Below are 57,671 nucleotides of genomic sequence, written 5' to 3' on the forward strand. Positions count from 1 at the left end.
ACGCTGATTGACGGTGTGAAGGGCAAGGGACAGTACGTGGGTACCTACCTGGCGTGGCGTGTAAACGACAACTGCTGGTGGGGTGAGGGGGAAATCAAGTTCTACATGGACGGTGACAGGGAATACCCGACTATCTGCGGGACCGGGACTGAGGACTACTTCTGCGGTTCGTACAATTTCGAGAACCAGAAGACGCGCCAGTACCAGGAGTTCACCACCCCTTATGCCGGCATGCACCAGGTAATCCGTCCCGACGGGCTGTACCGTGCGGTGACCGCTTTCGGGCTGTACCGCTGGCATATCCTTGACCCGGTACGCTTCGACAAGGACCTGAAGGTCACGATACAGGATTTGGGATGGCGTCATGACGGACGCTACAACAACCAGAAGTCGGATATCTCGTCGACCACTTTCTGGTACCAGGCTGAGCCGCATGCCAAATTCCCGGCCTTGCCGAGCAAGGACGGTTTGGAAATTCCAAGATGGTAAAATAAAAGTTTAATTAAAAAATATCTAATATGAAAAAGATCTTAGCTTTAGGGGCTATTACTTTATTCTCACTTAGCTCTTGCCAGAATCAAAAGGCAAATGCAATACAACAACAAAGTGAGTATATAAAAGAGTACAAAGGAGACTATTTGAATCGCATAGCATTTCCTATTGGTGGAATGGGTGCTGGTATGTTTTGTCTGGAAGGAACCGGAGCCATTTCAAATATGTCAGTCAGGCATCAACCCAACATTTTCAATGAACCTTGTATGTTTGCCGCCGTACATGTGAAAGGTTATGAAAACGGCTCAAAAGTTCTGGAAGGCCCTGTCCCTGATCGCAAGAAGTTTGGTGGTCCAGAATCAGCTTTGGGAGGCCCTCTCACTTCCTGGGGACTACCCCGATTTGAAAACGTAAGTTTCAGTTCACGCTTTCCTTTTGCAACCGTTCGTTTATCGGACAAGGATGTCCCTCTAGATGTAGAACTAAAAGGATGGAGTCCATTTATTCCGACTGACCAGGATAATTCCAGCTTACCCGTCGGAGCCCTTGAGTATACCTTTACCAATACATCAGATCGGGATATAGAAGCTATTTTCTCTTATAATACACGTAACTTTATGGCCATGAACGGTGCTCCACAGTCCATTCGGTCAATTAAGAACGGCTTTATTCTATCCCAAGCAGCTTCTGATAAAGATAAACACTTGAAAGGAGATTTTGCAATCTATACAGATATAGACAATACAAAAGTAAATCATTGTTGGTTTCGTGGTGGATGGTGGGACCCCCTGACCATGGCCTGGAATGCTATAGCAGATGGAAACATAGTAGAAAATGCGCCTATGCAAGGAGAGGCTCCCGGAGCATCTTTATATGTACCCTTTAAAGTAAAGGCAGGTGATACATATTCCATCCGCTTACATATGGCCTGGTATGTTCCCGATTCTGACATTCGCATTGGCGCTGATGCCGTTACCGAAAATGATAAATCATCAGAATGCCCTACTGTGACAAAAACAGAAACTCCTCAGAATTATCGTCCTTGGTATAGTACACGTTTTAGTAGTATTGATGAGATAGCAACATACTGGTCATCACAATATGACAATCTTAAGAATAAAACAGAATTATTCACCAACACATTCTATGATACAACTTTACCAGCAGAAATTATTGATGCCGTAAGCTCCAATCTCTCCATCCTGAAATCACCGACTGTCATGCGCCAACACGATGGCCGCCTATGGAATTATGAAGGATGTGGAGATACCTGGGGCTCCTGCCATGGTTCTTGTACACATGTATGGAACTATGCACAAGCCATTCCTCATCTTTTCCCTGCAATGGAAAGGACATTGCGTGAAAGTGAATTTTTCATAAGCCAAAATAAGGAAGGCCACCAAATGTTCAGGACAAATATTCCTATCCGTGCTGTAAAACATGACTTTCATGCAGCAGCAGACGGACAATTGGGTGGTATTATCAAAATCTATCGTGATTGGAGAATCAGCGGGAATACCGACTGGTTGAGAATGATGTATCCACATGTAAAACAAAGTCTCGATTATTGTATAAATACGTGGGACCCCCGTCGGGTAGGTGCTTTGGAAGAACCTCACCACAATACTTATGACATAGAGTTTTGGGGAGCAGACGGCATGTGCACCAGCTTTTATACCGGAGCTTTACATAGCTTTATTAAAATAGGAAAAGCTTTGAATGAAGACGTTTCCCAATATGAAGCTCTGCTGGCAAAAAGCAAAGACTATATGGAAAATAAACTATATGACGGTGAATACTTTATCCAAAATATCCAATGGCAAGGTCTGAAATCTCCCGACCCGATTGCCATAGCCGAAAAGAACTGGAACAGCGACTATTCAGAAGAGGCGCGTGCCATTCTCCTGAAAGAAGGTCCTAAATACCAATACGGAAAAGGATGTCTGTCCGACGGTATTATAGGCTGTTGGATGGCATTGGTTGCCGGTATGGACGAACCCATTGATAAGGCTAAGGTAAAAAGCCATTTGAACTCCATCTATAAATACAACCTACGCCGGGATTTAAGCGATCATGCCAATCCCCAGCGTCCCACTTACGGATTGGGCAAGGATGGCGGTGTATTATTGTGTACTTGGCCAAAAGGGGGTAAACTGAGCCTTCCGTTCGTTTACAGTGATGAAGTGTGGACCGGAATTGAATACCAAGTGGCCTCTCACCTGATATTTGAGGGTGAAGTCGAGAAAGGTCTTGACATCGTCCGCACAGTACGCAAACGCTACAATGGCAAAGCGCGGAATCCGTACAACGAATACGAATGTGGAGGCTGGTACGCACGCGCATTGTCAAGCTACAGCTTACTTCAGGCATTGACCGGCGTCCGTTATGACGCAGTTGACAAAACATTATATATAGATTCTAAGATCGGTGACAGTTTTAGAACATTCCTGTCCACAAATACAGGATTTGGTACAATTGAACTACAAAAAGGGAAGCCTGTCATCAGTGTTGTTTTTGGTAAGGTAGATGTTAGGTCTTGTGTCGTTTCTGGTAATCAGACAAGCTTTGAATATCAAAACTGATTAGAAATACTTAACATTAGGTAATTAAGGTAATGAAGATTGTTTTTCAGGTTATTTCTAAACAACTAAAAAAGATTTTATGAAACGAATTAAACTCTTGACACTATCGTGTCTAATGTCGCTTTCTCTACCCTCTTTTGCCCAATTTTCACCTGACCACAAGGTTTCGCTGGACAAAGGTGATATAAAATCATTCATAGGGGATAAGGAAAGTAAAGGTGAAAGAAAGGTATACAAAGGTGATGAACTCACCACCATCGGTATGCCGGTTGGTGGTATTTGTGCCGGGCAATTGTATGTCCGTGGAGATGGTACACTGGCCAATTGGTGGATTGCAAACAATGCCTATAATACTGGCTACGGCATTGACTGGTTGTTAAACTTCGACACTCCACTGGGTCCTTGGAAGGTTTGCTACCAGACCTTCGAGCCTATGAGCTATATTGACCAAGGATTCAAAATTACAGTAAACGATGGTAATAAAGCCATAACAAAAGAACTGAATAAAAAGGATTTTGATGATATCTCCTTTATAGGTGAATATCCTATCGCTTTTGTTGAATATGCCCAAAAGAAGCAGGAACTGCCTGTCAGAGTTTCTGCAGAATTCTATTCGCCATTCATTCCACTGGATGCCAAAAGTTCTGCCACTCCAGCCACAATAATGAAATATACCGTCAAGAATACGTCGGATAAAAAGGTTACCGCCGATCTGGAAGGATGGATGCAGAATCTGGTATGTATTGATTTGAAAGGGCGTGCAGATGGAATGTTGCAGAATAAGGTTATTGACAATAATGGCTGGAAATCTGTCTACATGGACATGAGAGTGGATAATCTTCCGGCCAAGATTGCCGGTAAAAACCGAAAATATGAAGTATTCGATAACTTTGAGTCCGGAAATTACAATCGCTGGAAGGTAGAAGGTACTGCTTTCGGCAGAAAGCCTGCCTCTGGCGAACAATGTAACCAAAATAATTTTGGCGGCAACTATGGAAGTTTCCTGGCAAACTCTTATACAGATTACGACAAACCTACCGGTAAACTGACTTCCAGAACATTTACAATCAAGAATAAGTATATTTCGTTCAATATTGCAGGCGGTGCCCATCCGGGAAAGACTTGTATAAACCTGGTCGTTGATGGAAAAGTAGTAATGTCTGCAACCGGTAATAATAACGAAGATTTCCTCCCACGCAACTGGGACGTATCCGAATACAAAGGAAAGAAAGCATACTTGGAAATTGTTGATGCTGTTGATGGGGACTGGGGACATATTAGCGTAGATAATATAGAATTCTCCAATTCTCCTGTAGATGCCCCTACCATCACGATAGACAAATCACACGCCTACTTCGGTAACTTAGCTCTATCTGTGTTTGATGGCAATGCAACCGGAACAGCAGATGACTCGGAAAATAATCTGGAATATGCAGAAGCAGAACTCGGTAAAAAATTGAATGGAGCATTGACTTCATCCATGACTCTACAACCGGGAGAATCCAAAGAAGTTATCTTCGTACTTTCTTGGTATTTCCCCAACCGTCCTCTGAGTTACAAAGGATCTGAGTGGAACAAGCCATTACCTCCCAATAGCCCAGCTATCGGTAATATGTACGCCAACTGGTATAACTCCTCTTTAGATGTAGCGAACCAACTACGTGAAAATTATGCAGAGTTGTCCAAAAAGACACATGATTTCCATGATACATATTACAATCAGACCACTTTACCATACTGGCTTGTGCAACGTATCATGATGCCTATTTCCACATTGGCAACGGAAACTTGCCAATGGTGGGCTACGGATAAGTTTTGGGCTTGGGAAGGCGTCGGTTCTTGTGAGGGAACTTGTACACATGTCTGGGGTTATGCACAAGCAATGGCAGCTTTATTCCCAGAGTTGGAACGCAATTTGCGCGAAAGAACTGATTATAGTGTATCTCTCCAAGAGGATGGAGGTATTTTATCACGAAACGGAGAACACGGTATTCTAATTGACGGGCATGCAAGTGTTATCTTACGCATGTATCGTGAACATTTGATGTCCAAAGACAATTTCTTCCTGGCAAGAAACTGGGATAAGATAAAACGTTCCATCCAGTATATAATCCGGGAAGACGGAAATGAAGACGGTCTGATTGTCAAGACACAGCCAAATACTTATGACATTTCGTTCAACGGTGCCAACACATACGTAGGTGGACTTTACCTGGCAGCATTGAGGGCCGGTGAAAAGATGGCTTATATTATGAAAGACACTACCACAGCTAATTATTACAAGAAAATATATACAGCAGGTAACGAAAACACAATGGATCGTTTATGGAACGGTGAATATTTCTTCCAAGACGTAGATGAGAAAGAATACCCTAAATACCAATACGGAAAGGGTTGCTTAAGTGACCAACTTTTTGGACAAACATGGGCTTCTCTCTATCGCTTAGGTGATATTTATCCGACAGAAGCTATCAACAAGGCATTACAGTCCATCTGGAAGTTCAACTGGACCAATGACGTAAAAGCCCAAAGTGAGGCTCATCTTCCTGAAAGATATTACGCACACGCTGGAGAACCCGGATTATTTATTTGTACCTGGCCATACAGCAAGCACCCGGGTGAAGATGGTGTTAGATATCGTGATGAGGTGTGGACTGGTATTGAATATCAAGTTGCTACTGAAATGATTAAACGTAACATGATTGATGAAGGTTTGGCTATCGTAAAAGGTATCCATTCACGCTATGATGGCAAGAAACATAACCCATGGAACGAAATAGAATGTGGCGACCACTATGCACGTGCCATGGCATCTTACGGAGTGTTACAAGCTGTACAAGGGTATTGGTATGATGGTCCAAAGGGAATTATCGGATTTGATCCTAAGATTGAAAAGAATGACATAATTGGATTTTTCAATGCTGCCGAAGGTTGGGGAAATATCTCACAAATCCGGAAAAATGGAAAACAGACCAATAGTATAGAAGTGAAGTATGGGCGTTTATATCTTGACAAACTACAGGTAACTTTACCTGAAGGGATGAATGCCAACATAGTAAAAGCATCTGTGAACGGTAAAGTAATTCCTGCCAGTCTCACCAATACAAACGGCTATACAGAAGTTTCATTGAATGGACTGCAAATATGCGCTAATGACAAACTACAAATAGATTTTGAATAAAAAAATGGCATGCGTTCTCAAAATAACATCTTAGTAAAGATGTTATTTTGAGACACATAGCCCTAATAAATACAATATCTTTTTTTGTTACATTAAATCAATTAATTATGAAATCAGCATGTAAAAACAGATTTCTAGCGACATTCCTGCTCGCAATCTGCTTTATAATGGGCACCCCATTATGGGCACAGCAAAAAGTAGTACATGGTGTAGTTGAGGACTTAGAAGGTAATCCTATGCCAGGTGTTTCAGTAATGGTAGAAGGAACAACTACCGGAACTATTTCAGACATGGACGGTAAATATGAAATTGCAGTCCCAAGTGGAAAAAATCTAATTTTCTCCTTTATCGGAATGAAATCTGAAAAAGTAGAAGTAGGAGGAAAAACAGTTCTAAACATAAAATTGAAAGAAGATGCCGTAATGCTCCAAGAAGTTGTAGCAATCGGGTATGGAACAAAAACCAGGGCTACAACAACCGGTGCAGTAGACTTAGTGAATGCCGACAAACTGACTAATAAGCCATTAACCAACACTGCAGAACTTTTACAAGGTGTTGTTCCTGGTATGGAAATCAGAAGAACAAACCAGGGTAAAGTCGGTGAAGAAGGTTATGATATCCGGTTACGAGGAGTAACTTCCCGTTCTGATCCAGGTATTTTAGTCGTTGTAGATGGTATTCCATACAGTGACAACAATGCAAATGCGCTGAACAAGATTAATCCGCAGGACATTGAAAATATCACAATCTTAAAAGATGCACAAGCTGCCATTTACGGTGCACGTGCTGCCGGCGGTGTTCTATTGGTGACTACCAAAAAAGGCAAAACAGAGAAACCAACCATAAGCTATACGGGCAACTTTAACTTTAATACACCTGCCAGTGTTCCTCAAAAGGTAAATGTATTGCAACACATCGAAATGATGGGTGAACTATATGCCAACGATGGCATTTCCAATCACTTCTTCACTCATTTACTTCCTTATGTAAACACTGCAGACATTTATTCCAAGAATCCGGAAGTCGTTAAAGGACCGTTTGGTGACACTCCTGATTTAGTATTGGGTTGGCACGACTGGTGGAAGGAAATGTACGGAACAGCTTTTGATCATTCCCACAATTTGTCAATTTCCGGTGGTTCAGAAAAATCCAACTACTATGCTTCTATCGGTTATCTGGATCAAGGATCTATGTTCAACTATGGAGAACACAACAACAAGAAGTATTGGGGACGGTTTAAATATGAATACAATTTGAACAAGTACATTAAATTACGTTCTAATGTATATGTAGGCCGTAAAAAAGTAACAGAACCTTATGACATTAACCAATTGGCTTGGTTGACATACTGGACCTGGAACTGCCAACCTACCTTTAACCCTCAGGGTCAATACTATGGTTCCGGTGGCTTTGGTAATCCTATTGCATTTGCAGAACATACTGGTAACCGATGGAAAACCTATTATTCTTACTATACCCAATTGGGTTTTGACATCACCCCTCTTAAAAACTTAACTATTACGGGGGATATGTCATTGAACTATGACATCAGTGATGAGAAATATTATCGCAAAAGACACCAGACCTACCACTGGGACGGTTCTTTGAACTATGATGTTATAGATTATTGGTATAGCGGAAAAACAAAAACAGAATCTCTCTATAACAGAAATGAACATATCGTTACTTCCTTGCATGCAAACTATGATTTCAGGATTACAGACCAACATATGTTCAATGCTATGTTCGGTGCTTCTCATGAGGAACTTGATGCCAGAGGATTCAATGCCTACCGTTATGACTTAATTACTGATGAACTACCAGTATTAGGCTTGGGAGATTCAGAACAGCAATATAATGGAGAGTATAACAATGCCTGGGCCATTACCTCCATCTTCGGACGTCTAAGCTATAATTGGGACAACCGCATTTTTGTAGAAGCCACATATCGTAATGACGGTTCTTCCAAATTTGCCAAAGGTCACAAATGGGAAGATTTCTGGGGAGTATCAGGCTCATGGATCATTTCCAATGAGAATTTCTTTACTCCAGCTAGAAATTATCTAAATCACTTGAAACTCAGACTTTCTTGGGGCCAATTGGGTAATCAGGCCGGTATCGGATTATACGACCATTATCAATATATCAATATTGGAGGAACATACCCATTCGGTAATTCAAATAATCCGCTAAAAGTACCAAATGCATCTTTGGGAGCTATGCCGGCAGTCGACAGAACATGGGAAACTATCGAAACTTATAATGCCGGAATTGATTTTGCAACACTGAATAACCGACTGAGTGGTACTTTCGACTACTTCATCAAAGACAATAAGAATATGTTCTATGCCGAAGAATTTCCTACAATATTAGGTACAAGTGCCCCTTCTATCAATGGAGCTCACGTTAGAACCAACGGTTGGGAACTTACACTGAACTGGAAAGATAAAATCGGTAAGGTAGGTTATAGAATAGGACTTAACCTAAGTGACAACAAGACAAAAGTCATTTCTTTAAGTGATTCCCGAAATCCGGGTCATGGACTGATGGGCTTTGTGGAAGGGTATCCGACCAATTCATTCTTTATTTACGAATTTGACGGTTTCATTAAAGACGAAGCAGATCTTGCAGATTATAAAACTAAGATGAAAGGTGGAGTTCCTACAAATCTGAGAGTAGGTGATGCAAAATATGTAGACAAAGACGGAGATGGTGTTTTGGAACCGACATTATATAAGGAAGGTGATCCTAACTCTGGCGATATTGTATACAAAGGTACAAATAATCAAAGATACTTGTATGGTATAAATTTAGGATTAGACTGGAAAGGAATCGATGTAAGTGCATTTTTGCAAGGTGTAGGTAAATGGGATTGTATCAACGGAACTTATGCCGGTGGTGGTGAAGTTTGGAAACAGTCATCCCAATATTTCTATCACAACACATGGAGTCCCGATCGTCCGAATGCAGAATATCCTCGTTTGACACAAGATGGTGGTATCCACGGATATAACTATCAATGGTCGGATGCACCCTATAAATTTTTCAATAACAGATATTTACGTTTGAAGGAAGTACAGATTGGTTATACATTCCCGACAACACTTACAAAGAAAATTGGTGTTGAAAAATTGAGAGTTTACGCAACGGGGATGAATCTACTTGAATGGGACAACCTACCAAATGGATTTGATCCGGAAGCCCCCTATACAGAGAATCTGATACCTTTCTCCAGAACTTATTCTATAGGTGTGAATGTACAATTTTAAAAAAGACAGATGATATGAAAACACATAAATACATACTGGCAGGATGCTGTTTACTTCTATTAGGCGCTACAGCTTCATGTGAAAAAGATTTAGACTTATACTCGCAAGATGTTATTTCTGAACCAGTATATTTTGCGAGTGCAGAAGACTTTAAACGTTATGCAAACCAATTCTATTACGGTTTGCCCACCTTCAATGCAGATGATGATATGTCTGACATAACCAAACCAACAGGTTTCAATAATGTAAGTAATAGTTCATATATAGCGGGAACTACCGATGGAACCTGGGACGGGGCTTATTCTGCCATACGTTATATTAACTATGGACTTGAAAGATGTGCAACCGCACCAGATGAATTGAAGAATGACATCAAAGTTTATGAAGCCGAAATGAAATTCTTCCGAGCTTATCAATACTTCAATCTGCTAAAGCGGTTTGGTGGAGTGCCTTTGATTGAAAAAACACTTACATTGGAAGACAAAGACCTGCTATACGGACCGCGTGACAGCAGAGAAACAATTGCAGCCTTCATTAAAAAGAATCTTGATGAAGCAATTCCTGAACTGCCACTTGAATCAGCTATATCAGCAGACGACAAAGGTCGCATATCCAAAGGAGCTGCCGAAGCAATGAAAGCTCGGTTCTCACTCTTTGAAGGAACATGGAGAAAATATCATGGACTACAAGGAGCAGATGCCTTTTTGGATGATGCTATTTCAGCTGCTAAAAATGTAATCAACAGTAATGAATATGAGCTGTGGGACCATAGAGCTGAATTGGGAGATTGGTCTTACAAGTACTTCTTTACACTCTCTAAAATAAAATCGAATCCTGCCGGTCTGACAAAAGCTGATAATAAAGAAACCATTTTAGCACAGCGTTATGATGAAGATCTCAGAGAGTCTCCACGTTATGAACACTCCGGTACACTATGCCCGACAAAAAAGTTGGCAGATATGTATTTGGACAAAAACGGATTACCTATCACCCATCCGAATTCTGTATTCAAAGGTTATCAGAAAATAACATCGGAATATGAAGACCGTGACCCTCGTATGGACATCTTCTTCGTAAAACCAGGTGAACGTTTTTGGTTATTCTCACAACCAATGTATAATCCTGATTGGAGTAACCCCGACGATCCAAATAGAGGTATTGTATATAATGTAGATTTTGGTTTTTGGACTCAAACCGGTTATAGAAATGTAAAATTGGAAGCAGAGGTTAGTTTCCCATTGGGATGCGACTGGCCAATTATCCGTTATACAGAAGTACTATTGATTTATGCTGAAGCTTTGTTCGAAAAGAATGGCAATATTTCTGATTCAGACTTAGACATCAGTATTAATAAACTGAGAGATCGGGTTGGCATGCCTCATCTTACCAACACTTTTGTTACTGCCAACGGATTGAACATGAAAGAGGAAATTCGCCGTGAAAGAACCATTGAACTGAGTCTGGAAGGTTACCGACTTGACGACTTGAGACGTTGGAAAACTGCAGAAGTTGAACTCAATCAACCATTAAGAGGTATCAAATACAAAGGAACCGAATACGAAACCGACGGACGTTGGGATAACATCGGATATGAAGTAGACGAAGAAGGGGTTATCGTTCTGGAAAAAGCATCAGATAGAAAGTTTGACCCGAACAAACATTACCTATTCCCATTGCCGACCAGACAGATACTATTGAATCCACAACTGGAACAAAATCCCGGTTGGAAATAAATCAATCACTCATTGATATCCAAGGGAGATGTGTCAAAAGTGGCACATCTCCTTACAGAAATTACCTATCTGTAAACACACAGTAAAAAGTAGAAATATGAAACATAGTCTATTACTATTGCTATTATGTATCCCCTTCTTATCTGCATTTCCCCAACAAATCGACGGAGAACTGTATAATCTGACAAAAATGAAAAACGGCTACCGTTCCAAACGGATTAGCAGTTACGATAAGAACGGCTATAATGGTGACCGTATTGTAGGAATCAAACCCAACGAAAAAGTCGTAATCTGTGATATTCAAGGAGCTGGAATCATCAATCATATATGGTTCACCATAGCCCCTCCTCCTCATTTGGTAAACCGTAATGATATTATTCTGAGAATATATTGGGATGGAAATAGTTATCCTTCGGTGGAATCACCAATAGGTCCGTTTTTCGGACAAGGATGGGACGAAAACTACAATTTTAGCTCTTATGCACTATCTACCGGACCAGCTAATGGAACAGGTATGTCTACTTATTTCATGATGCCTTTTGAAAAAGGTGCCCGCATTGAAATAGAAAATCAAGCCGATAACGTAGTTGATAATATTTTTTTCTATGTAGACTATTATGAAGTAGATAAGTTGCCTAAAGATGTAGGACGTTTTCACGCATGGTATAATCGTGAAATTACCAATCCAGTAAAAGACCCTAAAACTGGAGGTGAAATAGCAAACATTGACGGAAAAGAAAACTATGTCTTTGCAGACATTAAAGGAAAAGGGCACTTTATAGGATTGAACTATTATGTACAAAATCCCTCTACGGCTTGGTATGGCGAGGGTGATGATATGTGGTTCATTGACGGAGAGAAAATTCCTTCAATGGTAGGAACTGGAACTGAAGATTTTTTCAATACTTCCTGGTGTCCCAAAGAACCTTTCCAAAGTCCTTTCTTCGGCTATCCACGCGTAAACGGTGAAACCGGATGGTTAGGACGCACTCATGTATACCGCTTTTTTATCACCGATCCGGTATTCTTTGAAAAATCTCTGAAAGCAACCATTGAACATGGAACATCCAACGATATGGATTTAGACATTGCAACCGTTGCTTATTGGTATCAGGACAAATCCTATCCTATACCTGCTATCCCCAATAAAGCTGAACGTAAGTTGAAACCTTTAATTAACTTCTGGCATATTCACCAAATGCGTCAAGCTTGGAAAAAGACCAAGAATAATAATGCCTGGGGTGACTAATAACCAGATTAATAAAAGAAAAATGAAAAATACATATCTGATTGCAGCCCTCCTAATAAGCTGCACAACCTCTACTTTTGCTCAATACAAGGGCTTGGATGTAGTAAAGGTAGCAAATTCACAGCAACCTTACATAAATGAAAACATTCATATCCCTGACATAGAAGGATACAAAACGCTGAAGTGTGATTTTCATACACACACTATTTTCTCAGATGGTACAATCATGCCTGAAGAACGTGTATGGGAAGGGAACAGACGTGGACTGGATGCAATAGCCATTACTGAGCACATAGAATACCGTCCACACAATTCATTCATCAAAGCCGATCACAACGAATCATACAAAATAGCCAAAGGAGTAGAGAAAAATGCCAATATAATAGTGATACCGGGAGCGGAAATAACCAGAAACAAACCTCTTGGACACCTCAATGCACTATTTCTGAAGGATGCCAATGCTTTGGATATAGAAGATCCGCTGATTGCCATAGACAATGCTTTAGAACAAGGAGCCTTCATCATGTGGAATCACCCCGGATGGCCCAATGATACTAGTACAATCTACAAAGTGCATCAAGAGCTGATAAAGCAAAAAAAGATACATGGAATAGAATTAGTGAACGGATTTGAGTTTTATCCTATAGCTTTCAATTTTTGCAAGGATTATAACTTGACCTATATGGGAAATACCGATATCCATGGCGTTTACAATCAAACCTATCGAACAGACAGGCAATATGGTCCTATGACAATTGTATTTGCCCGTGAACGTTCTATAGAAGGAATAAAGGAAGCTCTGTTTGCCCATCGTTCTGTCGTTAAATTCGGTGATATGCTAATTGGGTCGGAAAATAATTTAAAAGCACTCATGAAAGCTTGTCTCTCCTACAAAATAAAGCCAGTGAAAGGAAATGAAGCTATTATGGAAATAAGTAATAAATCTACATTAAGTTTTTATCTACAATTGGATAACAAGACTATATCCATTTTAGGATCCGATTATACCGAATTTAAGGTACGTTTAGATGACAAAATCAAATTCACAAATATGTTTATAACAGATAATTGTCAACTGGAAATCGATATTCCCGAACTTAAGTAAAAGAATACAAGTAATTTCAAACACTTTTATATTCACTTATTATGAAACCAACATGCCAAAGCAAATATTCAGCAATAATATTATTTGCTATTTGTCTCATAATGGAAATCCCATTATGGGCACAACAAAAAGCCATACAAGGCTCTGTCAAAGATATGGAAGGTAATCCAATGCCTGGAGTCACTATTATGGCGGACGGAACCAATGCTGGTACAATAACCAACACAGATGGAAAATACTCCATCAATGTACCGGAAAAAGGAAAATCACTCACTTTTTCTTTTTTAGGATATATCTCACAAACATTGGATATAACTGGAAAACAGACTATCAATGTATTTTTAAAAGAAGATTTGATGAAAATTGAAGAAGTAGTAGTTATTGGCTATGGACAGCAAAAGAAATCCGACTTATCAGGAGCCATTGTCAATGTAGGAGTAGACAAACTGGAAGATGTAGCCTCACCCAATCTTGTATCCGCACTTGGAGGTCGTTTAGCAGGTGTATATGTCCAACAAAATGGAGGAGGTCCAAACCCTACAACTTCTATCCGAATCAGAGGTACAGGAACCTTGAATGACAATAACCCTTTGATTGTCATTGATGATATTATTGGTGCAGACTTGGAATCAGTCAATCCTTCTGATATCGAAACAATGACAGTTCTTAAAGATGCTTCGGCAGCAGCTATCTACGGTTCAAGAGCTGCAAGTGGAGTCGTACTTATCAAAACCAAAAGAGGTAGAAGCGGAATGAGACCTACTGTAAAGTTTGATGCATATTATGGTTTCTCGACACGTTCAAAAAAACTGGATATGTTGTCAGCTTCACAATTAGCTACAATATACAACGAAGCTAGCGATAATGACAATACTCCAAAATTGGAAGAATTCGCAAACCCTTCTGCCATGAAAGATGTAACTGATTGGCAAGACGAAGTATTCAGGACAGCCTCCATGCAAAGTTATAATGTATCATTGACTGGAGGTGGAGAAAACAATAACTACAATTTAGGTTTTACTGCTCAAGACAATGATGGTATTTTAAGGAATACCTATAACAAAAGATACACACTAAGAATCAATTCGGATTATAAATTAGGCAAGAAATTCAAATTTGGTGAAAGTATCAATTTGAGTTTCAAGCAAAGAAGAGGAGTCGATACTCGTGGAGATAATGTAGGGGCAATGATTCAAACGCTGGCTTATCATCCTGATGTTCCGATATATAACGAAGATGGAACTTATCATGGTGTATTCTCTTCAAATTATGGCGACTTAAGAAATCCAGTAGGAATATTCGAAAGAAATACCCAAAGAAACAGATTTTTTCAATTGGAAGGAAATGCTTACCTACAATATGAGATATTACCGGGATTTTCTGCCAAAATCAGCGGCTCTTTGAAAGTTATTGATAATGACACAAAAACCTTCAGTGTAAAAGAGCCAGAACCAGGGAAACCTAATCTCGTGAATGGATTAACTATGTTCAGAGCCATGAATATAGGTTGGATTGGGGAAGGATTCCTATATTATGACAAGAGCTTTCAACAGCATAAAATTAATGCTATGATGGGTTTTTCAGCCATGAAAAATACGGGTGAAGACCTTTCTGCTTCTAAGAGTGGTTTTGATTTTGAATACCCCACTTTCCAATATCTGAATGCAGGAACCCTTAACCCGGTATGCTATGGCGGATATGGTGAAGACGGATTGGTCTCCGGATTACTGAGATTGAACTATTCGTATGCCGACAAATATATTGTTTCATTGAATATGAGAGCAGACGGTTCCTCTAAATTTGCCAAAGGAAACCGATGGGGATATTTCCCCTCTTTCTCTGCTGCATGGAGAATGACTCAAGAAAAATTCATGAATCATATTTCATGGCTTAATGATTTAAAATTGAGGGTCAGCTATGGTAGTTTAGGTAATCAATCCGTAGCATCTTATGCCTACATGGCTACCTATACCACCTCACTTCCAGATGGAAGATATACTTTCGGTCCAGGTACTCAAACCCTATACCAAGGTTATTATGCGGGTGTAATGGCCAATCCCGATCTGAAATGGGAAACAACCACCCAAGCAAACGTAGGAATTGATGCAGCTCTATTCAAAAACAAGTTACTGCTGACGTTGGATTATTATGATAAGCGTACAAAAGACATTCTGATTAATCCACCTGCTTTGGGAGCATATGGAAGTATAGGTAACCAGTTGATAAATGGTGCAACCGTACACAACAAAGGTTTCGAAGCGACAATTACATACAGAGACCAAATAAGAGATTTCTCATACGACGTTTCTTTCAATATTTCATCTTATAAAAACAAAGTCACTTCATTGGGAAACGATGCCCAGCCTATTTATGGTCCTAAATTCAGAGATGCCTACTCAATTACCCGAACAGACGTAGGTCATCCTATCGGATATTTCTATGGATATAAAACCAATGGCATCTTTAAATCCGAAGAAGAAGTAAAAGCATATACTAATTCAAAGGGAGAACTGTATCAACCATTGGCTAAACCCGGTGATTTCAGATATGCAGATACCAATAACGACGGAGTATTAGACTCTGATGACAGAATCAATTTAGGAGATGCTGTTCCTAATTTCTGTTATGGTCTGAATCTTGATTTAGAATATAAAAACTTTGATCTGAATGTATTCATGCAGGGTGTTCAGGGAACACAGATATGGAATGCTATCCGCTACACTTTTGGCTTTACAGGACTAAAATACAATTACTTCTCCGAAATTATGGACAGATGGACTCCGGACAATGTAAATGCAACAGTACCACGTGCTACCTGGATGGATCCTAATAATAATAAAAGGCCTTCGGATTACTATCTGGAAAACGGTTCATACCTAAGAATGAAAAATATTTCATTAGGATATACTATTCCCAAAGTGTTGACTCGCAAGATTGGTTTGGAAAAGATACGTTTCTATGTTTCAGCACAGAATCTATTTACCATTACTTCTTATTCGGGCTATGATCCTGAACTGGGTATAGATACAATAGGTGCCGATTTGGAAAGTAATGTAGACAGAGGACAATATCCCCAATCCAAATCCTATTCATTTGGCGTAAATCTCGTATTCTAAATTTATGTAATTATGAAAAGAAAAATTTATATAATATACGCATTCCTTGGAATGACATTTACAGGATGTGACAATATATTAGACTCTACTCCAGCAGTTACTATCAGTGAAGATTTATTCTGGCAAACTGAAGATGATGCAGAAAAAGCAATCATTGGAGTATACGGCCCTTTGATGGACGAATATTATTTTGCAGGACATACCGAACCGGTATGGGATGTACAAAGTGATGATTTATATCGTGCCGGAGACTGGGGAGACGATGCCCAGCTCGAAACATTCAATGCTAATCCTGAACAAGGAGAACTCTTCGGACGTGGATGGAAATTAAAGTTTGAAGGAATAAAAAGAGCTAATGATGTTTTGAGAAATGTTCCTTCTATGTCTATCAGTGAACAAAAGAAAAACGAAATATTAGGACAAGCTTATTTTATGCGAGCTTTCCATTATTCAAGATTAATGCTGATACATGGAGGACTACCTCTTTATGACGAAAACCTACCAATCAGTGAATATAACAAACCAAGAGCCACACATGCTGAAACTTATGAATTTATAGAAAGAGATCTGGAAAAAGCAGCAGAGCTTCTACCACTTTCATGGCCCGAAGCTGATTTAGGCAAACCTACTAAAGCTTCTGCATGGGGACTTCTATGCCGCTTCTATCTATATGAAGAAAAATATCAGGAAGTTGTCAATACTGCTAATAAGATTTTTGAACACAAAGATTTGTATAGTTTGATGGATAACTATGGCGATAATTTTTTAGTAGAAAAAAGAAATGAAAAAGAAGTTCTATTTGCTGTAAAAATGATGATGATGGCAGACAGTCCCGCCTGGCCATTCAATCTTTATTTTTATCCTCATGCCTTTGGTGGCTGGAACTTCTTTCATCCGGAACAATCTCTCGTTGATGAATTTGAATATCTCGACGGCAGTCCAAGACGTAAAATCAAATTCCAAAAAGAAGATGCGGAAAACTGTAAGTATGTATTTACCGACAATGGAGAAATAGTAAACTGGCAAAAAGAATTTATTCAAAGAGATCCCCGTTTAAGAGCAACTGTAGTTACTTGCGGAGAATCTTTCAATATGGATGGAGCTGTATATACATTTCCTGCCGGTGATACTATGACCGGATATTGTTGCAACAAATACATTGACCCCAACCATCATGCCGGATTGTGTAATCTTCATTATTGTATCGTAAGAATGTCCGATATTTATTTGATGAAAGCAGAAGCTCTACTGAAACAACAAGGGAGCAGCAATGCGGAAATTGACGGTCTGATCAATGAAGTAAGACGCCGCGTTGGTTTGGCTGATATATCCAACTGTACAATGGAAGACATTATTCATGAAAGACGGTGTGAATTTGCAACAGAAGGACTCAGACACTACGATTTAATCAGATGGAAACTGGCAAAAACAGTATATGCAAATGACAATGGCCCCGACGGTCCGAGAACTTTTGTTGAAGGAAAGCACGAACTGTTGCCTATCCCTCAATCTGAAATAGACTTGAGCCAAGGAGTACTGGTACAGAATCCGGGGTATTAAATTGTTTATTAATGACTTTATAAAATTCAGCTATGCTAAAATCATTAAATGGCCGTTTTATTATTTGGGGAGGAGTAATTGTATACATATTCCTTTCCTGTACCCCTATTGCAAAGAAAAGCTTTAATTATTCATCTGAATTGGAAGCCCTTTCCCGTCTGGATTTATTGCCTGAATTCCGTTCCAACTGCATAGTGGAACAAATATCCAGTTATGACAAGACTGGAGGAAATGACGACGGTTTCAATGGTACTTATTCCTATATCCGGAAAGAAAATAACAAGCTGGTTATTGCAGATTTAAAGGGACCAGGTATCATCAATAGAATATGGACTCCCACCCCTACTAATGATTCTCTGGAGTTTTATTTTGACGGAGAAAAAAATGCCAGTCTGAAAATATGTTTTCAAGATTTGTTTTCCAATAGGCAATATCCGTTTATAGAACCAATTTGTGGAGAAGGGGTCGGTGGTTTTTATTGTTATCTTCCCATACCGTACAGAAAATCATGCAAAATAGTATTGAACGGTCCTTTGATGAAATTTTATCAGATTCAATATCGAAATATGCCTGAATATAAGATTGAAAGCTTTTCTACTGATTTATTCCCAGAAGCAAAGAATACATTAAAGAAAGTTTGCCAAATATGGCAAACTTTCGCGACTCCTGATATTGTCACCTTTGCAATGGGAAAGTCCAAAACCTATCAAGTAGAAGAGCTTTCTTTCTCTTTAGCTCCAGGTGAAGAAAAAGTATTCTTCCACACAAATGTACCAGGACGTATACTAGGTTTCGAAATAAATAGCAAACAATATTTACATAATAATATATCAATCAATGCTATTTGGGACAAAGAGGAGAATCCGGCCATACATATTCCATTGCAAGATTTTTTCGGATATTCTGCCGGCAAACCGTCAATGAACGGAATGATGATAGGCAGTAAATCGGGTAGACACTATAGTTTCTTACCCTGTCCGTTTGACAGTACAGCTGAAATGAAGTTACAGTATCGTGCAGGTGAAGGAGAAAATCTTTTTATTACCACAAAAGTATACTATAATACAGAAGCAAGAAATAAACAAGATGAAGGTAAATTATATACTTTTTGGCATCGTGAAATCAATCCAAAACAAGGAGAATGCTATGATTTTCTTTCAGTTAAAGGAAGAGGACATTATGTAGGAACAATTCATAATGCCCAAGGACTGTATCCAAATAATATGGTATTTTTTGAAGGAGACGATTCCACTTATGTAGATGGAAAAATGCGAATTCATGGCACCGGTTCCGAAGATTACTACAACGGAGGATGGTATGACCTGCCGGGAAAATGGAATTGCGCCAAAAGCCTACCGATTCATGGTTGTTTGGATTATCATTTACAAGCAGCACGTACCGGAGGATTTCGCTTTTATACAACAGACAAGCTTTCCTTTGAAAAAGAATTTTATATGGGAATAGAACATGGTATGACAGGAAATACATATCCCGTTGATTATTCCTCAGTTGCTTTCTATTATTTAGACAAACCATAATAAAATCACTAATATCATTATGAATAATAATCAAATTGGATTTTTTTATTATTTATGTACTGTTGATTATTAGTGTATTATTCCTAATAAATAAGAAAACATAGTTCTTTTGAGATTCTTGTAATCACTCATTTATTTTCAATTGCCATTTATAAAAAATCTGCGATTTACAAGAATTTCAAAGGACTATTTTTCCCATTACTTCTTTCCCGCCCAATAAACTCCTCCCAATATCAGCGCAGCTCCCATCAGAGCAACCATCGTCAGCCGTTCTCCCAACAGAAAAGCAGAACCTACCAGGGTGAAGAGAGGATTCAAGTAAATATAGTTAGAAGCCCTTATTGTACCGAGCTGTTTCAACACTACGTTCCAGACTACAAAGCAGATTAAGGAAGCCAACACACCAAGGAAAAGTAGATTGAACAGAATAGCCGGTTCTAAAAGCCTGGTAATGTCGAACTGCCAGGGATGAACCAGAAATGCAGGAAGAATGGTCAATACCCCATAAAAAAATATCTTACGGGTAATAAAAATTATGCTGTAACGATTGGACATTTTTCTCATTATCAAACTATAGAATGCCCAGGAAAAAGCTGCAAGCAAAGTAAGGAAATCACCTAAAGGAGAAATCTTCAATACAAAACTACCATTATAAACCACCAATGCCACACCAACCAATGCCAGCAAAGAACCAGCCATCAATCCACGGGTAGCCTTTTCCTTTTTATAAACCCACAAAGAAAGAATGGTGGTGAGTAACGGAGCCGTACAGACAATAAACGACACATTCGTCGCCAATGTAATCTCCAAAGCTGTATTTTCCGTAAAAAAGTAGAATGAACCGCCTGTTATGCCTCCTAAAAACATCCAAAATTCATCTTTCCAATTGTCGGCAAACAGTTTTCGGGGAGAAATAAGCCAAATGCCCATATAAGCTATCAGGAAACGAAGCAAGAATATTTCCTGCGGAGAAAGACCGTGCCCAATCAATACTTTCGTTGAAATAAAGGTCAGCCCCCAAATACCTACCGTAAGGACGGCGACAAGATGATAAGTATAATTTTTCATTGCGTTCATACACTTCCGATAAGTCGCACAAATATACGTACTTTCTTTTTTCAATACAATGAAACCAACCATAAATAATGTTCAGGGAGGATTTACTAAAACTCGAAGGAAGATTTACTAAATCTTTCCTCCCGTTTTAGTAAATCTTTAACCCCCTTATTAGAAGCCTATTGAACGAACTCTCATTTATCGGCAGAATAATAAACAACAATCTGCCGAATACACAGACAAAAAACACAAAGGATGAAATCTTCCCAGACTTCATCCTTCGCTATATCCTAAAAATCTTTTAGTAAATATCCTATTGAATTAATTTAGCTATTATTTGTATTACAAACAAAAAATTAGTTTTAAAAGCACATCACAAATGTAAGTAATAAAAAGTGAATTATCAAGTCTTTGCCATTGTTTTTTATGTTACTTCGCTACAAATCTGAAAATAAACCCGTAACTTTGCACCGATATTAACCGAATACTGACCGGTTTTAACCATTGAATAAACAATGTTTTCAACAAAATATTAATAAGTACCACTATGGAATACAATTTCAGGGAAATTGAAAAGAAATGGCAGAAAAGGTGGGTGGAAAACAAAACCTACCAAGTGACGGAAGACGAAACGAAGAAAAAATTCTATGTACTGAACATGTTCCCATACCCCTCCGGTGCGGGATTGCATGTAGGTCATCCGCTGGGATATATTGCTTCGGATATTTACGCCCGCTACAAACGACTGCAAGGTTTCAATGTACTGAATCCCATGGGATATGACGCTTACGGACTTCCAGCAGAACAATATGCCATACAAACGGGACAGCACCCTGCAATTACGACCGTCAACAATATCAACCGATACCGTGAACAGTTGGATAAGATAGGTTTCTCTTTCGACTGGAACCGCGAAATCCGTACCTGCGAACCGGAATATTACCATTGGACCCAATGGGCATTCCAAAAGATGTTCAACAGCTACTACTGCAACGATGAAAAGCAGGCACGTCCCATCCAGGAACTGATTGAAGCATTCAGCCAAACCGGTACCGAAGGAATAAACGTGGCTTGCAGCGAAGAACTGAGTTTCACCGCCGCAGAGTGGAATGCCAAGAGCGAAAAGGAACAACAGGAAATCCTGATGAACTACCGTATAGCCTATCTGGGCGAGACGATGGTAAACTGGTGCCCTCAGCTGGGAACCGTACTTGCCAACGATGAAGTGGTGGACGGCGTAAGCGAACGAGGCGGCTTCCCCGTCATTCAAAAGAAGATGCGTCAATGGTGTCTCCGTGTATCTGCCTATGCACAACGCTTGCTGGACGGACTCGATACCATCGACTGGACCGAATCCCTGAAAGAAACCCAAAAGAACTGGATAGGACGCAGCGAAGGCGCTGAAATAGAATTCAAGGTAAAAGACAGCGATTTGGAATTCACTATCTTCACCACCCGTGCAGATACCATGTTCGGCGTCACCTTCATGGTATTGGCTCCCGAAAGCGAACTGGTACAGCAACTTACCACCGACACACAGAAAGATGAAGTAAACGCTTATCTGGAACGCACCAAGAAACGTACCGAACGCGAACGTATTGCCGACCGTAGCGTTACCGGTGTATTCTCCGGAAGCTATGCCATCAATCCCTTTACCGGTGAGGCAGTTCCCATCTGGATAAGCGACTATGTACTTGCAGGATACGGTACGGGTGCCATCATGGCTGTGCCTGCGCACGACAGCCGTGACTATGCTTTTGCCAAGCACTTCGGTCTCGAAATTCGTCCGTTGGTAGAAGGCTGCGATGTAAGCGAAGAGAGCTTCGATGCCAAGGAAGGCATTGTATGCAACTCTCCACGCGAAGGCGTTACTTCCTATTGCGACCTCTCACTGAACGGGCTGACCATCAAGGAAGCGATTGCCGCTACCAAGAAATATGTGAAAGAGCATAACTTGGGACGTGTAAAGGTGAACTTCCGTCTGCGCGATGCCATCTTCTCACGCCAGCGCTATTGGGGCGAGCCGTTCCCGGTTTACTACAAGGACAACATGCCTTACATGATTGACGAGAGCGCCCTGCCCTTGGAACTGCCCGAAGTAGCCAAATTCCTGCCTACCGAAACCGGTGAACCTCCATTGGGACATGCCGCAAAATGGGCTTGGGATACCGTAAACAAATGCGTCGTAGAAAACGAAAAGATAGACAACATCACCGTCTTCCCGCTGGAACTCAATACTATGCCCGGATTTGCCGGTTCAAGCGCCTATTATCTGCGCTACATGGACCCACACAACAACCAGGCACTTGTAGACAAGAAAACGGATGAGTACTGGCACAATGTAGACCTTTACGTAGGCGGTACCGAACATGCCACCGGTCACTTGATATACTCCCGTTTCTGGAATAAGTTCCTGTACGACCTCGGCATTTCCGTAGCCGAAGAACCGTTCCAAAAGCTGGTGAACCAGGGCATGATTCAAGGACGGAGCAACTTCGTCTATCGCATCAAAGATACCAATACATTCGTGTCCCTGAATCTGAAAGACCAGTACGACACTACCCCACTCCACGTGGATGTGAATATCGTATCCAATGATGTTCTGGACCTTGAAGCCTTCAAGGCATGGCGTCCAGAATACGAAACTGCCGAGTTTATTCTGGAAGACGGCAAGTACATCTGCGGATGGGCTGTGGAAAAGATGAGTAAATCCATGTTCAACGTTGTCAATCCCGATATGATTGTCGACAAATACGGTGCCGACACTCTCCGCATGTACGAAATGTTCCTCGGCCCGGTAGAACAATCAAAGCCGTGGGATACAAACGGAATAGACGGTGTGCACCGCTTCATCAAGAAGTTCTGGTCACTGTTCTACGACCGCAACGACAATTATCTGGTAACGGATGAACCTGCCACCAAGGAAGAACTGAAATCCCTCCATAAACTGATTAAGAAAGTGACGGGAGACATCGAGCAATTCTCTTACAACACAAGTATCAGTGCCTTTATGATTTGTGTAAACGAGCTGTTCGGAATGAAATGCAGCAAGAAGGAAATCCTGAACCAGTTTATCATCGTTCTGGCTCCCTTTGCTCCGCATGTATGCGAAGAGTTGTGGGAGACACTGGGCAATGCAGGCTCCGTATGCGATGCCAAGTGGCCGGTATGCAACGAAGAATACCTGGTGGAAGATACGGTCAACTATACGGTTTCCTTCAACGGAAAAGCACGGTTCAACATGGAGTTCCCGGCAGATGCGGCATCGGATGCCATCCAGACTGCTGTATTGGCCGACGAACGTTCTGAAAAATGGATGGAAGGCAAGTCCATCGTCAAAGTAATCGTAGTGCCGAAGAAGATTGTGAACATCGTTGTCAAATAACAGATATGCAAATTACAAAACCAACCAAAGCGGAAGTGACGAGAGAGCTGAAGGATTATATCTTCATCACTCTGGGACTCATCAGCTATGCACTGGGATGGGCGGCATTCCTCATTCCCTATCAGATTACGACCGGAGGTACTACCGGTATCGGTGCCATCATCTATTATGCCACCGGATTTCCCATCCAGTGGTCATACTTCATCATCAATGCCGTACTGATGACTTTTGCCATCAAGATACTCGGACCGAAGTTCAGTATCAAGACTACGTTTGCCATCTTCGGACTCACTTTCTTCTTATGGTTTTTTCAGTTGCTGGTGAACGGTTCGGACGGCGTCCCTCCCCAACTGCTGGGCGAAGGACAAGACTTCATGGCTTGCCTGATAGGTGCGGCAATGTGCGGTGCCGGACTGGGTATCGTGTTCAACTGCAACGGCAGCACGGGAGGTACGGACATCATTGCAGCCATCATCCATAAATACAAGGATGTCACGCTGGGACGCATGATTATGGCTTGCGACTTCATTATCATCAGTTCCTGCTATGTGGTATTCCATGACTGGCGACGCGTGATATTCGGTTTTGTAACTTTGTTTGTCATCGGATTTGTACTGGATTACATAGTCAACAGTGCCCGGCAATCCGTTCAATTCTTTATTTTCTCCAAAGAATATGAAAAGATTGCCGACCGCATCACCAAAGAAACCCATCGCGGTGTAACGGTACTCGACGGTATCGGCTGGTACAGTAAACACAACGTGAAGGTACTGGTCGTCCTTGCCTACAAACGCCAATCGGTAGAAATATTCCGGATGGTGAAAGATATAGACCCGAACGCTTTCATTTCCCAAAGTTCCGTCATCGGTGTATACGGAGAAGGTTTCGACCGGTTGAAAGTGAAATAGGGACTTGTATAAGCCACAAGTATAAGGAGAACATAATATGAGAAAGAAATTTGTATTTGCCACCAACAATTCACACAAACTGGAAGAAGTGACTGCCATTTTGGGAGAGAAGGTCGAACTTCTCAGCATGAAGGATATCAAATGCGATACTGACATTCCGGAAACTGCAGACACACTTGAAGGAAATGCTTTGCTGAAAGCAAGATATATCTTCGATAACTATCATCTGGATTGTTTTGCCGATGATACCGGTTTGGAAGTGGAGGCCCTTGGTGGGGCACCGGGTGTATATTCCGCCCGTTATGCCGGCGATGCACACAATTCGGAAGCAAACATGAAGAAGTTACTGAAAGATATGGAGGGCATCGAGAACCGGAAAGCGCAATTCCGTACCGTATTTGTACTTATCATCGACGGAAAGGAACATCTGTTTGAGGGCATCGTGAAAGGAGAAATTACAAAAAACAGAAAAGGCGCTTCAGGTTTCGGTTATGACCCCATATTCATTCCCGAAGGATATACGCAGACTTTTGCAGAAATGGGGAATGAACTGAAGAATAAAATCAGTCACCGGGCATTGGCCACTAACAAGTTGTGTAAGTTCTTAATGAGATAATGTTTTTAATGTGCTGATATGCTAATGTGCCAATGTGCTAATTGGCTGCGCTGTCACGCCGAAAGGTCATTGGCACATTGGCATATCAGCACATTATAACCCCAGTTGAGCCGATATTTCCAACATCCTCTTAATCGGTTTCACTGCTTTTTCTGCAATCTCAGCATCCACCTTTATTTCCGGTGATTCGTTTTTCAAACAATCATAAAGCTTTTCCAGTGTATTCAGTCGCATGTAACTGCATTCATTGCAGGCACAAGTGCTGTCGTTGGGAGGAGCCGGAATAAATGTTGTCTGCGGGCATTGTTTCTGCATCTCGTGCAGGATACCGCTTTCGGTAGCTACAATGTAGCTCTTTTCGGGATGTGCCACTGCGTACTTCAGCAAAGCTGCCGTAGAGCCTACCACATCAGCCAGTTTCAAGACTGTACTCTTGCATTCGGGATGTGCCAGTACCACCGCATCGGGATGCTGCTGTTTTATTTCAACAATCTTTTCAACCGAGAATTCCTCGTGTACATGGCATGCGCCATCCCATAATAACATATTTCTTCCGGTAATGGAGTTGATATAATTACCCAAGTTCCGGTCCGGGCCAAAGATTATTTTCTCATCTTTGGGGAAGCTTTCCACAATCTGCTTTGCATTGGTAGAAGTTACCACCACATCGGTCACCGCCTTTACGGCAGCCGTTGTGTTCACATAGGATATCACCGTATATCCGGGATGCTCTTTGACAAACTGACTGAATTTGTCTGCCGGACAACTGTCTGCCAACGAACAGCCTGCCGCCATATCAGGCACCAGTACCTTCTTGTCGGGACAAAGCACCTTCGCCGTTTCTCCCATGAAGTGCACACCGCACATCACGATGATGTCCGCCTCCGTTCGGGCCGCCCATTGCGCCAAAGCCAGACTGTCGCCCACGTAATCGGCTATATCTTGTATTTCACCTTTCTGGTAGTAGTGCCCCAGAATGATTGCGTTCTTCTCCTTCTTCAGCTGCTTGATAGCTTCTATAAGATTATCCATAATTATATTTTTTAATTTCTCTTTCTTCTTTAAAAATCCTTTGATAGTAATGATAGGCTGTTAACAGTGTGGACAAATAAATACGATTTTTCTTGCCTATGAAGTTATTAGTATCAAGCTGAATTTTACTCTTATGCTTATAAACCGGGGTTTTTAAGTTTATCCGTTGATAATAAGACTTCTGCTAAACAGCATTAACATGTTGTTAATAATATGCAAAGTTAATAACTTTAGAGTTATAAACCGATGAAACCAGGCTGAAAAATATGTTGAATGAAGCCTGGAAAATTCTCCTTAACTTTTTTGGTTTGTTCGTTTCACTGCTGTAATATGCAGACCTTTGAATAATGCAAGGATTATTTTTAAAATTGTTTCCCTATTGTATTGACACCTTTTCAACGGTTATTAACCGGGATATAAACGGAAAAAAGTATCTTTGCAGGGAGATTTAAAAGTATATTGTCATGCGTAAACTGAAGATAACTGAACTGAATCGTATTAGTGTAGAGGAATTTAAGGAAGCCGAAAAACTGCCTTTGGTAGTGGTATTGGATAATATCCGCAGTCTCCATAATATAGGTTCCGTTTTCCGTACTTCGGATGCTTTCCGCATCGAGTGCATTTATCTTTGTGGCATTACAGCTATCCCACCCCATCCGGAGATGCACAAAACAGCTTTGGGAGCGGAATTTACCGTAGATTGGAAATATGTTGATAACTCTGTTGAAGCTGTTGATAACCTAAAATCCGAGGGATACATCGTTTATTCTGTAGAGCAGGCAGAAGGTAGTGTGATGCTGGACGAACTGGTGCTGGACAAGACTAAAAAGTATGCTGTGGTAATGGGAAATGAAGTGAAGGGTGTTCAACAAGAAGTGATTGACCATTCGCACGGTTGCATTGAAATTCCTCAATACGGCACAAAGCATTCGTTGAATGTATCGGTTACGGCGGGTATTGTTATTTGGGATTTATTCAAGAAACTGAGATAATAACAGGGCTGTTAATAAGCTGTCAATATATCGGGTTTGTTGGAGCTATAGATCGAACACGGTGCATCTATAGATCCAGCGTGTTGCATCTATAGATCCAATAAACTAGTTCTATATAGGTATGATGAGAGATTTTATGAACAGTGGTTGATTTTTATAATCAACCACTTTATTCATTGTAAATTAATGCTTTATCTCCTACTTTATCCTTTTTGTTAACCATGTATTCAACACATATCGGTTGTATGTGGAAAACTTGCTGTACAGTTGGTGTCTTTTCTTATTTTTTGTATATTTGCTGAATATATATAAATCATATCGATATGAAAAAGATAATATCTTCATGGATAGGCATTTTTGTAGGTTGTACTATTCTGGCAGCAGGTTTTGTTTACTTTATCAATCCTTATAATCTTGTTCCTGGCGGGGTGTATGGAGCTAGTATTGTGCTTCATAATCTGTTCCCTTCTATTCAGGTAGGTACTTTCGGTTATATGTTTGATATTCCTTTGCTTATCATTTCCGTGCTGGTACTGGGAGCAAAATTGGGAGCACGTACTATCGTGGCGGCACTATTCACTCCGCTTGCCATGAATGTGCTGTCTCTCCTCTCCTATCCTTCTGAAGAAGCGCTCCATCAGTTGGACCCTACACAGTTGCTGGGTGGCAGTCTGAATATGTCCGACCATTTGATGCTGACTTCTGTGATTGGTGCGGTGGTTATCGGTATAGGCTGTGGTATTGTAGTGCGTAGCCGGGCTACTACAGGAGGTACGGATATTGTGGCGATGATATTGCAGAAATATTGCCATATACGTTTTTCAAAGGCGATACTGCTGGTAGATGGCATTGTGGTGGGATTCGGCCTATTGGTTATCGGTTTCGGTATCGGAAATCCGGATGATGCTACACAACCTTCGTGGCATTTGTCTTTCTATTCACTGATAGCTATTTTTGTCACTTCAAGGGTATTGGCCTATGTGATAAATGGGGAGAAGAATGACAAGATACTGTTTGTCATCAGTGATATGCGCCTTACCGCTTTGCACGACTATATTCTTAAAGATTTGGACCGTACAGCCACTTGCATCAAAAGTAGTGGTCTTTATACCAATGTAGACAAGGAAATGCTGTTTCTTGTGGTGAGTTACAAGGAAGTGGTAGGTATCAAGCAGAAGATAAGGGAAGTAGACCCAAAGGCTTTTGTAGTGGTTACCGATGCTTATGATGCATTTGGTGAAGGTTGGAAAGAGCTTCCGATGGCAGGAGAGGTACAACCCGAATAGGTAGTAATAAACAATTGTTCATTCTGTTATTAACTGAATATATAGCTTAATATCAATTGTTTAATAACTGATTATTTATGTTGCTAACATAGTTTTCAACATGGTGTTAACGATAAGTTTTTTGTTTGAATGAACGGTATTGTTGCGAAGTCGATGATGTGGAACTTATGGCATGGTTGCCATAAATTGAGTGCAGGTTGCAAGCATTGTTATGTTTATCGTGGTGATGCCCGACGAGAGGTGGACAGTTCGGTGGTGGTGCGGACAAAAAACTTTGACCTGCCTTTGCGTAAAAAGCGTAACGGAGAATTCAAGATACCACCTGGAACATTTGTCTACACCTGCTTTACTTCCGATTTCTTTGTGGAAGATGCTGACAAATGGCGGGCCGAAGCATGGGAGATGATTCGTTGTCGCAGTGACCTGCATTTTATGATGATTACCAAGCGTATAGACCGTTTTTCTGACTGTCTGCCCGATGATTGGGGAGACGGATATGATAATGTAACCATTTGTTGTACGGTTGAAAACCAGGCTTGCGCCGATTATCGCTTGCCCATCTATAGGAGAGCTCCCATAAAGCATAAGATAATAATCTGTGAACCGCTGCTGGAAAGGATAGATTTAAGTACTTATGCTGTTGGCGAATGGATTGAACAGATAGTTGCAGGGGGAGAATCCGGTTACGAAGCCCGCCCTTGTGATTTTGAATGGGTGATGGACCTTCGCAGAATTTGTGTGGAAAATAAAGTGGACTTCTGGTTCAAGCAGACCGGTTCTAAGTTCGTCAAAGACGGAAAGACATATAATGTGAAACGCCAATTTCAACATTCGCAGGCACGCAAGGCGGGAATAAACATCAGTTTATAATTGTCCGCTTTCTACCATCAATATCACCCGTTCGGTCAATGCATCGTCTCCCATAGGGTCGTATTGTTTTTTTAGACTGGCGCCGAAGAGTGCGGCAAAAGTCTGGTAGAAACCGGCTTTGAAAGGGCCCATAAAAGCTTTTACCAGTTCATATCCGGTGGAGTTGGTCTGTCGGTCTACCAGTTTTATTAACAGTTTGCCTTGGGCAAAGGTAAGTTTCTTCATGCGGGGAGTGTATTGCTCCTTCAAGCTTTTCTCTACTGCTTTCATGTGTTTCTGGCGGGCTTTCTCGGTGGGCAGGGTCATCATGTATTCGTAGGTTTCAATGATGGCACGGTTAATCTCCTTGGAGATGGGAAGTACCTTCTTTACGTCACGAATGAGTTTGTAGTACTTGTTCATGTCGCGCTTGTTCTTGAATTTAAGCGGCTTGAAGATGTAGACAGTGGGGAGCTTGACATAAGGGATGGTATCTCCTTCGTAAACGCACATGGGAGTAAGATAGACACTCTTTTGCGCAGCAGACTGTGGTTGCTGCTGTGCAAAACATTTCAGGCTTCCGAGAGAAAGAAACATGATGAGTATTACTATGTTAAGACTTGCGTTCATGTTGCAAAAGTACACCATTCTGTGTAATGTTGTTGCATCATGTTGATTTTTCCTTGCTCAATTAACTTATTTAAGGTAACTTCGCTTCCCAAAACATGAAAGTGACCTACTATTAATGGAATTACTCAAGATAGGAGTTTTTGTAAGTATGCTGTCAATGACTCCTATGCTTGAAGCTCAAAATATATCCGGCCTTCAGAAAGAACAGCCTTTACTTCTTTTGGAAGAAAATTTGGAACAACTCTCCATCGGGAATGAGGAAGAATACGGTTGGGAAGATGAATTGGAGGAGTTGTCCCGACGTCTGCAAGAGCCTGTCAACCTCAATGCCGCCACTAAACGGCAATTGGAGCAGTTTCCTTTTCTTACGGATATACAGATAGAGAATCTTCTGGCTTATGTCTATATACACGGACAGATGCAGACCATTTATGAATTGCAACTGGTGGAGGAGATGGATAAACGTACCATCGACCTACTGCTGCCCTTTGTCTGTGTGCGGGCAGTGAAAGCGGGTAGGGGGTATCCTGCTTTAAAATCTATACTGAAATACGGGAAACACGAAACATTGGCACGTTTGGATGTACCGTTCTATATCCGTAAAGGATATGAGAAGAATTACCTGGGACCTTCCCTTTACCATTCTTTGCGCTATAATTTTCATTATGGAGATTATCTCCAAATAGGCGTGACGGGAGAGAAGGATGCCGGAGAACCCTTCTTTGCCCTGCACAACAGAAAAGGCTATGATTACTATTCTTTCTATTTTCTGATAAAGAATCTGGGGCGGCTGAAGGCTTTGGCATTGGGCAATTACCGTCTGAGCTTCGGGCAGGGACTGGTACTTAGTACGGATTTTCGTTTAGGAAAAACATTCTCTATGTCTACAACAGAATATCGTACCGGAGGCATCCGTAAGCATAGTTCTACCGATGAGTACAATTATTTCCGGGGAGTGGCGGCAACGGTGGGAGTATTGCCTTACTTGGATATTTCGGCTTTCTATTCGCATCGCTCCATGGACGGTGTGGTGGAGGATGGCGAGATAACTTCCATTTACAAGACAGGGTTGCATCGCACGCAGAAGGAGGCAGATAAAATGAATGCCTTTGCCTTGCAGGTGATAGGTGGAAACATGACCTATGAAAAGAACTCTCTGAAGGTGGGAGTGACGGGGATTTACTATTTTTTCGACCGTCCTTACAAGCCTCGGTTGAACAAGTATGCAAAGTACAATCTTCATGGAAGTGATTTCTATAATGTGGGCATGGATTATAGGTATCGTCTGGGCCGTTTTGTCTGGGTGGGGGAAGCGGCAACCGGCAGTAAAGGCTATGCGTTGCTGAACCGGCTGAAGTATAATCTTTCTTCCGATTATCATCTGCTACTTGTTCACCGGTATTATTCATATGATTATTGGACTTTGTTTGGGCGTTCCTTTGGCGAAAGCAGTATGCCGCAGAATGAGAACGGATGGTATCTGGCAGCAGAGGTCACACCTTTCGCCCGGTGGAAGTTTTTCACTTCACTGGATGTGTTTTCTTTTCCTTGGTGGAAATACCGTATAAGTAAGCCCTCAAAGGGAGTGGATGCCATGTTTCAGGTTACTTATACTCCTCGAAAGAGCCTTTCGATGTATTTTAATTATCGGTACAAACAGAAAGAAAGAGACGTGACGGGTACAAGCGGTGCAGTTATCGAACCTATCTATCACCATAAACTCCGTTATCGGCTGACCTATATGCCGGGAAGATATATCTTTCGTACTACAATAGATTATAACCACTTCCGTCAGCAGGATGGGAAAGGGTATCGCTTTGATAGACGGCAAGGTTATCAGTGTACTCAACTTTGCTCGTACACTTTCCCCTTCCCTCTGTCAGTTTCCGTGCAGGGAACCTGGTTTCATACGGACGATTACGATTCGCGTGTTTACGCCTCCGAGCGTGGATTGTTATATACTTTCTATACCCCTTCCTTCTATGGCAAAGGATTCCGTTACTCCACTCATCTGCGATATGATTTGAGTAAGAACTTCATGTTTCTTGCCAAGTTCGGACAGACGGTTTATCAGGATAGGCAGACGATTGGTTCGGGCAATGATGAGATACCGGGAAATAGGAAAGCGGACTTGCAGATGCAACTGCGTATCAAGTTTTAGAAACTGTTTTAATTTTATTTTTCAGGTTGCCTCAGAAGAAAACTGAAATAAAATTAAAACAGTTTTTTAGAGTCTTCTCTTTATCTGTCACTTTCTTCCAACATGAAAATTTCATTTACAGTCTTTCCGAATATCTCTGATATTTTCAATGACAGCAAGGTGGAAGGGACATACTTTCCCGATTCTATGGCATTGATGGTTTGCCGGCTCACTCCTATGGCTTCAGCCAATTGCTGTTGGGTCATATGCTTGATGGCTCTTTCTACCCTTAATGTATTAGTCATTGTTGCTCCTCCTAAATTTATAAAGTTCAATGTTGTACTTTATGATGAACAGAAACAATATCATGAACAAGTCTATAAATACAAAATTAAGATATTGCATGTCATAAATCAGCATAGTGCATACTATCAGTAGGGAATACGCTGTTATGGTAGCCCAGATAAGAGAGTTTGAACGAATATTGGCAATGCATTCATCTTCGTCCTTTTCTTTTGAGAAAGCTATGAACAAGAGTGAAACCGTAAGCCCTATCATACTCAACTCGTCGAATAAAGAGTTCTTGATAATACCCCAGGGAATTACTGACAACGCGTTTACCTTCAACCAATCTTCATTGCTGCCGTCGAAAAGGCAGATGAAGGACGTGATGGCGAATGGGACAAATAAACACCAACCTATCTTTCTGAAAGTGGTTGGAAATAAATAGTTCTTTCTCATAATACTATGCATTTAGATGCTATCTGCAAATGTAATGTATACTTTACATATAAACAAGTAAAATAGATAAAATGTAATGTATGATTTACTTTTTTAACATGAGATGTATGCTTTATAAAGGGAATATTTTCTTTTATGGGTAAACTTTTGCAAGCCGAACATTGCCAGATACCATAGTTTTCACTTAACTTTGGAGCGGTAAGATTGTTTAAGCATTAATCAAACCGTAAATCGTCAAATCGTAAATAGTATGACTGTCATTTATCCATCTCCCATATTCGGTCCCGTTCATTCTCGCCGTCTGGGAGTATCTTTGGGAATAAATTTATTGCCGGCAGACGGCAAAGTATGCACTTTCGACTGCATTTACTGTGAATGTGGTTTCAATGCCGACCATCGTCCCAAACAGCCGCTGCCCACACGCGAAAAAGTCCGTTCGGCCCTTGAAGCCCGCCTGCGGGACATGCAGCAAAACGGACCTACACCGGATGTACTGACTTTTGCCGGTAATGGAGAACCGACGGCACATCCCCGTTTCCCCGAAATCATAGAAGATACACTTGCCTTGCGCGACAAGTATTTTCCGAATGCAAAGGTGAGCGTACTGAGCAATTCTACCTTTATTCATCGTCCTGCCGTATTCGAAGCTTTGAACAAGATTGACAACAACATCCTTAAACTGGATACGGTGGATGAAGAGTATGTCCGTGTACTTGACCGTCCTACCGGACATTACTCCATCCGGGAGATTATAGAAGGGATGAAAGCGTTCAAAGGGAACTGCATTATCCAGACCATGTTTCTCAAAGGAAGTTATAAAGGACAAGATATGGATAATACATCCGATAAATTTGTTCTTCCCTGGCTGGAAGCTGTCAAGGAGATTGCTCCCCGCCAAGTGATGATTTATACCATCGACCGCGAAACGCCCGACCATGATTTGCAGAAGGCCACTCATGAGGAACTGGATCGCATTGCGGAACGGATACGTGAAACGGGTATACCGGTAAGTGTTTCTTATTAATAATATACTTATGAAATCAATAGCAATTAAAGATTTAAGCGAGAACTTCTTCGAAGTGATAGGCAAAGAGTGGATGCTGGTTACGGCAGGCAGTAAAGAACATTTCAACACCATGACTGCCAGTTGGGGAGGTATTGGCTGGCTTTGGAACAAGCCGGTGGTGTTTGTCTTTATTCGTTCCGAGCGCTATACGTATGAGTTTATGGAGGAGAACGAATATTTCACCCTTTCTTTTTTAGGAAAGGAAAACCGGAGCATTTACAACCTTTGTGGCAGTAAATCGGGTAGGGAAGTGGATAAGGTAAAGGAAACTGGTCTGAATCCTATCGTTACCGAGCGGGGAAACATTCTCTTTGAGCAGGACCGCCTGGGATTGGAGTGCCGCAAGCTTTTCATTACCGATATGAAAGAAGAACTCTTTCTCGACCATTCCGTCTACGAGCGTTGGTATGGCGGTGACCACGGTGGATTGCACCGGGTTTATGTAGCCGAGATTGTAGATGCCTGGGTAAAGGAATAGCTCCTTTACCACAGTTTCAAGTCATATTCGGCTTCCACCTTCTCTTCTATTTCATCCGGAAGGGCGGGGAAGAAGTCGATACCTGTAATACGTTCCACTTCGTCCACTGTATTGACGTAGCTGTCCAACGGATGATTGCCTGATGCATTCTTATAAATGAAGCCGATGGCTTTGGGGGGATTGCTGTCTGCACACAGAACGACCTTGAAGAATGCTTCGGGCACTGTAATTTTGTGCTTCTTACTAATGGTACGGTGACGTTGGTCATAGAGAATAGGACCGCATACAATGTATATCTTGCCTTCTTCTTGTGCCCAACGGCGGCATGACTCTTCCAGTTCTTTCCAGTCGCCACGGTTTAGATTGTGGTTCTGCGGGCAAATGTTTGTCATGTAGAAGCTCTCTTGCATGGCTTTCCAGTGCCAGCGGTTGTCACCGGCCGGACACATATGTCCGCGGTCCATGCCGGCTCCTTTGTAGTCATCGGTGGTTACTGCCTCGTGCTCAGGCAGGTCGGGGTCGGGCAGGAACTTGTCTGTACGGCTTTCACGCTCCACCAGTTTTTCGGGAGTGAGTTCCCAGGCTACCCAGTTGGGTATCTTTAAATCTTTGTTGTAGGATACTGTGTAGCCTTTCCGCTGGAGAATCTGTTCGGAGACGTTCTTCAGCTTTGCCGGTATTTCAAGGCGTGTGCCTGCCGTGAGTTCTATCTTGGCAGGCGTAGAACTCTTTTGCCTGGCATCCGAAAGTATCTTTGCAACGGGTTCATAGGCAAGGCAGACCGCACATATAAACAATATAAGATAATAGACGCCTTGCGATTGTTTCTTTTTTTTTCGTGCCATGCCGGGATTAGTGTTGGATAATCATTTTGGCCCTTTCCAGTGCCACATTTATGTTCGGACAGATATTTTCTTCGCCCAACAGCTCATAGAAGCCCGATTTTTCCAGTACCTTATGTACCTTTTCATTGACACCGGAGAGCACAATGATTATTTTTTCCTTTTGGGACATCTCACAAAGGCTTGTCAAGTTGTGGATACCGGTAGAATCGATGAACGGAACTTTACGCATGCGGATGATGCGCACTTTGGGGCGGTCGCCCAGCCGCGCCATGATTTCTTCGAATTTGGTGGCGATGCCGAAGAAGTAAGGACCGTTTATTTCATATACTTCCACATCCTCGGGGATTATCAGGTGCTCGTCATTGCTTGCAATGTCCGATTCTGCATTCGGGTCTATTTCATCTTTGATGACGGATATTTCGGTAGTCTCCATGACGCGGCGCATAAACAGCACGCAGGCAATCACCAGACCTACTTCAATGGCAATAGTCAGGTCGAAGATGACGGTCAGGAAGAAAGTAATCAGCAGTACCGTGACATCCGATTTAGGATTCTTCAATAATGCCTTGAACGTACGCCAACCACTCATGTTATAGGATACTATGACCAGTACACCCGCCAGGCAAGCCATTGGGATATACTGTGCCAGCGGCATGAGGAACAGTAGGATAAGCAGCAATACCACTGCATGCACCATGCCTGCTACGGGAGTTTTTCCTCCGTTGTTGATGTTTGCCATGGTACGCGCGATGGCTCCGGTGGCAGGGATACCGCCAAACAGCGGGGTAGCCATGTTGGCAACACCTTGTGCTATCAGTTCCGTGTTGGAATCGTGTTTGTCGCCTATCACACCATCGGCCACGGTGGCAGACAGCAAAGATTCGATGGCACCCAGTACAGCGATTGTAATGGCTACGGGGAACAAGTTCTTTATCGCTTCCCAATCCAGGGCAGGCATCACGGCATCCGGCAGTTCGGCACGGATGCTGAAACGGTCGCCGATGGTATCGATACAATCAATGCCTCCATATACTTTCATCAGCCAGACTGCCACTGTCACCACGATGATGGCAATAAGTGACCCCGGAATCTTCTTCGAGAACCGCGGTGTAATGGCAATGATGAAGATGCTGACAATACTTACAATCGTGTTCCACCAGTTTACGGTATCGAAATGTCGGAAATAAATCATCCATTTTCCTACAAAGTCTCCCGGAACTTTCTCTCCTCCGAACGTCAGCCCGAAAATGTCGGCAATCTGCGTAGTGAAGATGGTGACGGCAATACCGCTTGTAAAACCTACGATGATGGGATAGGGGATAAACTTAATGACAGCTCCCAGCTTGAACACTCCCAGCAGGATGAGCAGTACGCCTGCCATCAGTGTGGCGACAATAAGCCCCGATTCACCGTATTGCTGGATGATGCCATAGATAATGACGATGAACGCACCGGTCGGTCCTCCAATCTGTACCTTGCTCCCACCCATCAGGGAGATGATGAAACCGGCTATGATAGCCGTAATGATACCTTTCTCCGGTGATACGCCGGAGGCGATACCGAATGCAATGGCAAGCGGGAGGGCAACGATACCTACAATGATACCTGCCATCAGGTCTGCCATGAACAGTTCTTTAGAGTAATTTTTTAAAGCCGTGTATAGCTTTGGTCTGAATCCGAACGCTTTCATTATAATCTACTTTTTTATACGTTTTTTTATACAGAATGTAATGTATATATTGCAAATTGCCTGCAAAAGTAGATAAAATAATGGATATTAGTGAACACAACTGTGATGTATTTTGTTTTCCTTATCAGATATGTGCTATTAATTATGTCTGAAATACCTCTTCGGGTTATCGGTGAAGATAGATTCTTTCTATAAGACGATAAATAAATCCGATGGGGCAGAGGTGTGATTATTCCAAACTAAATTCGTAATTTTGTGTTGTTTATAAACAGTACGAACGACATTTATACGTAATTATATTAACTAATAAAAAAAGAGACTATGGCTAAAAGTGTTAAAGGAACTCAGACTGAGAAGAATCTGCTGACTTCATTCGCTGGTGAATCACAAGCAAGAATGCGTTACACTTATTTTGCAAGTGTAGCCAAGAAAGAAGGTTACGAACAAATCGCCGCTATTTTCACAGAAACGGCTGACCAGGAAAAGGAACACGCTAAACGTATGTTCAAGTGGCTGGAAGGCGGTATGGTGGAAATCACCGCTTCTTATCCTGCAGGTGTTATCGGCACTACCCTGGAAAATCTTCAGGAAGCTGCTGCCGGCGAACACGAAGAATGGTCATTGGATTATCCTAAGTTTGCTGATATTGCAGACGAAGAAGGTTTCCCCGAAATCGCTCTTATGTACCGTAACATCGCCATTGCCGAAAAGGGACACGAAGAACGTTATCGCGCTTTTATCCAGAATATAGAGACTGCCAGCGTATTTGCCAAGGAAGGCGAAGTGGTATGGCAGTGCCGCAACTGTGGTTTCATCTACACCGGTAAGGAAGCTCCTCAGGTATGTCCGGCTTGCTTGCATCCGCAGGCTTATTTCGAAGTAAAGAAGTCAAACTATTGATAATGTCTCCTGCTTGTGCAGGTATGGATAACGGGAAACGCCCGGATGCTCTGAAGAAAGCATCCGGGCGCTTTGTTTAAATGACCATGTTCGTTTTCCGTGCCAGTATAGTGGCGCGAGTTTTACTTTAGTTACTTCCCGACGTGCGGATAGTCTATCGTGTAGTGCAGTCCGCGGCTTTCCTTGCGTTCCATGGCTTGCTTTGTTATCAGGTATCCTACGTTTATCATGTTGCGCAGTTCGCACAGCTCTCGGGTAGCCTTGCTCCGCTTGAAGAGTGCTTCTGTCTCCTCGTAAAGTATGTCCAGTCGGTTCCAGGCACGTGTCAACCGGGTATTGCTGCGGACAATACCTACGTATGCCTCCATAATCTGGTTCACTTCCTTCATGCTTTGTGTGATGAGGACACGTTCTTCGGTGGAAATGGTACCTTCGTCGTTCCATTCGGGAATGTCTTCGTTGAAGTCATAACGTTCCAGTACGCTCAGCGCGTGTTTGGCTGCCGCGTCGGCATAAACCACGGCTTCAATCAGTGAGTTGCTTGCCAGACGGTTGCCACCATGCAGTCCGGTGCACGAACATTCGCCGATGGCGTACAGGCGGCGGATGCTGCTCTGTCCGTCCAAATCCACCTTGATGCCACCGCAGAGATAATGGGCGGCGGGGGCTACCGGTATGTATTCCTTTGTAATGTCTATACCGATGCTGAGGCATTTCTTGTATATGTTAGGGAAGTGCTTCTTGGTTTCTTCGGGGTCTTTGTGGGTGACGTCCAGATACACATGGTCCTCACCGCGCTGTTTCATTTCGTTGTCGATGGCACGCGCCACGATGTCACGCGGGGCCAGCGAGAGTCGCGGGTCGTACTTCTGCATGAATTCTTTTCCGTCTTTGGTACGCAGCACGCCGCCATAACCGCGCATGGCTTCGGTGATGAGGAACGAGGGGCGGTCTCCCGGATGGAAAAGAGCTGTGGGATGGAATTGGATGAATTCCATGTCTTTCACTGCTCCCTTGGCACGGTAGACCATGGCAATGCCGTCTCCCGTGGCCACCAGCGGGTTGGTGGTATGGCGGTAAACGGCTTCGCAACCGCCCGTTGCCATGATGGTGACTTTGGAAAGGAAGGTATCCACCTCGCCCGTCGCTTCGTTCAGCACATAGGCACCGTAGCACTTGATGCCGGGGGTGTGGCGGGTAACGATGATTCCCTGGTGATGCTGGGTAATGATTTCCACAGCGTAATGGTCGGTCAGTACGGTGATGTTGGGGTGTTGCTTCACAGCTTCAATGAGGCTGGTCTGTATCTCTGCACCCGTATTGTCCTTATGGTGGAGGATGCGGAATTCGGAGTGGCCGCCTTCTTTGTGCAGGTCAAACTCTCCGTCCTCCTTTTTGTCGAAGTTCACTCCCCATTTGATAAGCTCCTTGATTTGTTCGGGGGCATTGCGCACCACCTTCTCTACGGCTTCACGGTCGCTTATCCAGTCACCCGCAATCATGGTATCTTCGATATGCTTTTCAAAATTGTCTACGGCCAGATTGGTGACAGAGGCGATACCTCCTTGTGCAAAATAAGTGTTTGCCTCTTCCAAACCTGCCTTACAAATGAGGGCTACTGTTCCTTTATGCGCTACTTTCAGCGCAAAACTCATACCGGCAAGTCCGGAGCCGATAACGAGAAAATCGAACTTTCTTACCATAGGTTTTGTGTATTAAACGCCGCAAAGATAGTGTAAACCAAACGTAGAGCAAAATAAGCGGGCTTATTTTTATTTGTTATGTAAGGTATTGTTTCAATACTTCATCCAGGGATTTTTCTTTGGGCAATTCCATGTTCTTGCGCATGCGCGAACGGACTACGTTTACACTATTCCGGTTGATTCCCATGATAAGGGCTATTTCGTCGGTACTTTGGTTCATGCAGATGAGCATGGCCAGCAATTCTTCGTTGCGGGTCAGTTGAGGATAACTTTCGCGGAGCTTGGGCAGATAAGAAGGATGTATGGTGGCAAACGACCGGCGGAATGTGTTCTCATCTTCCCTGCTGAGCAGGCTTTGCACGGTGAGCTGGCGAATGGAGTTGAGGTTATTGGTAGCCATGGCCCGTTCTATTTCTTCCGTCAGTTGTTCGTTGCGGCGGTTCAGGTCTTGCTGCCGGGTAATGAGGGTCTGTATTTCCCGTTTGTTGTTTTCTATAAGCTGGTGGTTGGCCTTCCTTCGGATGATGAAATAGGCTGTAGTGGTGATAAGTAGCAACAGTAATGTAATGGAGATGCAGATGTTGTAGAACAACTGCTGTTGCTGCCATTGCACTTGTGCCGAGAGCAGTTTGTTTTCTTTCTCTTTTTGGTTGGCATCAAACCGGATGTTGGCTGCTGCCACAGCACGTTTCTTTTCGTTATTGTCCAGAGAATCGGCAAACTGTCGGTTACGGATGTAGCAACGAGCAAAATCGTCGTTCATGCCTTTGGCCAGATAGTAATCCATTAATATCTCGTTGGCATCGCGGCCTTCCATGAACTTCATGTTGATGAGGTCTTGTGCAGCCCGGTCTATCAGGTGTATGCCGTTTTGCTCCTTCCCGGTTTGCAGTAAGGCCCGGCCTAGGTGGAGGTTGAGTTGGTATTTGGCCCATTGGGGCATCCGCACGGTATCGGGACAGATGCTAAGGGCAAGTTGCAGTGCTTTTTCCAAAGAGTCGGGATAGTCCAGATAACTGTTTACCGTTTCTACTTTGTTTACGAATACGCCCTTAAAGCTGTTTTGTATCATTGACAACTTTTCTCCCAGCCTGAGGTAGTGGAATACAGAGTCCTTTTGATTCATGTTACGAAAGATCTGGGCACGGTAGCGGTACAAGTCTCCCAGTCCGAAGCTGTCTTTCAGCATGGAGTAGTATTGGGCTTTTTTGTTCATTTCCAGGGCCTGGTCGTACATACCCAGTTCGGCGTAGAGATTAGCTTGTTCTCCGTAGGCAATCACTACATTTCCAGGTGCTATGCTGTCGTTGTAAGTGGCTATGGCTTCTTGGTTAGTGGCTATAGCTTTCTCGTATTCGCCACTGAGGTGGTAATAGATGCCCAACCGTGACATTATCCGCAGCATGTTCGGGAAGTTTCCGCCTTTCCGGTAGACATCTATTGCTTTTTCCAAAATTTGGATAGCTTTGGGTAGATTGTTTCCGGAGTACATGTAGACACCGCTTATGATTTCTGCCTGCCGGATAAAGTCATTGGCACTGGTACAGACCGGTAACTGGAGGTAGTCTTCTGCCAGTCGGACAGCTTCCGGGTTATTGCCATACAGTTGGTTCAGTCCGGCCTTGAAGCTCAGCAGTTCGTGCGGGCAATGTTCGCGGATGAGGGGATGGTTCCCAATGCTGTCCATATAGTCGATGCCGTCTTTGTATTGTTTGGTGTTTATGTAATTGTTCCCGCAGGCATTAAATATCTTGCGGGCATAGTAAATCAGGGTATCTGTAGTTCCGTTTTTTTCTGCCGATTCCAGGATTTCGGGCAAGGTCTGTTTGGCAAGATCCAACGTTTGTCGCGCTTTGTTTTCGAGTAGTAAGGCATTGATTTGTTGAAGGACATTGTTCCAATGCCTCATTTCGTCTTGTTCCGAAGAGGTGGAGCGGTTGGTGCAGGCTACAGCTACGAGAATCAGAAGTAAAAATGAAAGTTTTTTGGCATTCATATTTTGTGGACTGTTTGTTTTGTAAGGCAAAGATATAATTTCTTAATTTAAAATTTACAACAATGGACTTGTTTTTTGTTTCTTGTTAATTATTTGATAATAAATATAATATGAAATTGTATATCAGATTGTATATCGTATTCTTATGGTTAGGTTGTGCATATTTTGCAAATTTGTATCAAAACGATTGTAAATATGTATAATGGTGAAATAAGATACAATGAAAACAAAGAAAACAGTGACACCTTTTAATATGCAGGAGATTGCCAGAGCTTTGCGCGAAATGATTTCGGAAGATTCTCCCAATGCTTCGGAGGCTTTGTTGTCCGGAACTCGTGAGGCTGTATTCCGTGAAATCTTTATTTTTCATTATCCTTCTTTTTTAGAGAAACTTTATCAGTCTATTCCGGAGGTGGATAAGGATGAAGAACTGATATGTATGCTGGTAGCTCTTGGACAGTCTGTAAAGGAGATTGCAGAACTGATTTATTTTTCGCCGGAACGGGTAGAATTGTTATGTGCTTCGGTCTGCCGCAAGCTGAATGTGACGGAAGTTCGAGAAATGGAGATGCTGATGAAGAAGTTGTTATCGTAAAAATACGTACCTTAGCGGCAAAAATCAGATAAAATGAATCGAATCTTTCATGCGCGCATTGCTATGGGGCAGTATCTGTTTCTCATCCTGATAGGTATTCTCGCCGTCTATATGCTTTGGTACAAGTCTCCGTTCCTGGCTGCTATTTTCATGCTTTGGCTGGTGGTTATTATCGAGAAGCTGATTCATACCACCTATACCGTAACGCCCGACGGGAAGTTGGTGCTGTCCTTCGGCCGTTTCTCCCGGAGTAAGGAAATTCTGATGAAAGACATCACTTCTGTGGAGCGTGCTTCTTCCATGCAGGTAGGGCGGTTTGCGGTGATGCGCTATGTGCTCGTGAAATATGGCGAGGGCAAGTGTGCAGTGCTTCTTCCCGTCAAGGAGGAGGAGTTTATCCGGTTACTGGAGGAACGGAGAGGGTGAGCAATAGGGTGTGCCCACGTATGCGATTCCGTTTTAATCTGCCGTTATCGGTTCCATGGTAATGTCTCCTGTGTAGCCTTCCGGAGTTGTTTGTATGAACTTTCCCTTTATCTGTTTTTCCGTTTTTGTATATTCACCTGCGAATGTCAGCGTATAGGTAGCTACAAGCTTGCTGTAGTGTAGTGTTCCTTTTATGATGAGCCGACAGTGAGGTTGTATGCTGATGGTGGAAGTACTGCTGTTTGGACCTTTGGCTTTTGTTGTTTCGCTGCCATATTTTATGGTTGCCCCACTTAACAATAGTTCATCTCCAAACATGTAAGGGGTATTGACGAACACATCTTCTTCCCCCATCCATACAAATGCTTCGGGGTCGTTGCTCTGAAAGGTGGTTTCCTGCCATGTGTCTTCGAAGGGGGAGTTTGTGGTGGTGATACTATTGTTTAAATTGTTTTCCATGATGAAGGGCAGGAGCTCTACATCATACGTACTGAATCCATCCCCTTCTTCAAAAGAGTATTGAATATCTTTGAACAGATATTTTTCAGCATCTTTAATTTCGTCTTTATCATAACAGCCGGTCGTGCAAACAATCAGCATGGCGGACAATACGAGGTGGAATAGTTTCTGTTGTTTCATAGCCTTTACTTTTTGTGGGGATGTACATGCAAAGATAAGTTTATTTTTTGAAACTGTTCATAATAAGCACTTTATTTTCCTGATAATATAGTCTTTCCGTAGAGGCAGATTGTTTTTGAATCATAAATAAAGCTTAATTTTAGCTCTTCTGTTTGCAGTTTTTTGGATGTGGCAGCGTCCATTATGTAAAAAAGAAACGGATATGAACTTGAATTGTGCCATTTTGCATGCGGACCCGGAGATTGCCGGAAGATTGGAAGAGTATATCGGCAAAGTTCCTTTTCTCTCTTTGCACGGAAAGTACGGCAATCCTCTTGAAGCGCTGAAGGATTATTATGAGACAAAAGTGGAAGTTTATTTTGTCGGCATCTATCCGGTGGAAGAAGGTGAAATCAACGGAATGGATTTTTGCAGGCTCTTGTCCTCGTCCACTCGTGTCATTTTCATTACAGACACCGACCGCTATGCTGCCGAATGTTTCCGTCTGGATGCGTTGGACTATCTGATGGACGGGCTCAATTTCTCCACGTTTTTCCAGTCTGTCAGCAAAGCGGCACGCTGGTTCTCTTTGCAGGATGCAGGTACGTCCGCCCCCAAGCAAAGGCAAGGTCCGGAAGAGGTTCCGAAGGTGATTTACATGCGGTGTGACAACCGCATCATGCGGCTCGACCTGGAACGGATAAACTATATAGAAGGTATGGGCGATTATGTGAAGATTTTCTGTAAAGATTCCCCTAAGCCTATCTTGAGCCTATGCAGTATGAAGTACATGGAGGAAAAACTTCCGGCGAACGAATTTATCCGCGTGCACCGTTCTTTTATTGTCCGCATGGACTGCATCAGCGCCATCGGGCGCAGCACATTGCTCATCGAGCAGAAGGATGTCCCCATTGGCGATGCTTACCGCGAAAGGGTGAAAGGGTATGTGTCCAGGCTGGCAGTGTTGTAATACCCTGTTTTCAGATACTATATACTTTGTTTGTTGGATCTATAGTTCCAGCGTGCTGCATCTATATATGCAACGCGTTGCATATATAGATCCAACAAATGATAATCATTCGGTGTAAAATCCGTGTAATCTGTGGTGAACCGGAACCTTGTATTACTTTAGTTTTGCTCTCGAAATCCTTTCCCCGAACGTCAAGTTCAGATTCAGGCTGAATCGGCTTTCCTGCATCAGATTGCTGCGTGTGTTCAGTTGTTTCCGCCAGGTGGCGCCCAGCGAAAGATAGGAGTACCGGATGGGGAAGCTCGCCCCTACACTGGCTTCCAGATACTGCATCTTCCCGCCTTTCAGGTTGATATAGGAGTTGCCGAAACCTATTCCGCCCATCAGCTCGGTGGAACGTGCCAGGCGTGGCTTGGTAATGTAGCTGCCTCCCAGGTTCACTTTGTGCTGGTTCTCGTATTTCATGGAAGTGTAGGAGGAGGAGTTGCGGCTCCAGTCCAGGTAGTTGTAGTCGGCGGTCAGCACCCAGCGTTCGGTGGTCATGCTGAGGCCGGTGCCGAGGTGCATGGGCAGATATTGTGTACGGCTGTGGTATCCTTTATCGAGGTTCTCGCTGGTAGATGAGTTGCTGTAAGTCAGTGTATTGTCGTGGCTGATGGGAAGGGAGGGAGCAAATACCAGCCCTGCCGCCCACTTCCGTTGTCCGGTCGCACCCCATTCGTAATGTATGCCGAAGTCCGCATAAAAGGCCCGTTTAGAAGATTCGTACTTTACGACGGCGCTTTCCTGCGTTTCGCTTTGCGTCACTGTGCCCGCTATCATCCCCAGGTTGATGCCGACCGACAGTTGCCTGCTCAGTGCAAAGGCATTGGTGACGTAGCACCGGTATAGTCCGCCCGTACCCTCAAAGAGCGAGTAGGTGTAGTTGCCGGGCATTCCCTCTATCTCTTCTTCGGTCTGGATGACATAGCCCACACTGCTGTATGGTGCTGCACCTACAAGGGCATACCAGCGCGGCAGGACACGGAAGCTCATGCTGATGCGGTTGGGGTTGCCGGTGAAGTTGGAGCTGTGTTCGCTCAGAAAGGAGTAGCGGGCATATGAGGCAGATACACCCACATCGAACGTGAAGCAGGCGGTGTCCATGCGGGTGATGGCTGCGGGGTTCAGCGTGTTCAGAAATCCGGTACGGTTCAGGGCGATGCCCGTGTTGCCCATGCCGGCATAACGTCCGCCGTCACCGGCACTCAGTTCGCCCACTCCGTACATGGAGGTGGGCAGGTTGGTGGTGTTCTGGGCCACGGCGGTGAGGCTTGCCGTACACAGACTGCACAGCAGAAGGGGAATCCGGTAATGGCGTTTCATTGCTCGTTGTATATTTTGAATCTTACGTCTAATCTGCATTGGTTTTCTTGTTCGGGGTCGTTGGTGAAGATGACCTGGTTGAAGGTGGTGGTGCTTTCTTCGTCTGTCAGACTCATCAGCAGTTTCTGCCGCTTGATGCCCGAAGTGCCGTAGTTGTTGCGGATGAATTCGGTGAGGTCGAAGGAGTAGTAGGTCTCTTTCCCGTACATCTCGTCGATGGTCAGGTCGCCGGTCTGTACGGTTACGCCGTCACTGCCGTATACGTAGTCCTCCAGCACATTGTTCTCGTCCGTGATATAAAGGCGGATGTCATTGGGAAGCTGGCTCACTTCGTTGTAGCTCCGGGCCAGAGGATAGAGGTAGAGTGTGGCGCTCTCTATGGAGACTATCTGTCCGGTACTTCCGAGGCTGTTGAGGTAGGGGAATTCCAGTTGGTTGTAGTAACCCGTCAATCCCTGCATATAGGCCAGGCAACCCATGTCGCTGGAGTGGACGAGGTTCTCTATTCCGCTTTTCAGGGAAGCAAGGTGGGTGCCGGTGGGGTCGTGCCGGATACCGGTATAGGCATAGTCGGTGTTTACGTTGAAAGTCAGCACTTGTCCGGTCCGCTGGTTGGAGACTTCCTGATAGTGGAGGTTGATGCTCATGGCAGAGTCGTTCACCATGAATCCGGTGATACACTGCCCGTCGTTTTCGGGAACAAAGGCCAGTCCGGGGAATTTCTTCTTGAACTTGTCTTGGGTATCGAAGTAGTCATCCTGGGCCACGAGGTCATTCAGCAGTTGTTGTCCCCATGAGTCGGGCAGGCGGACGCTTACTTCCTTCTTCCGCCCCGGGCAGGGGGTGAAGGTAAAGCTGAAGAGCGGGGTATCTTCCGTCGGGAGTACGGTGCTGTTGTAAAGGTCCTCGTCGTTGTCCAGCACGATAGGGTTTTTCAGCCGGTAGATGGAGATGCGCTGTTGCGTCAGGGTATCTCCCCAGAAATGGCCCGAAGGTATCATTCGCAGTACGAGGGAGTCGAGGGTATAGGTATAGTCTGTGTTGGGGGTGAAGTCGGACGTGGAGTATTCGGCATAGTAGGTGGCGGATACTTCTCCCCAGGCGCTGCTCCGGTAATGTCCCAGCTGGCAGATGCTGTCGCCCCGGGTCTCTATGGAGTCTAGCAGGATGGTGCTGATGTCTACCGAGCAGGTGTCTGCGTATACATTATAGAAGGAGCTTTCCACGAGGCTCTTTCCAAGCTGCGAGTTCTCGTCCTGGCAGGCGCAGAAGATAGCGAGGACTGCGAATAAGCTGTACAATGACTTCTTCATTTCTGTTCTTTTAGTTGGCGGCAAAGGAAAGGCAAAACTTTTATATCTTCCTACAAAAATCGGCGTTCGGACGGTTTTTATCGGTAAAGGCGTTTAACGGGAATTTCGGACTGTTCGTCGGTTATTTTTGTCGGTGTGGTTGCGGTGGTTTACTTTTGCGGACAGACAAAAAGGACCTCCCGCAGCTTCTTGTTTTGGAAAGTGGGAAGTATAAAGCTTAATCATTAAAAAAACAATAAACAATGAACAGACTATTGGTAGGAATAATGTTGCTGGCCATCGTGTGCATTGCCGGCAGTTGTACGGACGAGGATGAATACACTCAGGGGCAGTGGATGAAGAAAGCCAGCTATAACGGTGTGTACCGCGCTTATGCCTCCGGCTTCACCATCGGCAATTATGGATATTTGTGTGGCGGCTTCTACGGAGCGAACAAGGATTACCTGAACGACCTTTGGGAGTATGACATGAGCCGGAACAGCTGGACGCAGTGTGCCGACATGCCCGTTGCCGGGCGCAAGGCTGCCGTGGGCTTTGCCGTGAATGGCAAGGGATACATTACGACCGGTTCCGTAAAGGACGGCTCCTCGTCCTACTGTGTAGCAGATACCTGGGAGTATGACCCTGCCACGGATACCTGGACACGGAAAGACGACTTCAAAGGCGGAGTACGCGACGGTGCCCTGGCTTTCAGTATAGGCGGATATGGCTATGTCGGTACGGGCTGCAACAGCGACGCTACCGGCAGCGAGAGTGCCTACAAGATGGACTTCTACCGTTTCAACCCCAATGGCGCCGAAGGTTCGCAATGGGAAGCGGTGAGCGGGTATGGAGGCGAGAAGCGCTACTTCGGTACGGCATTCGTCATCGATGAGGTGGCCTACATCTGTTGCGGGCGAAACAACAGTACTGACCTGGTGGATTTCTGGAAGTTCGACGGAAGCAACTGGACCCAGTTGCGTGACATTGCCGATACGGACTCCGACAATGATTATGACGATGACTACGCCATCACACGGTCCGAAGCCGTATCCTTCGTCATCGGGGGCAGAGGGTTTGTGGCTACGGGAATACGTAACAGCACTTCCCTGAGCAGCGACTACTGGCTGTACGACCCTGACAAAGACTTATGGTACGGCGATTCCGACGACGACTTTACCCCCATTACAGATGTGCATAATTATCCTTCCGGCGCTTCTTCGCGCAGGGCTGCCGTTGGTTTCTCTACCGGCGAACGTGGTTTTGTGCTGACGGGAACAAGCGGTACCAGCTACTTTGATGATGTGTACGAACTTCTGCCCGATGAGGAAGAGGAAGTCTGATTCGCCCCATAACTGAACGGAACTTATGAAGCTGATGTTTATGATGATAAAGATAGGTGTACCGGCTGTGATGGCGGTATGCCTTTCTTGCTGTTCGGGTCATACTGCCGGCGGTGGCAATGAGTTGAAATGCCGGGTGATGGAGGTGGAAGGCGGTTATGGCTATGTGGTACTGCATGGAGCCGATACCCTGATATATCAGCCTTTTATACCTGCTTTGAGCGGTCGCATGCCGTTTGCCACAAAGGCGGAAGCGCTGGCGGCCGGCCGGTTGGTATGCCGTAAGCTTGCCGATGGGCGAGCTCCGGCATTGAGCAGGGAGGAGGTGGAGTCTTGTCTGACAGACACCGGACTCTAATCTTCTAAAGAATCCTTTACTTCGTGATGTATTTCCGAGCAGTCATAAGGGTATCTCTGCATGAATTTACCCTTGAGTATCTTCTTTGTATCGCTACCGGGACGTGAAAGAGTGGCGGTGAATGTCACTTGAAGCCGTTTGTAGTAGATGGTTGAAGTGTATATGTTCCATTTCATGCCCACTATATCCATTTCAAAATGTTTATATCTCAATTCGTCTTCTTTGTAGTACTTGCCTTGGGCAAGGAAGAATAGCTGTTGTTGCCCCATCACCACCTTTCCGTCTTCTATACGGTCGGGCAGGTAGATGCTGCGTTTCTTCGGGTCTATCCAGTTGAAGACATCGTTGGAGTGGTCGTTGAGCAAGAATGCGTATTCTGTCCATTTGTTGATGAACGGATAATGGTCATGCTTTCCGGTTGTGTTGCCCATAGTTTCATCTTTATAGGTACTCTTGTCGGGTTCCGTCCCGGCTTCTTCCACCCCGTCATTATTTCCCACGCTGTATTCAATGGATTCTATCTGATAGAAATTCTCGCATGGCGCTTGCCGTATGGTGATTTGTTCTTTGTAGAAGCCCGTCTTCATCTCAAGGTTGAGGATAAGCCCGCGTTTTTCTCCGTCGAAATTATCTTCAGTCTTTAGTGTGAGCCGGGTTTCGTTCTCGCGGGTGAGGTCAAACCAGCGGAAGTGAAGGCTTCCCAAGCCTTCCAACTGTAGGGGGCGGTTGTTGTTATCTACCATTGTGATTCCGTCGAGGGTAGTGATGGAGGCAATGCGCCAGTCACTACGTGTCAGGTCTATCTGCAGGGTAGAGCCATCTCCATTCAGAGTAGTTTCCTGCATGGGTGAGAGGCGAAGGTCATCGTCGTTGCTACAAGCTGTCAAGCCGCAAAGAAAAAGAGCGAACAGAAGGATGGGTTGGAATAAGTCAGTCGTTTTCATGTTGGTTATTATTTGATTTATGTCCATTGGACGTGGCATTCTTTGTAAATGCTGCCCGACAAAGATAATTATTTCCTCTTTACGCTGTATTCTCCGAAAGAAAGAAGTGTTCTTTTTTGTCGGATAATACGGGTTTTATTAACTTGCGCACAAATTATCGCTAATCATTAACCACTAACCATTAATTCCATGAAATACCAAGTTGCCATTATCGGTGGAGGTCCTGCGGGATATACTGCTGCCGAAGCTGCCGGAAAAGTAGGATTGAGTGTCGTACTATTTGAGAAGCAGAGTCTCGGTGGAGTGTGCCTGAATGAAGGGTGTATCCCTACCAAGACCTTGTTGTATTCGGCCAAGACCTATGACGGAGCCCGCCATGCTGCAAAGTATGCGGTCAGTGTGCCCGAAGTATCGTTCGATTTGCCCAAGATTATTGCTCGCAAGCAGAAGGTAGTGCGCAAGCTGGTATTGGGAGTCAAAGGAAAGCTGACTGCCCATGGTGTGACGATTGTCAGCGGAGGGGCCACAGTGACGGACAAGAATCATGTGGAGTGCGGCGGAGAAACCTACGAATGCGATAACCTGCTGCTCTGCACCGGTTCCGAAACCTTTGTCCCTGCCATTCCCGGCATAGACAAAGTGTCCTATTGGACTCATCGTGATGCACTGGATAACAAGGAACTGCCCGCTTCGCTTGCCATCATCGGCGGCGGTGTCATCGGTATGGAGTTCGCTTCTTTCTTCAACAGCCTGGGAGTGCAGGTAACCGTCGTCGAGATGTTGGACGAGATACTGGGAGGCGGTATGGACCGAGAGCTGGCGGGTATGCTCCGTGCAGAGTACGCCAAGCGGGGAATCAAGTTCATGCTGAGTGCAAAAGTAGTGTCTGTCATGCCGGATACTGCCGAAGCTTCTTCCCTTATCCAGGTGAATTATGAAACAGCCGACGGTCCCGGTTCCGTCGTTGCCGAACGGCTTCTGATGAGTGTCGGGCGCCGTCCGGTAATGAAAGGCTTCGGATTGGAGAATCTGGGCTTGGAAAGAACGGAGCGCGGAAATGTCTTTGTCAACGGACAGATGCAGACTTCAGTTCCCGGAGTATATGCTTGCGGCGACTTGACGGGATATTCCTTGCTGGCGCATACAGCCGTCCGCGAGGCGGAAGTAGCCATACATTCCATCATTGGCAAGAAGGATGCCATGAGCTACCGTGCCATCCCCGGCGTGGTATATACTAATCCCGAAATAGCCGGTGTGGGCGAGACAGAAGAATCCCTGCAGAAGAGAGGCGTTGCCTATCGTGCTGTGAAGCTTCCGATGGCGTACAGTGGTCGCTTTGTAGCAGAGAATGAAGGAGTGAATGGCGTCTGCAAGTTACTGTTGGGCAGTGACGATACCGTATTGGGGGCACATGTCTTGGGTAATCCCGCTTCGGAAATCATCACGCTGGCAGGCATGGCTATTGAACTGAAACTTACTGCCGATGAATGGAAGAAGATTGTCTTTCCGCACCCCACGGTGGGAGAGATATTCAAGGAGGCATTGTAGAACCCATGACTATTGTTTCATATAAACATAAAAGATGAAAACCGTAAAGCTAATCACCTGCGACGATGCCTTTCAGGCACATGTTATTCAGGGTGCCTTGAAGAATGAGGGCATTGCGTCTGTTTTGCATAATGAAAACATGTCTTCCGTGATGCGCGGATATGTCCGTGATGTCACGGGAGTGGATATATTTGTCTATGAGGACGAATATGACAATGCCCTCCGTCTGCTTGAACGGAACCAGATGATTCCGGAACAGTTGAGGTACTGCCCCCATTGCGGTTCGGATGAGATTAAGTTTGTGCTGAAGAAGAGCCATCGGGTGCGTGCTGTGGTGGCTGCTGTTATTGCGGCATTGTCGGCCGCACCTCCGGGCACTGAGCATTGGGAGTATGTATGCAGGAAGTGCGGCACTCATTTTGAGAAGCCGGTGGCGAAAGGAACAGTTGAAGAATAATCAGGTGTTTATTCTTTTAACCGCTTTTCAATCCAGTCCCGGTTTTTACGTCCCAATCGGCTTTCCGCAAAATCCAGGAAAGCCGATGTGTCTGTTATATGGGCTTGGATGACACCTGCCAGAAAGTTGAAGAAAGGTTCTTCACCCACTCGGACAAGCAGGTCGGCGAGTAGTACTGACCCTTTCCTATAGAGGGCAAGATGCGCTTCGCGGTCGTTGCGGTCAATACCCCAGATAGGACGGATATGGCGTGTTTCCTTACGGTAGGCGTCGATGTAAGCGGCATAGGCTTTTTCGCCGCGGGCGTGGCGTATGTATTGCAAAGCACTGAATTCGGCAAAAGATTCGTTCAGCCAGTCGTGCCAAGATTCCACCGGAGCCTTGTTCCACCAGAAGTGGCCGATTTCGTGGGCGGTGTTCTTGAGTACATATTCATTGAATGTTCGGGAACTGAGCATAATGAAATTTTTACGGCTGTACCCTCCTGAGGTGCCGGAAGCTGAAAGCAGGAATTTCATGTAAATATCCTCATCTCCCGCAATTTTATAAAGGCGTCGGAAGAATTTCAAGGCATTGTGGCAACATTGAAGTGCCGAGTCTGCACCGGCATCCGGGAAGTCTGTATAGATAAGTTCAATGGTAGTTCCGTTATCATTGATGCGGCGGCTTTTCAGCATGGGTGAAGCCAGGATAACATTGTCGAAATTCTCCCAAGGTTGTTCCATTTCCCACATCCCTTCTTCTGTATGGGAAATAATACCTGAGCCGCTCACCGTATAACCGTCAGTGATGCCGATTCGTAAGTGCGAATAATCTGCCCGGTTACCGTTGCAGACAGGATACCATCCCGTATAGTAACCAAGTTCAATCCAATGGTCATTGAATGATTTTGCAGGGCCCTGCACTTCCTGCATGTAGAGTGTGTAACGGGTATTTATGCGGCAGCGGTCATCGGCTCCTGCCGGCCGGTAGAGGGTCAAGGTCCGTCCGTCGGGAATGAATTGGGCAGGTGCCGGGGCAAGCGTATCGAAACGGTAGGTTATCTCCCGGCTGCTGTGGCGTAGTGTGTCGATACGGGCATGGCGCCATAGTACCAACGAGATTGAGTCACTGTCCTGGAAATCGACTTCAAACGAACCGCCAACTTCGACTTGTCGGTTCGGTACATCAATCTGTACGGTTAAGTCATAACTGACAATGCGCGGAGATTCTTGTGCCCGAAGCATGGGGGAGAAAAGGAGGCATATTGTAAAGCTGGCAATTGTAAGTTGTAGTTTCATGGTACATCAATTTTAGAGTGATAGTAACTGGGAGATTTTGCCTATGCAATCTATGCAAAAGTAGTATTTTTAAAGGAATATTAAGATGGATGGCTGGATATAATTTATGAAAAGACTACCTGGTTATTGTTCATTTGTAAGATTGTCGTACTTTTGCCTTTAAAGATAAATATATTTATGAAAAGGATATTGTTGCTGTTAATTTTATCCGTCTGCCTGCTCCCATTGTGGTCCCAAGAGACGGTAACTCCGGTGAAGCCGCTCTCTGCGCGGATTGATGCGTTGATAGAACACAAACTTCCCGCAGGCTCTAATGTGGCCATTTCGGTCTATGACCTGACTGCCGGCAAGCCCTTGTACGGCTATCAGGCGGACAAGCTTTCCCGTCCCGCTTCCACTATGAAGCTGCTGACCACCATTACCGCCCTTTCCCGTCCCGAAGCCGACGAGCCGTTCCGTACGGAAGTGTGGTATCAGGGAACCATTGAGCGCGATACCTTGCAGGGGAATATGTATGTGATAGGCGGTTACGACCCGGAGTTTGATGAAGAGGCATTGGATTCCCTGGTGGCTGCCGTGGCCCGTTTCCCCTTCTCTGTCATCAAAGGCAAGGTGTATGGAGATGTCTCCATGAAAGACTCCTTGTACTGGGGCAGCGGCTGGTTGTGGGATGATACTCCCTATTCCTTCCAGCCCTACCTCTCACCGCTGATGCTGAATAAAGGAGTGGTGAAGGTTACCGCCACACCCGGCGAACGGGGCGACAGCGCACGCCTTGAATGCACTCCCGCCTCTTCCTATTATACACTGACGAACAAGACCCAAAGCCGTACCCCTTCTGCCGGACGTTTCCGTGTGTCGCGCGACTGGCTGGTGAACGGGAACAACATCACCGTGACGGGCAACGTCGATGCCCGCCGTGCAGGTACGGTCAATATATTTTCTTCGCAGGACTTCTTCATGCATACCTTTATGGAACGGTTGCAGGCACGAGGCATCCGGTGCATTCCGGCGGTAGATGCGGAAGTCTCTTACCTCTTCGGCGAGTTCAGGCAAGACAGCCTCTCCGTACGGATGGCTTCCTACGAAACTTCCGTGCAGGATGTGGTGAAACAGATAATGAAGGAGAGCGATAATCTCAATGCCGAAGCCATGCTCTGCCGGTTGGGTGTGCAGAGCAGCGGAAAGAAGCGTGTCTCTGCCGAGGACGGGCTTTCTGCCATCCGCATGCTGATAAAAGAGATGGGATATAACCCCGATAGGTATAATCTGGCAGATGGTTGCGGCCTTTCCAATTACAACTACATTTCACCGGAACTCTTGGTTTCTTTCCTGCGATATGCCTACTCGCGTACGGATGTTTTCCAGAAATTTTATAAGGCTTTGCCCATTGGCGGCGTGGACGGTACACTGGAGTTCCGCATGAAGAAAGGCACCCTTTCCCACAGAAATGTACATGCCAAGACGGGTTCCTTTACCGCCATCAACTGCCTGGCCGGCTACCTTAAAGCCCGCAACGGACACGAGATAGCCTTTGCCATCATGAACCAGAATGCACTGTCGGGCAGGGAAGCACGCGCTTTCCAGGATGCGGTGTGTGATGAAGTGATACGTTGAGGTTTAGCCATCGTAAAGTTGACCTTTAGCGTCGTAAAGTTAAGGTTTAGCTTCCTAATGCAGACCTTTACGGAGTGAGCCCCAAGAGTAGGGGAAATCATTCCTCTTTCGTATTGCGGTAGCGTGCCGGAGACATACCCAGATAAGACTTCACATACTTCCCGAAGAAAGACTGGTTGGGGAAATTAAATTCTTCTGCAATCTCCTTGATGGACTTGTCCGAATGCTTTAGCCGGTACTTGATGTGTTCAATGGCATTCTCGTTTATCAAGTCCAGCGGTGTACGTCCGCATGCCTGCTTGATGACCTTCGAAAAGTGTTTGGGACTATAGCAGAGTGCATCGGCATAATATCCTACAGAACGGTGTATGCCGTTGTCTTTGGACAACATCTCTATAAACTTACGCAGGATATAGTCGGACTGTTTGATGCTTTCTTTTGTATCGACTGTCATTTCTGAAGGGTTCACTTCTTTGTTGAGGTGTCCCAACATCTCACAGAAAATGGCAGAAAACAAGTATTGCATCACTTCCCTGTGATAGTGATGAGGCTCGTCGTTTATCTTTGCCATAAGCAGTTCTCGGTAGAATTTGAAGATTTCCTTGTCCCCTTCCTCCCCGACAGACTTTATGGGATTGTTGTGGATATGCATAACGGTATTCCATGTATCCTTCTCCATCTTGACCACGCGTTGTAGGAACTGTGTGGAGAATGCGGCAAGCCTTATCTTGTGCTTTGGGCTTACCATCGCGTGGCTGATAATGGTATTGGGAAGGCCGAGCAGTAAGTCGCCTGCTTCCAGTTGGTAGGTTTTGTAGTTGACGTCCAACTGGATGCAGCCTTCTAGACAGATAGCGATAAGGAAGCATCCCAATCTTATTGTATCTTCATTGTAGGGGCTTCCCTCCAGACTGTTGATTATGACAAAGTCATTGTCTACATAGTCAAGGACATGTTCGCTGTTTTTAAAGTCCGCGATTTCTACGATTTTTATGTTCCCTTTCTCCATATTCTTCCTTTTTCGTTTTGCAAAGTTGGTGAATAATGGGAAATATGGGATGTTCCATTATGCGGCTTTCTTGTTCTATATATCATTTATAGACAATTCATTATCCTTAAAAAAGATGAATGTCGAAAAAGGAACATCTTTGGAGTGTAATTGGTCATTATGGCGTTGTTCCTTTCTCCTACTTTTGCCACCAGTTTTAACAAAAAGACAATGAGAAAAAGTATGATTACATTGAACAGGAAATGGAGACGGCTGATAGGGATTGTCGGTTGTACAATGTGTTTGGCATCTTGCAAGCAGGCATCGGATGCTTCCGGAATGAAACCTTCTTATGCTACCATGAAAGTGGAGGCGACGGACAAAGAGCTTTCCACTTCGTACTCAGCAACGATACGCGGACGGCAGGACATAGATATTTATCCGCAAGTGTCGGGTACCATCGAGAAGTTGTGTGTGACCGAGGGGCAGAAGGTGCGCCGGGGACAACTGCTTTTCATCATCGACCAGGTTCCCTACAAGGCTGCACTCAAAACGGCCGTTGCCAATGTGGAAGCGGCACGTGCCGTACTGGCTACTGCCGAACTGACTTATAACAGCAACAAGGAACTGTATGCGCAGAAAGTGGTTTCGGAATTCAGCCTGAAGACTGCCGAAAACAGCTACCTTACCGCCAAGGCGCAACTCTCGCAGGCCGAGGCCCAGGAGATAAGCGCACGCAACAACCTCTCCTATACGGAAGTGAAGAGTCCCAGCGACGGGGTGGTGGGGGCATTGCCCTACCGTGCAGGGGCATTGGTCAGCCCCAGCTTGCCGCAACCGCTGACAACGGTCAGTGACAACAGCGACATGTACGTTTACTTTTCCATGACCGAGAACCAGTTGCTTGCCCTGACCCGCCAATACGGAAGCATGGACGAGGCATTGAAGAACATGCCTCAAGCGGAACTGAGACTGAACGACAATTCCGTCTATGACAAGAAAGGAACCATCGAGTCCATCAGTGGCGTCATTGACCGTCAGACGGGTACGGTAGTGGCACGTGTGGTATTTCCCAATGAATCGCGCCTGCTCCACAGTGGGGCGTCGGGCACGGTGGTGGTGCCTACCACTTATAAGAACTGTATTGTGATTCCGCAAGAGGCCACCGTGCAGTTGCAGGACAAGACAGTGGTATATAAGGTAGTGGATGGCAAGGCCGTTTCTGCCTTGATTACCGTGGCCGGAATAAATGACGGACGCGAATACGTAGTGCTGGACGGACTGGAAGTCGGCGACGAGATTGTTTCCACAGGTGCCGGACTGCTGCGCGAAGGAACGCAAGTGAAATGATGATTGCTATTTTATCAACTATCAATGACCAATTAAGATGAAAGGAAACATATTTATAAAACGGCCGGTGATGGCTATCTCCATCTCCGTACTGATTCTGGTGATAGGGCTCATTTCGCTCTTTACGCTGCCGGTGGAACAATATCCTGACATTGCACCTCCTACGGTATATGTCAGTGCCAACTACACCGGTGCCGATGCCGAAGCCGTGCTGAACAGTGTCATCATGCCGTTGGAGGAGAGCATCAACGGTGTGGAGAACATGATGTACATCAGCTCTACCGCCACCAATGCCGGTTCTGCCACCATACAAGTCTATTTCAAGCAGGGCACGGACCCCGACATGGCTGCGGTGAACGTACAGAACCGCGTATCCAAGGCG

At 44.2% G+C, this 57,671-nt stretch carries 45 protein-coding genes (1 of these 45 running past the window's edge); 30 read left to right on the forward strand and 15 right to left on the reverse strand.

Features of this window, described 5'->3' with window-relative positions:
• From DW039_RS15580 to DW039_RS15625, 10 genes are all read left to right on the forward strand, one after another.
• Positions 1–489, forward strand: a 489-nt coding sequence (locus DW039_RS15580; protein WP_133302542.1) for a glycoside hydrolase family 172 protein, incomplete at its 5' end; no start/stop codon positions are given.
• A gap of 29 nt (positions 490–518) precedes the next feature.
• Positions 519–3,074 (forward strand): GH116 family glycosyl hydrolase, encoded by a 2,556-nt coding sequence (locus tag DW039_RS15585; protein ID WP_120382116.1) that lies wholly within the window; start codon positions 519–521, stop codon positions 3,072–3,074.
• 79 nt (positions 3,075–3,153) lie between these two features.
• Positions 3,154–6,255: a GH116 family glycosyl hydrolase gene (locus tag DW039_RS15590; protein ID WP_117879162.1), complete on the forward strand. Its 3,102-nt coding sequence runs from the start codon at positions 3,154–3,156 to the stop codon at positions 6,253–6,255.
• 107 nt (positions 6,256–6,362) lie between these two features.
• Positions 6,363–9,524 carry a TonB-dependent receptor gene (locus DW039_RS15595; RefSeq protein ID WP_120382117.1) on the forward strand — a complete coding sequence of 1,054 codons (3,162 nt, stop codon included), beginning with the start codon at positions 6,363–6,365 and terminating at the stop codon, positions 9,522–9,524.
• 14 nt (positions 9,525–9,538) lie between these two features.
• Positions 9,539–11,257: a RagB/SusD family nutrient uptake outer membrane protein gene (locus DW039_RS15600; RefSeq protein ID WP_022400629.1), complete on the forward strand. Its 1,719-nt coding sequence runs from the start codon at positions 9,539–9,541 to the stop codon at positions 11,255–11,257.
• Positions 11,258–11,354: 97 nt separating this feature from the next.
• Positions 11,355–12,506: a glycoside hydrolase family 172 protein gene (locus DW039_RS15605; RefSeq protein ID WP_022400628.1), complete on the forward strand. Its 1,152-nt coding sequence runs from the start codon at positions 11,355–11,357 to the stop codon at positions 12,504–12,506.
• Positions 12,507–12,528: 22 nt separating this feature from the next.
• On the forward strand, positions 12,529–13,611 hold the full coding sequence (locus DW039_RS15610) for a PHP domain-containing protein (RefSeq protein ID WP_022400627.1): 1,083 nt from the start codon (positions 12,529–12,531) through the stop codon (positions 13,609–13,611).
• A 41-nt stretch (positions 13,612–13,652) separates the two neighbouring features.
• Positions 13,653–16,727: a TonB-dependent receptor gene (locus tag DW039_RS15615; RefSeq protein WP_120382118.1), complete on the forward strand. Its 3,075-nt coding sequence runs from the start codon at positions 13,653–13,655 to the stop codon at positions 16,725–16,727.
• Positions 16,728–16,739: 12 nt separating this feature from the next.
• On the forward strand, positions 16,740–18,287 hold the full coding sequence (locus DW039_RS15620) for a RagB/SusD family nutrient uptake outer membrane protein (RefSeq protein WP_022400625.1): 1,548 nt from the start codon (positions 16,740–16,742) through the stop codon (positions 18,285–18,287).
• A 32-nt stretch (positions 18,288–18,319) separates the two neighbouring features.
• On the forward strand, positions 18,320–19,825 hold the full coding sequence (locus DW039_RS15625; protein ID WP_120382119.1) for a DUF2961 domain-containing protein: 1,506 nt from the start codon (positions 18,320–18,322) through the stop codon (positions 19,823–19,825).
• Positions 19,826–20,023: 198 nt separating this feature from the next.
• On the opposite strand, the gene DW039_RS15630 is transcribed toward DW039_RS15625, so the two are convergent.
• Entirely contained in the window at positions 20,024–20,902 is an 879-nt protein-coding gene (locus DW039_RS15630) for a DMT family transporter (RefSeq protein WP_120382120.1), read from the reverse strand.
• 526 nt (positions 20,903–21,428) lie between these two features.
• Between DW039_RS15630 and leuS the strand changes: the two genes are divergently transcribed.
• Genes leuS through DW039_RS15645 form a run of 3 tightly spaced genes read left to right on the forward strand, consistent with a single transcriptional unit; the run spans position 21,429 to position 25,790 of the window.
• Positions 21,429–24,266, forward strand: coding sequence for a leucine--tRNA ligase (leuS, locus tag DW039_RS15635; RefSeq protein WP_120382121.1), 2,838 nt, complete (start codon positions 21,429–21,431; stop codon positions 24,264–24,266).
• 5 nt (positions 24,267–24,271) lie between these two features.
• Positions 24,272–25,174 carry a YitT family protein gene (locus DW039_RS15640; protein WP_005825197.1) on the forward strand — a complete coding sequence of 301 codons (903 nt, stop codon included), beginning with the start codon at positions 24,272–24,274 and terminating at the stop codon, positions 25,172–25,174.
• A 37-nt stretch (positions 25,175–25,211) separates the two neighbouring features.
• Positions 25,212–25,790: a non-canonical purine NTP diphosphatase gene (locus DW039_RS15645; RefSeq protein WP_005833965.1), complete on the forward strand. Its 579-nt coding sequence runs from the start codon at positions 25,212–25,214 to the stop codon at positions 25,788–25,790.
• Positions 25,791–25,883: 93 nt separating this feature from the next.
• On the opposite strand, the gene nadA is transcribed toward DW039_RS15645, so the two are convergent.
• Positions 25,884–26,822: a quinolinate synthase NadA gene (gene nadA, locus DW039_RS15650; RefSeq protein WP_008662265.1), complete on the reverse strand. Its 939-nt coding sequence runs from the start codon at positions 26,820–26,822 to the stop codon at positions 25,884–25,886.
• Positions 26,823–27,286: 464 nt separating this feature from the next.
• On the opposite strand from nadA, the gene DW039_RS15655 reads away from it, so the two are divergent.
• The 3 genes from DW039_RS15655 (at position 27,287) to DW039_RS15665 (ending at position 29,970) form a co-directional block, all read left to right on the forward strand.
• Positions 27,287–27,814: an RNA methyltransferase gene (locus tag DW039_RS15655; RefSeq protein ID WP_009037513.1), complete on the forward strand. Its 528-nt coding sequence runs from the start codon at positions 27,287–27,289 to the stop codon at positions 27,812–27,814.
• A gap of 323 nt (positions 27,815–28,137) precedes the next feature.
• On the forward strand, positions 28,138–29,100 hold the full coding sequence (locus DW039_RS15660) for a YitT family protein (protein WP_005825206.1): 963 nt from the start codon (positions 28,138–28,140) through the stop codon (positions 29,098–29,100).
• A gap of 129 nt (positions 29,101–29,229) precedes the next feature.
• Positions 29,230–29,970: a DUF5131 family protein gene (locus DW039_RS15665; protein WP_044468589.1), complete on the forward strand. Its 741-nt coding sequence runs from the start codon at positions 29,230–29,232 to the stop codon at positions 29,968–29,970.
• On the opposite strand, the gene DW039_RS15670 is transcribed toward DW039_RS15665, so the two are convergent.
• Positions 29,965–30,597 carry a DUF4294 domain-containing protein gene (locus DW039_RS15670; RefSeq protein ID WP_120382122.1) on the reverse strand — a complete coding sequence of 211 codons (633 nt, stop codon included), beginning with the start codon at positions 30,595–30,597 and terminating at the stop codon, positions 29,965–29,967. The two genes, DW039_RS15665 and DW039_RS15670, sit on opposite strands and share 6 nt — an antisense overlap.
• A gap of 97 nt (positions 30,598–30,694) precedes the next feature.
• On the opposite strand from DW039_RS15670, the gene DW039_RS15675 reads away from it, so the two are divergent.
• A complete protein-coding gene (locus DW039_RS15675; RefSeq protein WP_120382123.1) occupies positions 30,695–32,740 on the forward strand; it encodes a helix-hairpin-helix domain-containing protein in 2,046 nt (681 codons plus the stop codon).
• 80 nt (positions 32,741–32,820) lie between these two features.
• Here the strand turns inward: DW039_RS15675 and DW039_RS15680 are convergent, their stop codons facing one another.
• Both DW039_RS15680 and DW039_RS15685 read right to left on the reverse strand, forming a co-directional pair.
• The gene (locus DW039_RS15680; protein ID WP_008662275.1) at positions 32,821–33,024 is read right to left on the reverse strand and encodes a helix-turn-helix transcriptional regulator; all 204 of its coding nucleotides are present in this window, start codon (positions 33,022–33,024) and stop codon (positions 32,821–32,823) included.
• The gene (locus DW039_RS15685; RefSeq protein ID WP_117588639.1) at positions 33,017–33,460 is read right to left on the reverse strand and encodes a hypothetical protein; all 444 of its coding nucleotides are present in this window, start codon (positions 33,458–33,460) and stop codon (positions 33,017–33,019) included. Before DW039_RS15685 ends, DW039_RS15680 begins: the two co-directional genes overlap by 8 nt.
• Before the next feature lie 250 nt (positions 33,461–33,710).
• Here DW039_RS15685 and DW039_RS15690 point away from each other — a divergent pair, with 250 nt between their 5' ends.
• Both DW039_RS15690 and DW039_RS15695 read left to right on the forward strand, forming a co-directional pair.
• On the forward strand, positions 33,711–34,484 hold the full coding sequence (locus tag DW039_RS15690) for a radical SAM protein (RefSeq protein WP_057086950.1): 774 nt from the start codon (positions 33,711–33,713) through the stop codon (positions 34,482–34,484).
• 10 nt (positions 34,485–34,494) lie between these two features.
• Complete coding sequence (locus DW039_RS15695) at positions 34,495–35,004, forward strand: flavin reductase family protein (protein ID WP_009037517.1); 510 nt, start codon at positions 34,495–34,497, stop codon at positions 35,002–35,004.
• 5 nt (positions 35,005–35,009) lie between these two features.
• On the opposite strand, the gene DW039_RS15700 is transcribed toward DW039_RS15695, so the two are convergent.
• Both DW039_RS15700 and DW039_RS15705 read right to left on the reverse strand, forming a co-directional pair.
• Entirely contained in the window at positions 35,010–35,849 is an 840-nt protein-coding gene (locus tag DW039_RS15700; protein ID WP_120382124.1) for a DNA/RNA non-specific endonuclease, read from the reverse strand.
• Between the two features lie 7 nt (positions 35,850–35,856).
• The gene (locus tag DW039_RS15705) at positions 35,857–37,539 is read right to left on the reverse strand and encodes a SulP family inorganic anion transporter (RefSeq protein WP_035447452.1); all 1,683 of its coding nucleotides are present in this window, start codon (positions 37,537–37,539) and stop codon (positions 35,857–35,859) included.
• Between the two features lie 321 nt (positions 37,540–37,860).
• Here DW039_RS15705 and rbr point away from each other — a divergent pair, with 321 nt between their 5' ends.
• Entirely contained in the window at positions 37,861–38,439 is a 579-nt protein-coding gene (gene rbr, locus DW039_RS15710) for a rubrerythrin (RefSeq protein ID WP_005825226.1), read from the forward strand.
• A 131-nt stretch (positions 38,440–38,570) separates the two neighbouring features.
• Here rbr and nadB read toward each other — a convergent pair whose 3' ends face one another.
• Together nadB and DW039_RS15720 are read right to left on the reverse strand one after the other, a co-directional pair.
• Positions 38,571–40,142 carry an L-aspartate oxidase gene (nadB, locus tag DW039_RS15715; RefSeq protein ID WP_016272212.1) on the reverse strand — a complete coding sequence of 524 codons (1,572 nt, stop codon included), beginning with the start codon at positions 40,140–40,142 and terminating at the stop codon, positions 38,571–38,573.
• A gap of 76 nt (positions 40,143–40,218) precedes the next feature.
• The gene (locus DW039_RS15720; RefSeq protein ID WP_005825236.1) at positions 40,219–42,138 is read right to left on the reverse strand and encodes a tetratricopeptide repeat protein; all 1,920 of its coding nucleotides are present in this window, start codon (positions 42,136–42,138) and stop codon (positions 40,219–40,221) included.
• A gap of 220 nt (positions 42,139–42,358) precedes the next feature.
• Between DW039_RS15720 and DW039_RS15725 the strand changes: the two genes are divergently transcribed.
• Positions 42,359–42,733 (forward strand): hypothetical protein, encoded by a 375-nt coding sequence (locus DW039_RS15725; protein WP_044468766.1) that lies wholly within the window; start codon positions 42,359–42,361, stop codon positions 42,731–42,733.
• A 33-nt stretch (positions 42,734–42,766) separates the two neighbouring features.
• On the forward strand, positions 42,767–43,159 hold the full coding sequence (locus DW039_RS15730; protein WP_005833977.1) for a PH domain-containing protein: 393 nt from the start codon (positions 42,767–42,769) through the stop codon (positions 43,157–43,159).
• A 33-nt stretch (positions 43,160–43,192) separates the two neighbouring features.
• On the opposite strand, the gene DW039_RS15735 is transcribed toward DW039_RS15730, so the two are convergent.
• Positions 43,193–43,798 (reverse strand): hypothetical protein, encoded by a 606-nt coding sequence (locus tag DW039_RS15735; RefSeq protein ID WP_120382125.1) that lies wholly within the window; start codon positions 43,796–43,798, stop codon positions 43,193–43,195.
• Between the two features lie 202 nt (positions 43,799–44,000).
• Between DW039_RS15735 and DW039_RS15740 the strand changes: the two genes are divergently transcribed.
• Positions 44,001–44,747, forward strand: a complete 747-nt coding sequence (locus DW039_RS15740) for a LytTR family DNA-binding domain-containing protein (RefSeq protein ID WP_016272213.1) — start codon at positions 44,001–44,003, stop codon at positions 44,745–44,747.
• Between the two features lie 153 nt (positions 44,748–44,900).
• Here the strand turns inward: DW039_RS15740 and DW039_RS15745 are convergent, their stop codons facing one another.
• Positions 44,901–46,112 (reverse strand): hypothetical protein, encoded by a 1,212-nt coding sequence (locus DW039_RS15745; RefSeq protein ID WP_120382126.1) that lies wholly within the window; start codon positions 46,110–46,112, stop codon positions 44,901–44,903.
• Complete coding sequence (locus tag DW039_RS15750) at positions 46,109–47,425, reverse strand: DUF4270 family protein (protein ID WP_120382127.1); 1,317 nt, start codon at positions 47,423–47,425, stop codon at positions 46,109–46,111. Before DW039_RS15750 ends, DW039_RS15745 begins: the two co-directional genes overlap by 4 nt.
• A gap of 242 nt (positions 47,426–47,667) precedes the next feature.
• Here DW039_RS15750 and DW039_RS15755 point away from each other — a divergent pair, with 242 nt between their 5' ends.
• Together DW039_RS15755 and DW039_RS15760 are read left to right on the forward strand one after the other, a co-directional pair.
• Positions 47,668–48,747 carry a kelch repeat-containing protein gene (locus DW039_RS15755; RefSeq protein WP_005825248.1) on the forward strand — a complete coding sequence of 360 codons (1,080 nt, stop codon included), beginning with the start codon at positions 47,668–47,670 and terminating at the stop codon, positions 48,745–48,747.
• A 25-nt stretch (positions 48,748–48,772) separates the two neighbouring features.
• Positions 48,773–49,105: a DUF4907 domain-containing protein gene (locus DW039_RS15760; RefSeq protein ID WP_120382128.1), complete on the forward strand. Its 333-nt coding sequence runs from the start codon at positions 48,773–48,775 to the stop codon at positions 49,103–49,105.
• Here the strand turns inward: DW039_RS15760 and DW039_RS15765 are convergent.
• On the reverse strand, positions 49,102–50,049 hold the full coding sequence (locus DW039_RS15765; RefSeq protein ID WP_120382133.1) for a hypothetical protein: 948 nt from the start codon (positions 50,047–50,049) through the stop codon (positions 49,102–49,104). The two genes, DW039_RS15760 and DW039_RS15765, sit on opposite strands and share 4 nt — an antisense overlap.
• A gap of 189 nt (positions 50,050–50,238) precedes the next feature.
• On the opposite strand from DW039_RS15765, the gene lpdA reads away from it, so the two are divergent.
• Both lpdA and DW039_RS15775 read left to right on the forward strand, forming a co-directional pair.
• On the forward strand, positions 50,239–51,597 hold the full coding sequence (gene lpdA, locus DW039_RS15770; RefSeq protein ID WP_119958248.1) for a dihydrolipoyl dehydrogenase: 1,359 nt from the start codon (positions 50,239–50,241) through the stop codon (positions 51,595–51,597).
• A gap of 34 nt (positions 51,598–51,631) precedes the next feature.
• Positions 51,632–52,054: a DUF2007 domain-containing protein gene (locus DW039_RS15775; protein ID WP_005825260.1), complete on the forward strand. Its 423-nt coding sequence runs from the start codon at positions 51,632–51,634 to the stop codon at positions 52,052–52,054.
• 8 nt (positions 52,055–52,062) lie between these two features.
• Here the strand turns inward: DW039_RS15775 and DW039_RS15780 are convergent, their stop codons facing one another.
• Positions 52,063–53,334 (reverse strand): M1 family aminopeptidase, encoded by a 1,272-nt coding sequence (locus DW039_RS15780; RefSeq protein ID WP_061412803.1) that lies wholly within the window; start codon positions 53,332–53,334, stop codon positions 52,063–52,065.
• A gap of 177 nt (positions 53,335–53,511) precedes the next feature.
• Between DW039_RS15780 and dacB the strand changes: the two genes are divergently transcribed.
• Positions 53,512–54,951 (forward strand): D-alanyl-D-alanine carboxypeptidase/D-alanyl-D-alanine-endopeptidase, encoded by a 1,440-nt coding sequence (gene dacB / locus DW039_RS15785; protein ID WP_120382129.1) that lies wholly within the window; start codon positions 53,512–53,514, stop codon positions 54,949–54,951.
• Positions 54,952–55,048: 97 nt separating this feature from the next.
• Here the strand turns inward: dacB and DW039_RS15790 are convergent, their stop codons facing one another.
• Positions 55,049–55,960, reverse strand: coding sequence for an AraC family transcriptional regulator (locus tag DW039_RS15790; RefSeq protein ID WP_022400615.1), 912 nt, complete (start codon positions 55,958–55,960; stop codon positions 55,049–55,051).
• Positions 55,961–56,182: 222 nt separating this feature from the next.
• Between DW039_RS15790 and DW039_RS15800 the strand changes: the two genes are divergently transcribed.
• Positions 56,183–57,289, forward strand: coding sequence for an efflux RND transporter periplasmic adaptor subunit (locus DW039_RS15800; RefSeq protein ID WP_120382134.1), 1,107 nt, complete (start codon positions 56,183–56,185; stop codon positions 57,287–57,289).
• A gap of 37 nt (positions 57,290–57,326) precedes the next feature.
• On the forward strand, positions 57,327–57,671 hold the 5' portion of the coding sequence (locus tag DW039_RS15805) for an efflux RND transporter permease subunit (RefSeq protein WP_005825274.1). The gene runs 2,835 nt beyond the window's last position; only the first 345 of its 3,180 coding nucleotides appear in the window; it begins with the start codon at positions 57,327–57,329; its stop codon lies beyond the right edge, outside the window.

This window comes from Bacteroides sp. AF39-16AC (assembly GCF_003602735.1).
Taxonomy (GTDB): domain Bacteria; phylum Bacteroidota; class Bacteroidia; order Bacteroidales; family Bacteroidaceae; genus Bacteroides; species Bacteroides uniformis.

What these genes read in the sequence shown, in the direction of transcription:
- DW039_RS15585 (WP_120382116.1), top strand. Translation starts at nt 519, where the DNA reads ATGAAAAAGATCTTAGCTTTAGGGGCTATTACTTTATTCTCACTTAGC.
- DW039_RS15590 (WP_117879162.1), top strand. Translation starts at nt 3,154, where the DNA reads ATGAAACGAATTAAACTCTTGACACTATCGTGTCTAATGTCGCTTTCT.
- DW039_RS15595 (WP_120382117.1), top strand. Translation starts at nt 6,363, where the DNA reads ATGAAATCAGCATGTAAAAACAGATTTCTAGCGACATTCCTGCTCGCA.
- DW039_RS15600 (WP_022400629.1), top strand. Translation starts at nt 9,539, where the DNA reads ATGAAAACACATAAATACATACTGGCAGGATGCTGTTTACTTCTATTA.
- DW039_RS15605 (WP_022400628.1), top strand. Translation starts at nt 11,355, where the DNA reads ATGAAACATAGTCTATTACTATTGCTATTATGTATCCCCTTCTTATCT.
- DW039_RS15610 (WP_022400627.1), top strand. Translation starts at nt 12,529, where the DNA reads ATGAAAAATACATATCTGATTGCAGCCCTCCTAATAAGCTGCACAACC.
- DW039_RS15615 (WP_120382118.1), top strand. Translation starts at nt 13,653, where the DNA reads ATGAAACCAACATGCCAAAGCAAATATTCAGCAATAATATTATTTGCT.
- DW039_RS15620 (WP_022400625.1), top strand. Translation starts at nt 16,740, where the DNA reads ATGAAAAGAAAAATTTATATAATATACGCATTCCTTGGAATGACATTT.
- DW039_RS15625 (WP_120382119.1), top strand. Translation starts at nt 18,320, where the DNA reads ATGCTAAAATCATTAAATGGCCGTTTTATTATTTGGGGAGGAGTAATT.
- DW039_RS15630 (WP_120382120.1), bottom strand. Translation starts at nt 20,902, where the DNA reads ATGAACGCAATGAAAAATTATACTTATCATCTTGTCGCCGTCCTTACG.
- leuS (WP_120382121.1), top strand. Translation starts at nt 21,429, where the DNA reads ATGGAATACAATTTCAGGGAAATTGAAAAGAAATGGCAGAAAAGGTGG.
- DW039_RS15640 (WP_005825197.1), top strand. Translation starts at nt 24,272, where the DNA reads ATGCAAATTACAAAACCAACCAAAGCGGAAGTGACGAGAGAGCTGAAG.
- DW039_RS15645 (WP_005833965.1), top strand. Translation starts at nt 25,212, where the DNA reads ATGAGAAAGAAATTTGTATTTGCCACCAACAATTCACACAAACTGGAA.
- nadA (WP_008662265.1), bottom strand. Translation starts at nt 26,822, where the DNA reads ATGGATAATCTTATAGAAGCTATCAAGCAGCTGAAGAAGGAGAAGAAC.
- DW039_RS15655 (WP_009037513.1), top strand. Translation starts at nt 27,287, where the DNA reads ATGCGTAAACTGAAGATAACTGAACTGAATCGTATTAGTGTAGAGGAA.
- DW039_RS15660 (WP_005825206.1), top strand. Translation starts at nt 28,138, where the DNA reads ATGAAAAAGATAATATCTTCATGGATAGGCATTTTTGTAGGTTGTACT.
- DW039_RS15665 (WP_044468589.1), top strand. Translation starts at nt 29,230, where the DNA reads ATGAACGGTATTGTTGCGAAGTCGATGATGTGGAACTTATGGCATGGT.
- DW039_RS15670 (WP_120382122.1), bottom strand. Translation starts at nt 30,597, where the DNA reads ATGGTGTACTTTTGCAACATGAACGCAAGTCTTAACATAGTAATACTC.
- DW039_RS15675 (WP_120382123.1), top strand. Translation starts at nt 30,695, where the DNA reads ATGGAATTACTCAAGATAGGAGTTTTTGTAAGTATGCTGTCAATGACT.
- DW039_RS15680 (WP_008662275.1), bottom strand. Translation starts at nt 33,024, where the DNA reads ATGACTAATACATTAAGGGTAGAAAGAGCCATCAAGCATATGACCCAA.
- DW039_RS15685 (WP_117588639.1), bottom strand. Translation starts at nt 33,460, where the DNA reads ATGAGAAAGAACTATTTATTTCCAACCACTTTCAGAAAGATAGGTTGG.
- DW039_RS15690 (WP_057086950.1), top strand. Translation starts at nt 33,711, where the DNA reads ATGACTGTCATTTATCCATCTCCCATATTCGGTCCCGTTCATTCTCGC.
- DW039_RS15695 (WP_009037517.1), top strand. Translation starts at nt 34,495, where the DNA reads ATGAAATCAATAGCAATTAAAGATTTAAGCGAGAACTTCTTCGAAGTG.
- DW039_RS15700 (WP_120382124.1), bottom strand. Translation starts at nt 35,849, where the DNA reads ATGGCACGAAAAAAAAAGAAACAATCGCAAGGCGTCTATTATCTTATA.
- DW039_RS15705 (WP_035447452.1), bottom strand. Translation starts at nt 37,539, where the DNA reads ATGAAAGCGTTCGGATTCAGACCAAAGCTATACACGGCTTTAAAAAAT.
- rbr (WP_005825226.1), top strand. Translation starts at nt 37,861, where the DNA reads ATGGCTAAAAGTGTTAAAGGAACTCAGACTGAGAAGAATCTGCTGACT.
- nadB (WP_016272212.1), bottom strand. Translation starts at nt 40,142, where the DNA reads ATGGTAAGAAAGTTCGATTTTCTCGTTATCGGCTCCGGACTTGCCGGT.
- DW039_RS15720 (WP_005825236.1), bottom strand. Translation starts at nt 42,138, where the DNA reads ATGAATGCCAAAAAACTTTCATTTTTACTTCTGATTCTCGTAGCTGTA.
- DW039_RS15725 (WP_044468766.1), top strand. Translation starts at nt 42,359, where the DNA reads ATGAAAACAAAGAAAACAGTGACACCTTTTAATATGCAGGAGATTGCC.
- DW039_RS15730 (WP_005833977.1), top strand. Translation starts at nt 42,767, where the DNA reads ATGAATCGAATCTTTCATGCGCGCATTGCTATGGGGCAGTATCTGTTT.
- DW039_RS15735 (WP_120382125.1), bottom strand. Translation starts at nt 43,798, where the DNA reads ATGAAACAACAGAAACTATTCCACCTCGTATTGTCCGCCATGCTGATT.
- DW039_RS15740 (WP_016272213.1), top strand. Translation starts at nt 44,001, where the DNA reads ATGAACTTGAATTGTGCCATTTTGCATGCGGACCCGGAGATTGCCGGA.
- DW039_RS15745 (WP_120382126.1), bottom strand. Translation starts at nt 46,112, where the DNA reads ATGAAACGCCATTACCGGATTCCCCTTCTGCTGTGCAGTCTGTGTACG.
- DW039_RS15750 (WP_120382127.1), bottom strand. Translation starts at nt 47,425, where the DNA reads ATGAAGAAGTCATTGTACAGCTTATTCGCAGTCCTCGCTATCTTCTGC.
- DW039_RS15755 (WP_005825248.1), top strand. Translation starts at nt 47,668, where the DNA reads ATGAACAGACTATTGGTAGGAATAATGTTGCTGGCCATCGTGTGCATT.
- DW039_RS15760 (WP_120382128.1), top strand. Translation starts at nt 48,773, where the DNA reads ATGAAGCTGATGTTTATGATGATAAAGATAGGTGTACCGGCTGTGATG.
- DW039_RS15765 (WP_120382133.1), bottom strand. Translation starts at nt 50,049, where the DNA reads ATGAAAACGACTGACTTATTCCAACCCATCCTTCTGTTCGCTCTTTTT.
- lpdA (WP_119958248.1), top strand. Translation starts at nt 50,239, where the DNA reads ATGAAATACCAAGTTGCCATTATCGGTGGAGGTCCTGCGGGATATACT.
- DW039_RS15775 (WP_005825260.1), top strand. Translation starts at nt 51,632, where the DNA reads ATGAAAACCGTAAAGCTAATCACCTGCGACGATGCCTTTCAGGCACAT.
- DW039_RS15780 (WP_061412803.1), bottom strand. Translation starts at nt 53,334, where the DNA reads ATGAAACTACAACTTACAATTGCCAGCTTTACAATATGCCTCCTTTTC.
- dacB (WP_120382129.1), top strand. Translation starts at nt 53,512, where the DNA reads ATGAAAAGGATATTGTTGCTGTTAATTTTATCCGTCTGCCTGCTCCCA.
- DW039_RS15790 (WP_022400615.1), bottom strand. Translation starts at nt 55,960, where the DNA reads ATGGAGAAAGGGAACATAAAAATCGTAGAAATCGCGGACTTTAAAAAC.
- DW039_RS15800 (WP_120382134.1), top strand. Translation starts at nt 56,183, where the DNA reads ATGATTACATTGAACAGGAAATGGAGACGGCTGATAGGGATTGTCGGT.